Genomic DNA, 57671 nt, shown 5'->3' with positions numbered 1-57671 from the left:
CATCAAAAACAGCTTTAAACACCCAGATAGGCTTCCTTATTTTCAGTTGACACCCTCACGAAGACCAACGTTACAAACCAAAGTACAGCAACTATTGGATGCCGGTGTGGTACTATTGATTGGAACGGATAGTGGAATCCCAATGAAATTTCATAGCCAATCCACATGGAACGAGCTTGATGTTTGGGTGAATGAGTTTGGCATTGACCCGATGTACGCCATACGTTCGGCTACCTACTGGCCCGCCCTTTGGATGGGGGTTGCTGATGAAGTGGGCACTGTAACTCCCGGAAAGTATGCAGATATCATCGCCGTGAAGGGTGATGTGTTGCGATATATAGACCTGCTTCAAGATGTGGATTTAGTGGTGAAACACGGTAAACGCTATAAATAAATCGATTGACACCTAAATCTGACCCTGTTTTATTGGAGGAAAAGTGGAATGTGTATTCCCATGCCTTCGGAATAGTATTGGCCATTATAGGCACTATATTTCTATTTCAAAATGATTTGAGCCAAACGCCTTATTTGTATGGAAGTGTTTGGATTTATTGTTTTTCTCTTGTCCTATTATTCACGGCTTCAACGGTTTATCATTCCGTTCAGAACCCAAAATTGAAAAAGAAATTGCGCGTTTGGGATCATATCAGTATCTATTATTTAATTGCTGGTACGTATACGCCGGTATGCCTTACCGTGCTCTTGCCCTCCAAAGGGTGGTTGTTATTTTATTTGGTTTGGGGAATCGCTTTGTTCGGAACTATACTTAAACTTTTTTTCACTGGAAAGTTTGAAGTCTTTTCCCTTGTTCTTTATGGGGTAATGGGCTGGATCATTGTGATTGATTTGCCATATTTGATTCAAAACATGTCTACCAAAGGTTTGCTCTACCTTTCATTGGGCGGAGCCTTTTACACTTTGGGCATAGTTTTTTATGCTGTCAAAAGAATTCCGTTTAACCATCTCATATGGCATTTTTTTGTGCTGGGCGGGGCAATTAGTCATTGGTTTTTAGTTCATGGAATTATATTGGATTCAATTTAAGGTAATACATGAGAGATTTTAGCGTATAATAGCCAAAAAACTAAATACCGCTACACCAAATAAGCAATCCCAATCCCAAGGATGATCACCAGCAATTTTCTTAAATTAAAAGCATGCCCCTGTGAACTTTCAAAAAGTATAACGGTGGATATGTGCAAAAACACGCCAATGGCCAATGCGGTTAAATACTGGCCGTAATGCCCCACCCATTCCGATTGTGCGGCCATATATGTACCGATTGGGGTCATTAATGAGAACATCGTAACAAAAAGCAGGGCCCAAACAAGTTCTATCTTGGAATTGATCAGGAAAATGCTCAAGATGATGGCCACAGGGATTTTATGAATGATGATACCATATAAAATGGGCTCATTGCCGTGTATGGGAACCCCTTCTACAAAAGCGTGAATGCACAGACTCAAAAATAGCAATAGTGGAAATTTATTTTCCTCCAAATTAAAATGCATGTGCCCATGTTCAGCACCTTTAGAAAAGAATTCCAAGAATACTTGAAGTAAGATTCCACCCAAAATGAACAAGGCTATGGTTTTTGGGTCATGTTCCTCGTAAACCTCGGGAAGGAGCTCAAAAAAAGTAAGGGCCAATAAAAATGCACCACTAAACGCCAATAACAGTTTTATGTTACCAGTATTTTTGGGTTTTGCCACCCACACAAAGGTAAAGCTACCCCAAACAGCAATAATCGGGATTAGGAATACAATTAAAAAAGGAAAATCCATAGGCTGGGTTGAAGGGTTAAAAATAGCCTATTTTTGTGGAAAGACTTTAAGAAAAGATGGCAGGAAATTTTAAGATGTTGGCCAAAACCTTGTTTGGATTTGAACCAATTCTGGCGCAAGAATTACGGAATTTGGGAGCTGGTCACGTGGAGGAGGGTGTACGAAATGTAACCTTTGAAGGGGATACTGGATTTCTTTACAAGGCCAATCTTTGCTTACGTACTGCCCTAAAAGTGCTAAAGCCCATTGCCACATTTAAGGTCCACAATGAAAAGGACCTGTATAAAAATGTCTATGAAGTGGATTGGCCCAGCATTTTTCATCAAGAAAAGACTTTTGCCATTGACTCCACGGTGAACTCGGACAATTTCAATAATTCCATGTTTGTGTCACTTAAGGCAAAAGATGCTATCGTGGACAAGTTCAGAGCTGTGGTTAGGCAGCGTCCCGATGTAAATTCGCAGGATGCTGATGTACGCATCAATATCCACATCTTTAAAAATCAATGTACGGTTTCACTGGATAGTTCCGGTGCCTCCCTTCACCAAAGAGGCTATCGGATTTTGACCAATATTGCACCCATTAATGAAGTCTTGGCTGCAGGACTGCTTTTACAGAGTGGTTGGGATGGTCAAACCGATTTCTTGGACCCCATGTGCGGTAGTGGAACATTTTTGATAGAAGCGGGTATGATAGCTTGCAATATTCCAGCAAACATTAATAGGGAGTCCTATGCTTTTATGAATTGGGCGGATTATGAACCCGAATTGCACCAAAAAATAGTCGATGCCAGTTTGAACAAAACAAGGGAGTTTCATCACAAGATCGTTGGGTATGACAAAGCCCCTTCCGCTGTCAGAAAATCGCAGGAAAATGTTGATAATGCGAATCTTTCGGAATACATGACCATAGAACGCAAGGATTTTTTCAAAACTGAAAAGCCTGTGGAAGGAAAACTACATATGGTGTTCAATCCACCATACGGAGAGCGCCTACCTATTGAGATAGAAGAGTTTTACACTAAAATAGGGGATACGTTAAAACAGAATTATCCAGGAACGGATGCTTGGTTGATTACCTCCAATTTAGAAGCTTTAAAGTATGTTGGACTTAAGACGTCTAGAAAAATTAAAGTTTTTAATGGGAAATTGGAGGCTAGATTGGTTCATTATGAGATGTACGAGGGCAGCAAAAAGGCAAAATTCAACGCAAATTGATGGGATTTACACGAAAAAAGTGCTCCATGTTAAATTAAAATTTACTTAAGTTTACCAAAATGTTTATTTTTGAAGCCTTTAAGATTCAAACTAACTAACTCAAGAATTTAAGATTACTTAACTAACTCAAATTAATTACTGACGAAAAAAGCCTGCGGAAGCAGGCTTTTTATTTATCAAACAATTACTTGTCGGACCAAATGGCCAGTTCATTACCGGATGGGTCTTTAAAATGGAACCGACGTCCGCCCGGAAAGGAAAAAATGTTTTTGGCAATTGTTCCGCCTGCTTGTTCTACCTTTTGTTGGATAGCTTCCAAATCCTGATGATACAGTACAATAAGTGCTCCATTGACAATGTCGTTTTCCGTTTTTTCAAAGCCACCCTCAAGTCCGCTTTCCGAAAAAGCGGTGTAATCTGGGCCGTAGTCTGTAAAGGTCCAGCCGAACACCCCAGAATAGAATGCTTTTACTTTCTGTAGGTCCTTCGCTTTAAATTCAACATAGTTGATGTGGATATTCTTCATTAGGGCTCTTGATTGGTCTCCTTGGTCTTTTTTGATTTCTTATACAATGGAATAAAGTAGGTGAGGGTATAGTTGTAGCCCACCCCAAAATTACTTCCGCCCGTAACCTTGTTAAACCCGGGAATCCAAAGATTGGGGAAATTTTCATCTTCTTTGTTGGTAACTAAAAACCCCAGACGGGCGCTCATGCCTATATAAATATTGGCAAACAATTCCGCTTTAATGCCCATGACAAACTCCAGCCATGACGCACTTAGTCCACTGTACTCGACATTGGGGTTGTTACCTGGCACAAAATCAGGATTAAAGAATTGATTACTTTCATAAATATTGTAGTCCTGCAACGTTTGGCTAAAACTGGCAACGGCATAACGGCCACCAATGGTAATGGCATTGTTCATACCGAACCAATTTTCATAGGTATTGACTTCCGCTCCAATCTTAATATAGCTTCCCGATGTTTCATAGCGATACAACAAGGTACTGCCTAGGCTTTCATCCTGCAGCTTTTTTTCATTTCCAATTTCAGCGGCCAGATACAGTTTTCGGGTGAGTCGGTAATCGCCGACAAGTTCCAGTCCGGTATAATCTTCATCGATAAATGAGAAAGTTAATCGACTCAGGTCAGCCCCGACCCGCAGTCCATATTCATCTTTATATTCCACGGTATCCTTGGCCTGAAGGTCTATGGGCTCACTTTGTGCCCTTGTGAGTAAAGGCAACAGAAAGAGTAAAAAAAGACTAATGAAATATTTTGACATGGATAGCATTGGAGTTTTCTACTGTTTGTTGGACCACTTGAATATCTTGAATCCAGTTATCGGCGCCCTCTGTGAGTGTTACGGACAAATCATTGAAATTGGCAACAAAACCACAAGCCCTAGAAATAAAAGCTTCACCGTTGGTATACGCAATGCTCAGTGTGTCCAGATTACCAGTTTCCAATTCTGTTTCCGCATCGTCCGCAGAATCCATAATGAACACATAAGACGTGTTTGTGGTGGTAATCCGTAGGGGAATTGATAAGGAATCGGGTGAGTTGGCCCTATCATTAAAGGAGTCGTTGTCCAAAACGGTGTTGTTGTCAATGGCCCTAATGCGAAGGGAAGGTACTTCTTTGGCAAGAGTGGTATCCTCAATATCAAAGAAACCAACTACCAAAAGTGGCGTGTCGCCTTCCACACAGATGTCGTCTTTTTCACAGGAGGAAAAATAGATAAGGAAACAAGCGATAAGTAAGATGGGGAGAATTTTTTTCATTCCGGTTCAGCAGGTTTAAAGTCAAAAATTATACCCGTTTTTCCAAAAGTACAACATTTTCAACGTGGTGGGTTTGCGGGAACATATCCACGGGCTGAACTTTGGTGACCTTGTACAAATCTTTCATAAGGGCAAGGTCCCTGGCTTGTGTAGCACTATTGCAACTTACATAGACGATTTTTAACGGGGCAACTTGTAGCAACTGCTCCACCACATCTTTGTGCATCCCATCTCTTGGTGGGTCTGTGATAATAACATCAGGTTTGCCGTGGAGGCCAATAAAGGATTGGTTGAACACATTTTTCATATCACCCACAAAAAATTCAACATTCTCAATAGTATTGTGCACGGCATTGGCGATGGCGTCTTCAATTGCTTCTGGAACAGATTCCACACCAATAACTTTTTTGGCCTTTTTGGCCACAAATTGGGCAATGGTTCCTGTTCCAGTATATAAATCGTAGACCACTTCATTTCCAGAGAGATTGGCAAAATCGCGGGTCACTTTATACAGCTCGTATGCTTGCTCCGAATTGGTCTGGTAAAACGATTTTGCATTGATTTTGAACTGTAGCCCTTCCATTTCCTCAAAAATATGGTCACGCCCCGAAAAGCAGATGACCTCTTGGTCGTAAATGGTATCGTTTTGCTTGGAGTTGATGACATATAGCAACGCGGTGATTTCAGGGAATTTTGTTTGAAGATGGTTCAAAAGAAGCTCACGATGCTCTAAATTATCCTCGTAGAATTGGACCAAAACCATAATCTCCCCGGTTGAAGCTGTTCGGATCATCAATGTGCGCAAAAGACCTGCTTGCTTTTTGGGGTCAAAAAATGAAAGTCCATTTTTTTGGGCGAAGTTTTTTGTTTCCAACCGAATGGCATTGGATGGGTCTTGTTGCAAATGACATTTTTTAATATCCAAAATCTTGTCCCACATGCCCGGAATATGAAAACCTAATGCATTCCTATCTTCAATATCTTTTTCAGAGTTGATTTCCTTTTGGGTAAGCCATCGACTGTTGGAAAAGGAAAATTCCATTTTATTTCTATAGAAATATTGCTTTTTGGAGCCTAAAATGGGAGTTGTCTCCGGCAATTCCAAATGTCCAATACGCTTAAGGTTGTTCTCTACCTCGCGCTGTTTAAAAGACAGTTGATGCTCATAGGCCATATTCTGCCATTTGCATCCACCGCAAACCCCAAAATGCTCGCAAACAGGGGCAGTTCTTTTTGGGGACAGGGTGTGGTAATGGGTCGCAACACCTTCAAAATACGCTTTTCGCTTTTTGGTGGTCATAACATCCACCACATCACCAGGTACGGCATTGGATAGGAAAATTACCCGTCCATCCGGAGCTTTCCCCACTGACTTTCCCTTTGCTCCGGCATCAATGACCTCTACTTGTTCAAATGTCTGTCTCCTGTTCTTTTTCCGCATGGGGCAAAAGTAACTTCTTTTTGGTATTTGACATTGTGCAGCTTCTTAAATTGACCCTAAACTTTGTTGGGGTTAAATTTTCGGAATACACATCTGTAACACTTGGATTTAAGCAATAATTTGTAATTTGCAGGCACTTCTAGGGATGATTTCTCTCCCACGCTGCTTTTTCGAGACTTCGAAAGAATAAAGGTATTGTAGGAATGGTTATTTTATTGATTTAAAACTATTTAAAATGGCTGTTTTAGAGCATTTAACATCGCAGCAAGCGATTGATTTGGAAAACAAGTATGGAGCCCACAACTATCACCCACTTCCTGTAGTATTGAGCCGGGGAGAAGGTGTCTATGTTTGGGATGTAGAAGGGAATAGGTATTATGATTTTTTATCGGCCTATTCCGCGGTAAACCAAGGACATTGTCACCCAAAAATTGTGGGGGCCATGATGGAACAGGCGAAAACCTTGACCCTGACCTCACGGGCATTTTACAATGACATGCTAGGTAGATTTGAGGAATACGCCACCTCCACTTTTGGGTTCGATAAGCTTTTACCCATGAATACGGGCGCAGAAGCGGTTGAAACTGCATTGAAAATTTGTAGAAGATGGGCGTATCAAAAGAAAGGAATCCCAGAGAATCAAGCGCAGATCATTGTTTGCGAAAATAATTTTCATGGACGCACCACAACAATCATTTCTTTTTCAAATGACCCTGTGGCCAGAGAAGATTATGGTCCGTACACACAGGGGTTCATTAAAATAGAATACGATAATTTGGTGGCTTTGGAAAAAGCTTTGGAGAGCAATCCTCATGCTGCCGGATTCTTGGTGGAACCTATTCAAGGGGAAGCTGGAGTTTATGTTCCGTCCGAAGGCTATCTGAAAAAGGCGAAAGCACTTTGTGTGAAGTATAATGCACTTTTTATTGCTGATGAGGTTCAAACTGGAATTGGTAGAACCGGAAAGATGCTTGCTGTAGACCATGAAGACGTAAAACCAGATATTTTAATATTGGGCAAGGCCCTTTCGGGTGGTGCTTACCCTGTATCGGCGGTATTGGCCAATGACAATATTATGCAAGTTATTACTCCTGGTAGTCATGGAAGTACTTTTGGAGGTAATCCTGTGGCAGCTGCTGTGGGTATGGCTGCCCTAGAAGTTATCAAAGAGGAAGAGCTCGCCCAAAATGCAGATGAATTGGGTAAGGTTTTTAGGGATGAGTTGAACAAGTTCATTCCAACTTGTGATTTGGTTGTAAAGGTGCGTGGCAAAGGATTGCTCAATGCTATTGTTATAAACGATTCCGAAGACAGTTCCACAGCGTGGGATATTTGTATGGCCTTAAAGGAAAATGGATTGTTGGCGAAACCTACCCATGGCAACATAATCCGTTTTGCACCACCTTTGGTCATGAACCGTGAGCAATTACTGGATTGTGTTTCTATAATTATTAGAACGCTTGAGAATTTTTCTAAATAGAATTCTTTAGAGGTAGTATTGAAAATAAAAAAGGGCCGTGAAATCACGGCCCTTATATTTTGAGGTAACTAAAAATTATAAAAACTTATAACCGACTCCTACGGATAAATAGTTGCCCCTAACTTTGATGTCCTCACTGCCCGTATACGAGTTGTTTATTTGAAATGTGTACCGTGCTTCAATAAAGAAATCCTCATCAATGTCATAGCCAATACCTCCAGCTACATCAAACTCCACACTACTAAAATCCTCTGGAGTATCTTCAAGGGAAAACACAAGTTGTGGCCCAAATTGAAGATTAAATTTCTCTGAAATGGCAAATTTACCAAGAATAGGAAGTATCAATCCATTTGATTCATCTACAACCGCAAATAAAAGCTCAGGTTGAATATTGAAGTTTTCAGCGACGTTAAAATCAGCTACTGCACCAATATAAAATCCAGATTCTGATGCGGATATAGTAATATCTTCAGCCTTAACACTACCCCGGGCATTCAAATATCCCGCAGTTGCTCCAAATCTTGCTTCCTGTGCATGGGAGGATAGAACAATTCCAAACACTGCAACGACTACTAAAACTAGTTTTTTCATAGTTAAATAAAATTTATGTTTAGCCGCCAAAGATAGAAATATTAGTAATCGGTGAGAGAAATTTTTGCAAGTAAATAGAAGTATAAAAGAACGTAGTTTCTTAACAAAAAGAAGCTCTTTATCTTTATAAAACAGCAGCTTCCAATAGACGGAGTTGTTTTTTTGTGGCATTAAAATGGGCATTTATACCAATAGGAAGGGTTAGGTTATTGGGCACATGACCAAAGCTCATACCGTACATCGCTGGAATTCCCAAAGGTGCCAATCTATCGGTAATGACTTCTTTAAGGGTAAAGTTGTCACTCATTTTTAGTCGGTCACAGCCCTTGAATACTCCTAATATTATTCCTTTGGCATTAGGGAGCGTAGCACTTTCTGAAAATTGTGTGAGCATACGGTCAATACGGTATGGAGGTTCTTCCACTTCTTCCAAAAAAACCAGTTTATCCGTAAAATCAATTTCATAAGGCGTGCCCATCATGGCGGTTACCAAGGACAGGTTGCCGCCCACAAGTTTTCCCTGGCCCTCACCATAGGTTATGGTGTACCTGTGATATTCACTGTCCATATAATCTTCAGGGTCCGTTAAAATAACATTTTTCATGGGCAGGATTTCCGGCCCCTCCATAAGTATACGCTTAAAATAAGCTTGACTGTACTCGTTATCAATTGTGATTCCAACTGGACCGTGAAAACCCACTAATCCCGTTTTTTGGTAAATAGTATTGATTAATGCCGTAACGTCACTGAAACCAATGAGCGGCTTTGGGTTTTGTTGAATAAGTTCATAATCCAATAGAGGTAATAGTCTAGTGCAGCCATATCCACCTCTAACACACAGGATTGCATTAACTTGAGGATTGGTAAACATCTCCATTACATCCTTGGCTCGTTCTTCATCCGTATTGCTGAAATACCCACGGTTATCCAGAATACGATCTGTATGATGGGTCTTAAATCCCATTTTTTGCAAGGTTTCTACTACTAGGTAAAGTTTCTCTTGATCAATGGAGTATCCTGGGGCCACCAGACCGATGGTAGCTCCCTTTTTCAATTTTGGAGGCTTGATACGAGATTCCACTTGAGATAGTGGAGAACTACTCCAACCAGTTTGGTGCAATAGTGTTGTAGTCCCTAAAGCAGCGACTGATTTTAAAAAGTTTCTTCTTTTAGACATGAAGTAGAGGTTGCATGATTAAACCCAAAGCTGAATCCCTTGGTAAAAATGCAAAAAAAATATGAACTATCCTGCTTAGAATTATTTGCTATTACGCTGAGAGCGTCGCAATTGCCGTTGAATTTTGCGGATAGCGGACTCGATTGACTTTTCGGGTTCTATAATGTTATACTCGCCCCAAAAATCTGGATCGGAAAAACCAACAGCTTCATCACTTAGGATAATGGATTTTTTAACCCGCTCCCTATTTCTGGGGAGTTGACCTGTTTCGTTCTTTTCCCAATCGGTTATAGCCATTTCAGCGGTCATACTGTAGACCGAGTTGAACAATTTATCAGCCCAGTCAACTTTAAATTCCATCATTACACTGCTATACCCATAGTACCACTTACCACCCTTTTCGCGGTAATCCACACGATAGGCCACTTCGGTGGGCCAAACATCCACTCCAACGGGTTTTCTTCGGACAAAAAGACGAGCCGCGGCATCCTTATCGGTGATATTGAGATTGTAGATGGCACTGGTCAACGTTTTGTTTTCTACATCAATAAAAAGTTCGCCACCATATAAGGGCTCCATAATGGTTTCCAATTGATTGAACTTAATCACGTATATGAGCCGGTCGTTGATTCGCGTGGAGCGGTCAAAAGAAAACGTGTAGTCATCTATGGAGCCGTCTGCAAAAATGTATTCGGGATATTTCATGATATCCACATACAATGTATTGAATGGTCCACCTTGTAGTTTTAAAGCAACGGTGTCCAACTTGCTGTAATCGGTACTTTTTCGTGCTTTATATAATTCCAATGCATCATTACGCGTGGAATTATAGGGGGTTTTATAAACACTGACCACAGCCTCAGAAAGGGACACATTTCTTCTTCGTTTTTTTATGGTTTCCCGATAAAAGGCGGTCATCAATGTAAGGTCATTAAAATAGTTTTCGCCTTTTCTGGCAAAAGTTTCCTTTACCAAAGCCTTGGCATCCTTAGGGGCATTGATATTGATTTCCGAAAGTTGCGTAACTGATACTAAAAGTGCAATGGTATTGCCCTCTGGCTGAAACTGAAGTAATGGAATGGTCTTGCTTTTATAGCCCAAGAAGGAAACGATAACGTTGCCGGCAGCAATGTCAATATCTTTAGGAACCTTCAGCAAGAAATCTCCTTCGGTATTTGTGATGGTACTGATATTGGTACCCTCCACAGAAATTGTGGCAAAAACCAGAGGTTTATTGGTAGATTCGTCGACGACCTCACCTCTATATTGATTAAAGTCATTGGTGCCTTCTTCTTGGAAAGCCCAGGAATGGGTTGGGCAAAAGATTATCCCAGCCACCAAAAAAACAAGGGATGTTATTTTTTGCAAAAAATGGGTTCTAGCGTGCATATCCTAAAAACTTATACCTGTTGAATCTATTAAAGATACAAAAATTAAGACATCAAAATTGCTTCAATTTTCTTAAAATTTAACCGGTAACGGGTTTAAAATCAATAAAAAAGAACACTAATCCACCATAAAGAGTGCATTGGCAAAAAACAGTTTTCCGTTTTCCCAAAAACCACGGAAAAGTGGGTTGTCTACCATATAAACCACCTGACCATTTCCAAAATTTTCTACACCAAAAACAAGGGATTCCTTCACTTTCTTCTGTGCTTCACTTCCAGCAAATCCAGAAAATGGCTTGGTGTTTTCCTCCAAATACACGGCGTTACCACTATTCATATAGCTGTAACTGGCATTGCCCAATTTTAAAGTGAAATAGTCCTTACCATACCCGTATGCCAACGGATGGGTGTTGTCTACCTTGGTCTTAAAAATAGCACCGGTTATGGCATCCTTGATTCGTTCCCGCTCCGAATTTTTGTGGGGGCTTGGTGTGTTGGCGGCTGAATCGTTCTCCATTTTCTTTTTCGCTATTCCAAAACCGTTCTCACCCTCCAAGGCTTCAATGGCACCGCCCATAGCAATTATTTTGCCCCCTTTTCGGACCCATTGCTGTAATTTCTGGAGTTGTTTTTCATTAAAGTGATTTCCATACCTTCCTCCGGGAAGAATTAAGGTATTGTATTCGTCCAAATCCACTTGGTCTGCATAATCATCATCGATTACGGTTAGGGGGTAGTACAATTGTTGTTCAAAAAAGTGCCATATTTCTCCAAAACGAAGGGTAGAGGAGGGACCACCTGAAAGCACTGCAATCTTAGGCTCGGTAATCATTTTAATGGAGGATGAACCAAAGTCCTTTCCAGAATCCACAAAACCAGTCTTTGAACTTGTGATACCTTTTCCATATTTCTGGGAAGCGGTCGTAAGAACTTCCATAAAATCATTTTTATGCTGGTTGTCACCTTTGGTTATGATTAAGGAGCCTCTTTCAAACGATTGCCCTTCAATAGAAAAAGGATGGTCTGCTTTACGAACACGGATTCCCGCCTTGAGCAAATCCGCAAGAAATTTTGCATCCTTTAAGCTGTTCCAGTCTGTGATATAGGCATAACTATCTGGCGAGATATCACTGCTGGATATCTGTTCTGCTGCTCCATTGGCAGAAACCAAGGATGTAGATGCAATCGCATCCAACCCATAAGCATAAGGAAGCGACCAAGCCGTAATATCATAGGTGAGGGAATCGCTCAATTTGGCATTGGGCTCAAACAATACCTTTACCAAAGTCCCCTTGGTCTGATTGGTGGAAACCACTAAACTGTTGTTGGTCGTGGTCATACTGCCGCTACCTCCCGCAGTGTAGTCAAAACCTTTTACAGTTCCATTAGAAGGACTGCCGTAGTTTATTTTATGTTTGTCCAAGAGCGATTTTAGTGCGTTTATTTTGTCTTTGTCCCCGTTCAACACATAGCTCTTGTATTTAAAATTCTGGTTGTCATAGAATTTTTTGAACTCGGCATTCAAACGCTCGGCATTTTGTGAAGAAACCTCAACGGTGGACATTCCCGTGGTGAAGTGATGCTCAATTCTGTCTTTTAAGGTCAATGTATCTCCAATAGCTGTAATAACGCCCAATCCTCCTTGTCCACCGCCACCTTGTTCATAGGTCATTCCAATAGCTCCATTGTACGTTGGATAGGTATCGCCATAGCTTGGATAAAAAAGGTCAAAAACCTCTTTTGTGAAGTAAAACCAACCGTTGGCATCAAAATACCTGGCATGGTTCTTTCCCAGGGTAATCTGGAAATCACGCTGAAAATCGGTTATCACTTCGTGATAAGGTTCGGCTGCAGGTGCAAAATAATAGGGGTTGTTCATGCCTTGCTCATGAAAATCCACATGCACGTGCGGCAGCCATTCGTTATAAACTTTTAGACGTTGTTGGCTCTCAACCTGGGTCAACCATGCCCAATCACGGTTCAGGTCGAACATATAGTGATTGCTTCGCCCGTTCCACCAACCTTCATGGTGTTCCTTGCTATTGTAATCTACTTGATACGGTGTGTTCTTATATTGATTGTACCAATTGCTGTATCTATCTCGGCCATCAGGATTGATACAAGGGTCCATGATGACCACTGTATTTTCCAGATATTGGCTTTTGGAAGTCAAAAGCTCATAAATGGTCTTCATGGAAGCCTCGGTGCTCACACTTTCATTTCCGTGTACGTTGTAACTCAACCAAACAATGGCCTTGGAGGTATTTCCACCCGCTTCCGTATCTTTTAAATGCTCTTGACGGATACTTTCTAAATTGGAAATGTTTTCAGCGGAGGACACATAGGCCAAAAGCAGGGGCCTACGTTCATTAGTCTTTCCATAGACGGTCAATTTTACCCTATCTGGGGCCTCTTCGGCCAAATATTCGTAGTAATCGACCACTTCATGGTGGCGGGTAAATTGGGTGCCTAATTCATACCCCAAAAACTCCGAAGGGGACTTTAATTGTGCTGTTGCGGATATAAAAAAAGCAAAAGTTGTAATGAAAGAGAGGAATAGTTTTGTCATGTATGAGGTGATTAGTCAGAACCAAATCTAACAATAAATTGAACTATTGTCATAATTTTTGTTCAAGATGGGCCATTTGTAATTAACGTATTTTTAGGATGAGAAAAAAACAAGAGGTTTATCTTTGACCACCTCATTGCAGTGTTAATGGAAGTAGATTGTATACCCTTTAAAGAAACCGGTTATTTTTCCAAGCTTATTTGCGACTATTTGGATCAGCAGGAAAGTCTAAAACCATTTTATAACCGATTTCCCTCAGCTGAAAATTTTAAGGAACAGATTAAAGAGAAAAGGGGTAATTATCCTGCTGCGCACCGAAAGGTCTTGGTTGAGGCATTGAAGGGACAATACAAGGGATTTGAGGTTTCCGAATCCACACAGGCGAACATTGCAGCCTTGGAAAAGGAGAATTCTTTTACTATTGTTACGGGGCATCAATTGAATTTATTCACGGGTCCTTTGTACTTTTTATATAAAATTGTATCCACCCTTAACTTGGCTAAACAACTCAATGATTTATACCCGGACAACCATTTTGTGCCGGTGTATTGGATGGCCACGGAGGACCATGATTTTGATGAAATCAACTATTTCAACCTTCACGGAAAAAAAATTCAATGGAATCGTTCAGCGTCGGGAGCGGTTGGTGCGTTGAGTACTGAAGGACTTGATGCCGTTTTTGAATTGCTGTCCCCTGAACTGGGCAATACAGGAAATGCGGAAGAACTCAAAAAGTTGTTTAAAAAAGCGTATTTGGAGCATTCTACCTTGACCGATGCCACACGCTATTTGGCCAATGCTTTATTTGGCGAAGAAGGTTTGGTCATTGTTGATGGTGACGATAAGGCTTTAAAAAAAATGCTGATTCCTTATGCAGAAAAAGACATTCTTGAGCATATTCCTTACAAGGCTGTCTCAGAATCCATTACAAAGTTGTCTGAAGTATCATCAGATTATTCGATTCAGGTGAATCCACGGGAAATCAATTATTTTTATTTGAAAGATGAGATTCGCGAACGCATTGTTAAAAAGAATGGGAAGTTTCATGTCCTCAATACCGAAATAAGTTTTTCAGCCGAAGAACTCAAGGATGAACTGCATAAGTATCCAGAGCGATTTTCACCAAATGTAATAGCACGACCATTGTATCAAGAGGTGATTCTGCCTAATCTCTGCTATATTGGAGGAGGTGGGGAGTTGGCGTATTGGTTGGAATTGAAATCATATTTCGGGGAGATGGGGGTTACCTTTCCCATGCTGCTGTTGCGAAACTCCGTATTGGTCATTACTAAGAAGCAGTCTGAAAAGTTGGAAAAATTGAATCTGAAAATTTCCCACCTCTTTTTAAAACAACACAGTTTCATCAATAAAAAGATTCGGGATATTTCCAATATCGATATTGATTTTTCACCCCAGAAAAAATTGTTGGAAGAACAATTCAAAGATCTTTATGAATTGGCGCAGCAAACCGATAAGAGTTTTTTGGGAGCTGTAAAGGCCCAAGAAGTTAAACAGAAGAAAGGTTTGGATGCATTGGAAAAGCGTCTGCTGAAAGCCCAAAAAAGAAAGCTCAAAGATCATGTCGTCCGTATGATCGATATCCAAAATGAGCTTTTTCCCAATAAGTCACTACAGGAGCGGCAGCTTAATTTTTCAGAACTCTATCTGGAAATGGGAGATGCGCTAATCCCAACACTTCTAGACTCTTTGAATCCATTGAGCGGTGATTTTACTATATTAAAGTATTGATAAACAGTTGTTTATTTTATTTAAAACAATTTTTTTTAAAAAAGTTTAGAATTGAGGTAGGGTATTTCTTCTTACAACTGTTTTAGTATTGAAAATTGCTATGAAAATTAATATTTGAGTTGGTAAACTCATATGTTTAGGTTGGTTTTGATTTTATTTAAAAGCCCTGGAGTGGTTCCCGGGGCTTTTGCTTTTATTTTTAAGAAGATAATTTAATTAATCACCCAAGGTCCCTCAAAACGATCCTGACCGACAGTTGCCGAGGAAAACCATTCATTTATCTCATCTCCCTCCTTATTTACAAAAATAAACCTTCTACTGGAACCTCCGATGGTAAAGCTTGTGGCCGCCCCAACTTCATCAAACAGTGCTCCATTGTTTTCTATACTTTGAGGGTCCCCAAACCATTCATTGGATGGCTTTGTAGAGGTCCAACTTCCACCGCTGGCAGAGTTGTACACTTGGTATTCGTCACCATCTAGTCCGAAAAATGCCATGGAGGTTGCTCCAACGCTTACTCCAGCTCCTATTCCTTGGGTGCCCAAGGCAAAATTGTTGCTGTCCCCAAAGGTTTCATTGACCAATATGGTAGAGCCTGCTGTCCCAATGGGCCCTTCTGGCAACTGATTGTTATCTACATAATTGGTAAGTTGGAATATTTGTAAGCTGAATCCGTTCCCATCAAAGATGTAAAGTCTAGACTGTAGGTTGTCCGCAAATTTCACAGCTGCTCCAACACTTTCCAATTCCAGTTCTCCTAGAGGGGCATCAGGATCTTTAATGTCAAAGATTTTTCTGTCGCCATCACTTAAAATACCTGGGGTATTTCCATTGAACCATGCATATTTTGTTCCTGTCTTATTAAAAACAAGGACATCACTGTTACCTAAATTGGCCATGGCTCCGATTCCATCCTCAAAAAGGTCTAAAAGATCGCTATATATTCCTGGGGGAAGAATACCTTTTAATTCACAATTTTTAACGGAGTATTTGGTCGCCAAATTCGTGCTAACAACTTGGCTGGGATCTTCCAAGCTGTTCACCACGTATGATAGAGGTAGACCACCAGAGATATCACTGGACGCAGCGAGTCGATCTACAATATCTTTGAGATTATCAACGGCATCCTCTCCGCCAAATGTTGCACCTACGGCGTTTAAAGTGCCTTCGGAATCCCCTCCATAAGCTATTACTTTTACACTTAAATTATTGTATTCCCGTAAGGACTCAATATCTACATTGCCACTTACTTTTCCAGCAACTGCGTTGTACGAACCTTTCAAGGCAAATTCCATATCCTGGGCCGATGCGGTGGATTCATACAGCATATAAAAAATGCGACCGTAAGTCACTGAGGAAATAAAAGTTGCTGGGTTGTTCGGTTGAATAAATTTTGCCAGTTGTTCTGCCGTTACATCTTCATGAAAAACTTCATCAAGATCTGTAGGTTTTACATAACTCATAGTATAATAGGCCTGAGTCAATTTTACCAAAACACTGCTGTATTCCGAGTTAGTGTTCAATGAAAAGTTGGAGCTAACTTTTGTAGTCAGAGAGGATGCCTTTAAACCCATTTCCAATGCCAATTGCTCCCTGGAATTTATAGCTACAACATCTAAGGTAAAATTTGCTGGGGTGATCTCCCCGTTTTGTGCTATGACATCATTCATGGCCTGTTGCACTGTTCCTTGGTCTATGACATCCACCTCTACCGTGGCCTTTGGATTTCCGGTGACCAGATTATAAGTGATTTTTCCACCGGCACGCTTTACCACAATGTCGGATGGTGTGGCATTGTCCAAGGTTTTACCTTGTAACAGATTACCGGGCCAAATCACTGAAGCATTGGTATTGTATAGTGGAAAAGTATGGGTTCCTCCGGTGATGTCCACTTCTTTTTTGGTACAGACCCAGCGTTGTTCAATGGTTTCACCTTCGTCTTTTCTGTCATAATCTTCATCTGCTGTTTGTTCGGTACCCGCAACTTCTGTTTCTGTAGTATTCGGCGGATAGTTTTCAAATTCATCTCCGCTGGCCACAATTTCTGCAACGGTGGCTGTTGAAGGGTCAATTGGGTCTGTTGGGTCTGTTGTGTCATCACCATCTCCACTTTTGCTACAGGCTATTATTGTAAATATCAGTGCTAGTGTCCAAAATCTACTGAATAATTTCTTGATTGCTTTCATCACTTCTTTTTGTTTTGTGGTTAAACTTTGAGATTCTGTTTTGTGTGACCCGCCCGGTAACGGTCTGCAGCCCTTAGCCGAGCAAGACCACAAAACTGGTGTCAAATACATGACAACACAAACCTAAATCGCTGATTTTGAACAATGAAATAATGAGGGTGGACAAAAGGTGGACACTCTTAGAAAAGAGAAAGGACAATTGGTGGAGAGGGTAACGGGCCCATTAAAGACTCAATACCAAATCCTGTAGGGAGTCTTCAGTTGTGATATTCAATTTTTTACGTAATCTGTAACGGGCTTTTTTAATACCCTCCTGCGAAATGTTGAGAATGTTGGCTATTTCTTTGGAGGAGAGGTTCATCTTTAAAAGTGCTAAAAGCCGAAGCTCGTTAGAGGTAATTTCCGGGAATTTGGCTTTTACATTGCTGTTGAAATCCTTGTGGACCTCCTCAAAATAGCGAGAAAAGTTTTTCCAATTGTCATCATCCTGCAAATCAAAATTGATTGTGCGGATAAGTTGTTGGTATCCATTTTTGGAGGTTTCTCCCTCTTTTAGCTCCTTGGCTTTTTGTTTGAGTCCCTCTAAAACTTCGTTCTTTTTGGCCAAATGTAGTGCATGGGTGGTCAATTCCTTCTTTTTGAAGGCGAGCTCCACATCAAGTTTTTCCCTTTCCGCTTTGTTACGCTTTAATTTCTGCCTAATCCCATAAAATCCAAATCCAAATACCAATACAGATAATCCCAATCCACTTCCCAAAAGCATTTTTTGAAGATGGCTTACTTTGGCCTCTTGCTCAAGAAGAACAATTTGCTGTTCTTTTTTTTCGGTTTCATAAATGGTTCGAAGCTCCTCTATTTGCTGGGATTTAGTTGTATTGAAAATAGAATCGTTAAGGTTTATGAAGTGCTTTTTATCTTCTAATGCTTCTTTAAATTGACCATTTTTTTCATAGGCAAGTGACCTACCCTCGTAACCATCCTTGAGTTCGGCAAGGCTTTGAATGGAATCAGCCAAATGAATGGCCCTTGTATGATTTTTTATAGCATCAGCCATTTGATTTTTCTCTAGAAACAAACTGCCCAATTCGTTGTAGGAACTCACATTGTTATTGGCCGTTGTCTTACCCAGTGCAATGCTTTTGGTTAGAAAGTCTTCCGCTAGAACAAGGTTTCCCTTTTTTCGGTTGGCCAACCCCAAATTGTGGTAGCAGATGGCTTCAAAACCTTTTCTACCCGAAGAAATGGAGATTTCCAGACTTTTCTTGAAATGCTCTATACCTTTGTCAATTTCTTCAAGGCCAAGGTAAGCATAACCAATCTCGGTATGGGTGATGCACTGCCAGAGAGGATTCTGCTGCTCTTCAAAAATTTTAAGCCCTTCTGCGAGATGGGGCAGGGCGGCCTCATCGTTTCCTCGGAGACTTTCAATCCTTCCAACACCTACCAACATGTCAGCACGTTTTTCTAAGTAGGGTTTTTTAAGGGAATCCAATCCACGGAGTCCATTCAACATGTATTTTATACCAATTTCATAACTCGCTTTATCCATGTAAATCGTGGCAATTTCCCTATTGGTTTCAGCAATACGGATTCCACTTTTCATGTTTATGGCGGTCTGCATGACCTTCTCGTATAATTCCAAGGATTTGGTAAAATTACCCTGTAATTGTTCAATCTTGGCTAAGCCGTTAAAGGTTTTAAATTTACCCTCATTGTCATCCAACTCTTCCCAAATGGATGCAGCAAGCTCAAAATAATAATGGGCCGAATCAAAAGCGAAGATGCGGCGGTAGTAGTTGCCATAATTAAAAAGAGCATCGCCTTCTCCCTTTTTATAGTTTAGGGTTTTGGAAAGTTGAAGCTGTTCCTTTACGTAAGGCAGTACATCTTCAGGTTTTCTTAAATGCAAGGTTCCATAATAGAGTTGGTCCAGTGTTTCAATTTTTTCAATCCCGTCCGGTTGATTTTCATATACGTTTAGAAGGCTATCGAGTCTCTCTTCTTTTTGCGCTTGAAGAATAAAGCAAAAGAATAGCAGGTAGATTGAGACAAGGAATTTGGTTTTCATGGAGGCTGAATTACCTCTTAAAAATAGACATTTTGCCCCAACTTTATGAATAAGAGTAGTTTGAGTCGAAGAAAGGGAACTGTAAAGTTTATTAGAACAATTCTTTGAAATGTGACTTCACTTCAAACAAAGTGGCTTCCTTCATGGTATTAAACCGAATATCGGCATGGCCTACACGTTCCTCTGGACCTATTCCAACGCTGTGAAAACCTCCAGCCTTGGCAGCATCAATGCCTTTTTCGGCATCTTCAAACACAATGCAATTGGCAGGGGGAAGTTGCAGTTTTTCGGCCGCATACAGGAAAATATCAGGAGCGGGTTTACTTTTTGCAACGCTGTTTCCATCACCAATAACATCAAAATACCCCGTTGCGTTGAGTTGCTGTAGCACTTTTTCAGCATTCTTGCTGGCACTTCCCAAAGCCACACTAAATCCTTCGGTTCTAAGATGGGTCAATAATTCTCGTGCTCCGGGCAGATAATCTTCGGGCGTTACGTTATCCAAGCTGGCCACATACAGGTCGTTCTTTTTGGTGGCCAATTCAACAATGGTGCTTTCATCTAAGGAGACCTTGTTGTGCTGCATAATGACCTTAATGGAGTCCATTCTTGAGATACCCCTAAGTTTTTCATTGACTTCCCTGTCAAAATTCCAACTCATTTCATCGGCCAATGCCTTCCAAGCTTCATAATGCAGTTCAGCCGTATCGGTAATTACGCCATCCAAATCGAAGATAAACCCCTTGATCATGGTTTAGTGTTTATGAATGGCAAAGAAATAACGAAATGTGTTAAGAAAAAAACTACATAACGTTATATTCGCTAAAATGTAACTTGTTCACTTTGTTAGGGGATTATGAGGTCTTGCTATAAAAAAGATGTTAAAAAACTTTCTATAATCCGCATACAATAAGCTGTTTACAAACTTGTCATAAATATCCCTTAAAAGATACTTTTTCAAAAAAACCAAATCGCTATTTTTGCCCATGCAGAACAACGTACTCATCCTTGATTTTGGTTCCCAGTACACTCAGTTGATCGCAAGACGCGTAAGGGAACTCAATATTTACTCTGAAATAAAACCGTACAACAAGCTACCCGAAGACCTCTCGGAATTTAAAGCTGTAATTCTTTCTGGTTCTCCGTCATCAGTGAGGGGAGACAATGCCCCGCATCCCGATTTGTCCGAAATCAAGGGAAAAAAGCCGTTGTTGGGTATTTGTTATGGGGCACAGTACTTGTCCCACTTTAATGGGGGCAGTGTAGCACCATCGGCAACACGGGAATACGGAAGGGCCAATCTCTCTTTTGTTAAAAGTGGTGAGGAGTTTTTAAAAGGACTGGGTGAAGGCAGCCAGGTATGGATGAGTCATAGTGATACCATTAAAGAATTGCCCGAAGGAGCAATTCGATTGGCCAGCACCGACGATGTTGAAAATGCCGCCTACAAAATTGAAGGGGAGCATACTTACGGAATCCAATTCCACCCTGAAGTGTACCATACCACGGACGGTAAGAAATTGTTGGAAAACTTTTTGGTGAACATCGCGGGGTTAAAACAAGACTGGACCCCTGATGCCTTCGTGGAGACCACTGTGGATGAACTTAAGGCACAGATTGGGGACGACAAAGTAATTTTGGGTCTCTCTGGAGGTGTTGATTCCAGTGTGGCAGCCATGTTGTTGCACAAGGCCATTGGAAAACACTTGCATTGCATTTTTGTAAACAACGGTTTACTTCGTAAAAATGAGTTTGAAAGTGTTCTGGACCAATACAAACACATGGGACTCAATGTGAAGGGTGTTGACGCTTCGGCACGTTTTTTGAACGCTTTGAAAGGTGAATCCGACCCAGAAAAGAAACGTAAAATCATTGGCGGCGTCTTTATTGATGTTTTTGATGATGAGGCCCATAAAGTGGAAAATGCCAAATGGTTGGCGCAAGGGACCATTTATCCCGATCGGATTGAATCCGTTTCGGCCAGTGGAGGTCCATCCGCAGTGATTAAAAGTCACCACAATGTAGGCGGATTGCCAGATTATATGAAATTGAAGATCGTGGAACCCCTAAAAATGTTGTTCAAGGATGAGGTGAGAAGAGTAGGGGCCAGCATGGGTATGGAAGATTTTATTTTGGGGAGACACCCTTTTCCCGGACCTGGTTTGGGAATCCGTATCTTAGGGGATATTACCGCAGAAAAAGTGGCCATTTTACAAGAAGTGGACGCTATTTTTATTGACGGATTAAAAAAATGGGGACTTTATGATAAGGTTTGGCAGGCCGGAGCCATGCTTTTGCCCGTAGATAGTGTAGGGGTCATGGGAGATGAACGAACGTATGAAAAATGCGTGGCCTTAAGAGCGGTTGAAAGTACGGACGGAATGACCGCAGATTGGGTAAATCTGCCATACGAATTCCTACAAAAGACCTCAAATGATATAATAAATAAGGTCAAAGGCGTTAATAGAGTAGTGTATGACATAAGCTCAAAGCCACCAGCAACTATAGAATGGGAATGAAAAAATATATTTTACAACTGGGTTTTGTGGTCTTTTTGTTGGCCTCAATCTCGGTTTCTGCACAAAATAAGTATGAAACACATGCGGTAAAGGAAGGCGAGACCTTACAGAGTATTTCGCAAAAGTATCGCGTTACTCCGTATAGCATACTTCAGGCGAACAAGGAAATAAAGAGTGCCGCCGACGTGAAGGAAAACACTATTTTGATCATTCCTTTGAATGGTGCGGTCAACGTTGAAAAAGAAAAAGCCAAGGAGGAAGTCCAACAAGAGCCAAAACCCATTGGATTTACCCGACACAGAGTGCGAAGGAAAGAAACCTTATTTGGACTAACCCAGAAATATGAGATTACTGAAGAGCAACTGAAACGGTACAACACTCAGTTGTATTCTGAGCCTTTGAAGAAGGGAATGGTGCTGCAGGTCCCCAAATATCCAGAGATTGACCCTGAAGATGAACGTGAGCTGGATTTTGAAACGTATATCGTTCAATCCAAGGAAACCCGATGGAGCATCGCCCACAAATACGGTATTACCGTGGACAGTCTTCTTATCCTCAACCCAGATTTGAGCAAAACAACCAATTATCTTGCCGCTGGCCACGAATTAAAATTACCCCGACCCAAGGGTGACAGTTTAAAAGAACAAAGAGTTGAGATTTTCACTTCGTACACCGTTCCTCCCAAAATGACCTTGTACAGTTTGGGTAGGGAATATGGCATACCTTCAGATTCCATTGTTAAGCTCAACCCTGAAATTATGGCCCTGGGCGGTTTAAAAGAAGGGATGGTCATTCGGCTTCCTAAAAAACAAGACAAAGCCGGGGTTGTAAATACCGACAACTATATTTTTTACGAGGTAAAACCCAAGCAAAATATCTTCAGGTTGACCCAAAACCTAAAAATTACCCGTGAAGAACTATTCCAATTAAATCCTGCGCTTGAGAATGGACTTAAAGCGGGAATGGTCCTAAAATTGCCAAAGGAAAAGGCTGAAGGTCTTGAAGTAAAGAACGCCTTGGTTTTGGATAAAATCAATCTTTTGGACAGTGTCAATGTGGAGAACAAGCCCAAGGTGGTGTTCATGTTGCCGTTTCGATTGGACCGGATTGATGTTAACAACAAGGAAAAAACCGAAAGTCAGATTAAGACCAGACGGGACTTGACCCTAAGTCTTGGTTTTTATTCAGGGGCTATGGTGGCCTTGGATTCCATCAAAAAATTGGGCATTTCGGTGAATGTTAAAACGTATGATACCGAGTTGAGCCAAACCAAAGTGAAAGAAATCCTTTTTCGGGAAAATCTACAGGGCGTCAATGCGATTATTGGTCCAGTGGCCTCCGCGGCTTTAAATGAAGTTGCGGTGCAGGCAGCATCCAAGAATATTCCGGTCATTGCACCGATTGCTTCGGACAGTGAGTTTAGCCATTCCAATGTATTCTTTTCTGTGCCTAGGGATGAGGTCCTCAGAAGCAAGATGCTTTCCTACATGGAAAAAATCTATACGAATCAAAATATAATTATCATCGCTGATTCCACGCATCAGGTGGCGCACGATTCCATTTTAAGCAAGTTTCCTGCGGCGCAGATTGCCAAGGTAATCGATAATAAATCCTTGCACTTAGACAGGTTTTTAGTACGACTCTCAGAAGACAAGGAAAATTGGGTGTTTTTGGAGACTGACCAACCCAATATGGTGGCCAGTGTCACTTCCATATTAAATTCAGCCAATACGGCGAGTCTTCTATCAGAGAAAGAGACCCAAATTAGAGTGCGCATGTTCACTACAAGCTATAACAGCGCCTTTGAGGACGATGCCGTATCCAATACACATCTATCCAACTTAAGGTTTACGTACCCCTCTCTTTACAGGGAAGCGGGCAATGATTCTTTTGTGCAGGCGTACCAGAAAAGATTCAATGGCCTAAGACCTGATCGCTACGCGGTTCGTGGATTTGACGTGACTTTTGATGTGTTGTTGAAGCTTGCACACAAGAACAATCTATTTGAAACCTCCAAGATTATTGGTCTTACTGAATATACCGGAAACAGTTTTGATTATATCAACAACTGGACCTCGGGGTATTTCAATAGGGCTTGCTATATTATGGAGTACAATAATTTAGAAATTAAAGAAGTAAAATTGGATGACCTCAAAAGTAACCTATAACGGGAATTTACGCACCACCTGTGTGCATATACGGTCGGGAAATGAATACATTACCGATGCTCCAATTGATAACAACGGAAAGGGTGAAGCCTTTTCACCCACGGATACCGTTGCTACTGGTTTGGCCAATTGTATGTTGACCACCATGGGCATAAAAGCTGGAAATCTGGAGGTGAATTTAGACGGTTCCACTGCCGAAGTAACCAAACACATGGCCGCTGATCCAAGGCGAATCGTTAAAATTGAAGTGAAATTGGAACTTCCAAAAGAGGTTTCCGAAAAACATCGAAAGATTTTGGAAAATACAGCAAGAACCTGTCCGGTGGACTATAGCTTACACCCAGATATTGAAAGAGTAATCGATTTTCATTGGGTAAGATAATTACCATACAATGTTTATTGTTCCTTGGTTTTTTGGGTTTTGGTCAGGAAATCGAGGAAGGTGTCCTTTGGGACCCTAATTTACGGCTTACTTGGGCCGATTTTAAGGGGAAAGTCCCCCCAGCGGCTGTACCTGCAGCCACCACCGCCAGCGGTATCAGCTACACCTATTCCGCGAATTTGATGCACCATGAGGTGGAACTGGATTATGAGGTGAACGCTTATTTTTACCCCAATGAATCGTGGTACAAACCGCAAGTTTGTGATGAAAATACGCTGAGCCACGAACAACTTCATTTTGATATTGCCGAACTTTTTGCCCGAAAAATGCGGGAACGGTTGGACCAAACCTCTTTTTCAGATAATGTAAAGGCCGAAATCCGAAAAATCTACCAAGAGATTCTACAAGAGCTTCAGGACTATCAAGAGCAATATGATTGGGAGACCAACTTTTCCCGGAACCGTAAAAAACAAATGGAGTGGAACCAAAAAATTGCCAAGGCACTCCAAACAGTTGAATAGTTTCGCAAATGTTTGTTTGAGTCGTGAACTGATAATTCTAGATACGTTTCCTTTGGAAACCACTCGAACCTACGGGCAAGCACTACATTTTATTTCTTGTATGTATCAATAAACTTCTGGTCCAATTCCTCAGAATCCCTATACTTCACCCGCAGGGCCTTTAGTTCTTCTTTTAACTTCTCCCGAATTTCGGCATAGGCAGGATCATCGTACACATTTTGCATTTCATGCGGGTCTTTGGCGAGGTCGTACAGCTCCCATTCATCCACATCATGGTAAAAGTGTATCAATTTATATTGCTTGTTGGCCATGCCATAATGCCTTTTTACAGCATGTTCGGCAGGATATTCGTAATAGTGGTAATATACATTCTCCCTATTCCACTGCTCTAAATTTCCGGTGAAAATGGGCATTAGGTTTTCCCCTTGCATATCATTGGGAACAGCAGCCCCGGCAGCTTCCAAGAAAGTTTGCGCAAAATCCAGGTTTTGAACCATTTCTTCACTTGTAATTCCAGGTTGTATGATATTGGGCCAACGAATCAACAGTGGGGTCCTAAAAGATTCCTGGTACATGAATCGCTTATCGAACCAACCATGCTCGCCCAAATAAAACCCTTGGTCCGAAGTATAGACCACTAAGGTATTCTCGGCCAAATTGGTTTCGTCCAAATAGTCCAGCACCCGACCCACATTGTCGTCCACGGAGGCAATAGTGGCCAGGTAATCCTGCATATAGCGTTGGTATTTCCAGCGGGTCTTTTCGGTATCGTCCATATTTGGCCACTTGGTCTTGAAATCTTCTGCAATGGCATCTAAAATGGGAAGATACTCCGCTTGTTGTTCCTCTGTGAGGCGCGCAACCTCCCCATTACTGAAAAGCGGTGTGTTCCTGGGGTCGGTGTTCATACCCAATTCATCGGCAAGTTCGGGATAGACCTTGCAATCATAGCTGAGCATCATGTGTTTAAAAATATTCATCTCCGCGGTACGGGCCGCAGTACCGCGATTGGAATAGTCATCAAAAAGCGAGCTGGGTTCGGGGATTTCCTTTTCCAGATAGGCTTTGAACTTGTCCGCTTTGGGCCACCATGGACGGTGCGGTGCCTTGTGCAGGTACATCATTAGGAATGGTTTTTCAGGGTCCCGTTTTTGATCCAGCCACTCCAAGGTCATATCAGTAATAATATCCGAGGCGTAGCCCATTTTTTGGATGGTATCGCCCTTGGGCGTAATAAAATCTGGGTTCATGTAGCGCCCCTGTCCGGGCACGATCATAAACTCATCAAACCCCTTGGGACTGTTGCCAAAGTGCAACTTACCGAACATGGCCGTTTGGTAACCCGCCTTTTGCAATAGTTGTGGAAAAGTGACCTGGGTGGTATCAAAAGGGGAGAGGTTGTCTATTTTTCCATTAATGTGGGTATGTTTTCCTGTTAAAATGGTGGCCCGTGAAGGCGCACAGATGGAGTTGGTGACCGAAGCATTGGTGAACAACATCCCTTCCTTGGCCAGCCGGTCTATGTTAGGGGTCTGTATCAAAGTGGTATCATACGCGCTGATGGCTTGGTAGGCATGGTCATCGCTCATGATAAATAGGATGTTGGGCCGGGCCTTTGAGGTTTCGGCTTGTTCTTTTGGGGTATCTTTACATCCGATATGGAAGAAGATAAGGACAAGGGGTAACATTAATGCGGGGTTAGACCTCATGATGTTGGATGGGTTTAGAGGTTGAAAGGTAGCAAAATCAAATGGTACGATATATAAGGCTACTGTTTTCAAAATAATTCGAGAACTTGCGGATAGGAATCAATACAAACCGATATGACATCCAATAATCCATTCATGGAACTATCCAATTTTGTAGAGGACACCTACGGCACGCCCGAAACTTTGGCCAATTGGCTAAATCTGGCTGTGGAAATGTTATTTTATGTGGAAGAGGATACCTTTTCTAGGGTGGAGCTACAGGAAGTGGCGACGGCGATTAAGAAAATAGCAGTGATACTAAGGAATATCGGTCAAAGTAAATAGATACTTTGGTTCAAACCTTCTTCTACAAATTTTAATGCTATGTGCTATGCTTAGGTTCAACCGCCCAGAGATAAACTAGTGTTGTAACTGGTTGTATACAGAAAATCATAAGAATAGTCCATGTCCATTTATCCGAACTAGTTTTGGATGGATCTTTCCACAATTTAATCAATATATATGCTAATGTAATTAGATAGACAACTTGAAGGGCAATCATAAAATTAAAAAGCATATCGTATTCCTTTCCCCCTAGGTTAGAAAAGAAATTATAAAGAACAACAAGGATTGATAAAATTGATGGTATGCTAAGCAAAATTTTAGTAGATTTTTTCACGCTACAATCTTTACACTAAAACAACAATATGATGCTTTAAAAAATCAAACATCACACCTCAAAAACGCATCCTTGAGCGCCCCAATCTTGTCCTCCCAGGTTACAATAAACTCTTGGGCCACATACCCTTTAAAACCGGTATCGTGGATAGCTTTAATTATGGCAGGGTAGTAGAGTTCTTGGGTTTCGTCAATCTCATGGCGGCCGGGAACACCAGCGGTATGGTAGTGCCCAAAATACGGGTGGTAGTTCTGTATACTTCGTATAATGTCCCCCTCCTGAATCTGCATGTGGTAGATATCAAACAACAATTTAAAATTGTCGCTGCCCAAATGTTTGCAGAGCTCCACCCCCCAAAGCGAGTTATCGCACATATAATCAGGGTGGTTCACTTGGTTAAAAAGCTCCATTTGAATGACCACGCCGTGCTTTTCGGCCAAAGGCATAATTTGCGAAAGCCCGTCCACACAGTTTTGCAATCCCACATAATCGTTCATGCCATTGCGGTTGCCACTAAAGCAAATGAGGTTGGTGTAGCCGGCTTCGGCCACTTTTGGAATGATTTCGGTGTAATTTTTAATGAGCTGTTCGTGGTATTTGGGGTTGTTCCATCCCTCGGTCAAACTGATTTCAGCCCCATTGCACATGGAGCAATGGATGTTGTATTTTTTCAAGATGTGCCATCTATCCGGGCCTATTAAATCAATGGCCTTTACACCCAATTCATTCAAGGTCTGTAAAAACTCTTCAAAGGGAATATCGTTAAAGCACCATTCACAAACGCTATGGTTGATGTTGTGCTTCAGTTTAAAATCTTTTTGTGATTGGTTGTCCTTGGCAAAGCCAGATACCGATGCCAAACCGGCGGAACCCGCAGCGGCAGTGGCAATAAAATTTCTTCGTTTCATTATTGGGATAGATTGTTCAGCGAAAGATAGTACATTAGGCCTACAAATGGAAATGCAACCCGACCCGAAACAACTTTTGGAACTAGCCCATTATAAAATGCCTTTTGGCAAATACAAGGGCCGTTATCTGGTGGATTTGCCATTGGCTTATCTGGTGTGGTTCAGGCAAAAAGGATTTCCCGAAGGGAAACTTGGCAACCATCTTAGCGCCATGCTCACCATTAAAGATGAAGGCTTGGAACCGCTCATCAGAAAACTCCAAAAAGATTTTCCAAAGGAATCCTCCTGATTTCTGCCCGGCAATTTGTAACTTTACGCCCCGTAATAGAAAGATTAATATGTCACAGACCAAGTACATTTTCGTTACGGGAGGCGTTACCTCATCATTGGGTAAGGGAATCATCGCCGCATCCTTGGCTAAACTGCTACAGGCCAGGGGTTACCGCACTACCATACAAAAATTAGATCCTTACATCAATGTTGATCCTGGAACGCTGAATCCATACGAACATGGCGAGTGTTACGTGACCGATGATGGCGCCGAAACCGATTTGGACCTGGGCCATTACGAGCGGTTTTTGAACGTTCGTACCTCACAGGCCAATAATGTGACTACGGGTAGGATTTACCAAAGTGTGATTGAAAAGGAGCGTAGAGGTGAGTTTTTGGGGAAAACCGTTCAGGTAGTGCCCCATATTACCAACGAGATCAAGGAGCGCATTCAAAATTTGGGTAAAAGTGGCGAGTATGATATCGTGATTACCGAAATTGGGGGTACCGTGGGTGATATTGAGTCACTACCTTATATTGAAGCAGTACGACAATTGCTTTGGGAATTGGGCGAGCACAATGGCATTGTGGTACACCTTACTTTGGTTCCTTTTTTATCCGCCGCAGGCGAGTTGAAAACCAAACCTACCCAACACTCAGTGAAGACTCTTATGGAAAGTGGTATCAAAGCCGATATTTTGGTCTGCCGTACCGAACATGAGATTTCAGAGGACATCAAAGAAAAGTTGGCTTTGTTCTGTAATGTGAAGAAAGAAGCTGTCATTCAATCCATTGATGCCTCCACCATATATGATGTGCCGATTTTGATGCAGGAGGAAGGTCTCGATACCGTAGCCTTGGAAAAATTGGCCTTGCCCAATGATACTGAACCAAATCTGGACCAATGGAAAGAATTTTTACAACGACATAAGAATCCAAAGAACAAAGTCACTATTGGATTGATTGGAAAATATGTTGAACTGCCGGATTCCTATAAATCCATCCAAGAAGCATTTATTCATGCCGGAGCGACCAATGAAGTTGAGGTTGAGGTGCGTTCCATTCATTCAGAACATCTTGAGGCCAAGAACATCGATAAAAAATTGATGGGCTTGGACGGTCTATTGGTAGCCCCTGGTTTTGGGGAACGTGGTATAGAGGGAAAGGTGAAAGCGGTTCAATATGCACGTGAAAACGATGTTCCCTTTTTGGGAATTTGTTTGGGTATGCAAATGGCTGTAATTGAATTTGCCCGTAATGTTTTGAACTTGGAAGGGGCCAATTCCACCGAAATGGACAAAAGCACTGCGCATCCTGTTATAAGCTTGATGGAAGAACAAAAATCCATTACGGATATGGGTGGTACCATGCGTTTGGGGGCCTGGGATTGTCATTTGTCCGATAACAGTTTGGTACACGAAGTATACGGAACTACTGATATTTCAGAGCGCCACCGCCACCGTTTTGAATTCAATAACGACTACAACCAGCAAATGGAAGAAGCTGGGTTGGTGCCCACGGGTTTCAATCCCAAAACGGGACTGGTGGAAGTGATAGAGATTCCGTCCCATCCTTGGTTTATTGGCGTGCAGTATCACCCAGAGTATCGAAGTACCGTGGCCAGTCCTCACCCTTTATTTGTGGGGTTTGTAAAAGCGGTATTGGCACAGAAACAACAACAAAAGAGTGCCAGTTTGACATAAACTGCGGTTTTGGACATATATTTGCCACCTGAAATACCGATAATAGATTTCTACTAAATAATTTTCATGGAAGAGAAGAAGCTGGATATCAATTCCATTATTGGATTTGTACTGATTTTTGGGATACTCATCTTTATGTTTTACCAAAATCAGCCTACCCCAGAAGAGTTGGAGGCACAGAAAGCAGAACAAGAGCAGGTTGAAGCGGCTGCAAAGGAAGCTGAGAAGAAAGCCGACACCACTCCGATAAACCAACAAGAGCCCATTAACTTGCAGGATTCCACCGCAGTGGCCAATTACAAAAGTGAAGTGGGTGCGTTTGGCTTTACCCAAGCTTCTGACGGAACCACCAAATTGGAAAACGAAGTACTGTATTTGGAAGTATCCAATAAAGGTGGACAGATTGTGGAGGCCAAAATGAAAAATTTTGTCACCTACGATTCAGTTCCGGTGTATTTGGTAAAAGACGGCAATGCCAACTTTGCGCTAAATTTTTCTACCAATGATAATAGGGTGCTCAGTACAGCCGATTTGTATTTTGAGCCATCACTGACTAAAAGTGGAGACAATCAGGTGCTTTCCATGAAGGCCAAAGTGGGCAATAACCAGTTTTTAGAGTATCGCTATGAAATGAAACCGAATGAGTATTTGGTTGATTTTACAGTGCGTTCCCAAGGATTAAACGGAATCATCAACAGCACTAGACCCATCGAATTGAATTGGGACTTAAAAGGTATCCGCCATAACAAAAGTGTGCAGTATGGAAACCGCTATACCCGTTTAACCTATAATCATGATGACGGAAAAATCAGCAAACTTTCCGAAAGCAGTGACTTGGACGAAGAAACCGAAGAGGACGTAAAATGGCTGTCGTACCGTCAGCACTTTTTCAGCTCCATTTTGGCAACAGAGAATCATTTTAAAACAGCTGAACTCAGTTCCAAAAATTTGGTCGAGGAAGAGAGCAAGGACATCTTGTTCACTAAAGAATACAGCACCAAGGCTCCCCTAGAGCTTCAGGGAGGGGAATTGTCCCAGAACATGCACTGGTACTACGGTCCAACCGATGTGAAAATATTGGACGATTACAAAGAATTGGGCTTGGCGGATTCAATCCCATTTGGTTGGGGAATTTTTGGTTGGATCAACCGATACATCTTCACCCCGTTTTTTAGCTTTTTGAGCTCATTCTTACCTTTTGGTATTGCCATTGTTGTGATGACCATTATTGTGCGTTTGGTGCTGTCACCCGTAACCTATAAGTCCTATCTCTCACAGGCCAAGATGAAGGTGTTGAAACCAGAGATCACCGAAATCAACGAGAAGTACAAGGACAACGCCATGAAAAAGCAGCAAGAAACTATGAAGCTGTACAACAAAGCGGGCGTGAGCCCCATGAGCGGATGTATTCCGGCCTTGTTGCAGTTACCCATTTTCTACGCACTGTTCATGTTTTTCCCAACTTCATTCTCTTTGCGACAGAAATCTTTCTTGTGGGCGGAAGATTTGTCTTCTTATGATACCATTTTTGAATTACCATTCACCATTCCATTTTATGGAGATCACGTGAGTCTATTCCCGATTTTGGCATCGGTAGCCATCTTCTTTTATATGATGATGACCACGGGTCAGAGCATGCAGATGCAACAGCAACCTGGCATGCCCAACATGAAGTTCATCATGTACCTGTCGCCCATTATGATGTTGTTTTTCTTCAACAACTATGCGAGTGGGTTGAGTTTGTACTACTTTGTTTCCAACCTGATTACCATTTTCATCATGTTGGCCATAAAGAACTACATTTTGGATGAGGATAAAATCCATGCCCAAATTCAGGAAAACAAGAAAAAGCCGAAGAAGGAAAACAAGTTCCAGCGTAAAATGCGCGAAATGATGGAGCAGGCCGAGGAGCAGAAAAAAGCCGGTAGAAGATAGTTTTGGATTAAAATTTAGAGTCGTGCATTAAACCTTTCAATTTTTTGAAGGTCTTAACCGTATATGATCCTAAATTTTAATAGTATGAAGCATCTACATTTAGTATTGCTCCTTTTTGCTTTTTTATCCGTGGGTTCCGTAGAGTACGTTGAGGCCCAGGTCACCCGGCATGAAAAACGTGTCATTAAGCGTAAGGTGCGTCGTCATAACCGTCGAGTGGTTCGAAGAACGTTACGACGTTTACCAGCCAACACCCGCCCAATTGTTTATCGAAGAATCTCGTACTATCCGGTTGGTGGAATGTACTACGTACAACGAAAGGGTGTTTACGTAAGAACTTTTCCACCAAGAGGTTTCCGTTTAAGGGCATTACCTGTTACCGCAATTGTTTTAACGGTTCGAGGTGTTCCATATCGCTATGCGGATGGCGTGTTTTATCGTGAGGTCAATGGAGAATATGAGGTTTCCGAAACACCTATTGGCGCTGTCGTAAAAGAACTTCCGCAAGATGCCGAGGAAATCAACTTTGACGGTATTTCTGCCTACGAACTTAATGATGCTGTCTATAGGGCCGTGGAAGATGGTTATGAAATCATCGATATCTTGGAAGAGGAAGAAAATTAGGAATAATCACTAAACAAAAAAACTCCCTCAAGTTGTTGGGGGAGTTTTCCATTTGTAGGTATAGTTTGGAAAGATTTGGGACTTCAAAGATGTGGCATTGTGGTTGGTAAAAAAATTAATAGTTGTCAAAACGGGGTTTTTTGTATGGTAAAAGGAACCCTTTTGATGTGTCATCGACGAACGGTAATCTCCATCGATGAAAGGCCACCAAAAATTGGTTTTTCAATGCGCTCTTCTGTGGAACTTCAACCTGCTTTGTAAGGTATGCTCCAAACTATGGACTACATACGGTCACTAAACATATTTTGTATTTTTGTACCCATAATCAAGAACGATGAAAAAGGTTGTTGTAGGACTATCGGGAGGAGTGGATTCCAGTGTCACTGCTTATCTTTTAAAAGAGCAGGGATACGAGGTGATTGGCCTTTTTATGAAGAATTGGGTGGATGATTCCGTCATCATTTCCGAAGAATGCCCTTGGGTGGAGGATAGCAATGATGCCTTGATCGTGGCCGAGAAACTTGGGATTCCTTTTCAAACCGTTGATTTAAGTGCCGAATACAAAGAGCGTATTGTGGACTACATGTTCAGTGAATATGAAAAGGGGAGGACACCCAACCCAGATGTGCTTTGCAATCGCGAAATAAAATTCGATGTCTTCCTGAAAATTGCCCTGCAATTAGGCGCGGATTATGTGGCCACAGGTCATTATTGTAGAAAAGGGACCATCAAAAATGAAGATGGTTCTGAAACCTATCAATTGTTGGCAGGAGTGGACAAGAACAAGGATCAATCCTATTTTCTGTGTCAATTGTCGCAAGAGCAGTTATCCAAAGCCTTGTTTCCTATAGGTGATTTGACCAAACCTGAGGTACGAAAGATTGCCGCTGAAAATGATTTGATCACGGCGGACAAAAAGGATTCCCAAGGACTTTGTTTTGTGGGAAAGGTACATTTGCCGGAATTCTTACAACAAAAGTTGAGTCCCAAAAAAGGCGTTATTGTGGAAGTGCCCACGGATGCTTCACAATTCTTAGTAACGGTTCCTGCTTTTCAAAATAAACGGGAAGAATTGGCTTTCAATGCTGAAAAACCGTTGTATTCCCAAACGGATGGAAAAGTGGTAGGGGAGCACCAAGGAGCTCATTATTTTACTATCGGACAGCGAAAAGGACTCAATGTGGGTGGAACCAAGGAGCCTTTGTTCGTCATTGATACCGATGTGGAGAAAAACATCATCTATACCGGTCAGGGAAAACTACACCCTGGATTGTATCGCCATACCCTTTTTGTTACCGATGATGAACTGCATTGGGTACGCCCCGATTTGGCCTTAAAAGTAGATGAAACCTTGGAGGTAATGGCCCGAATTCGGTACAGACAACCGCTACAACCCGCTACGCTCTATAAAATTGAAAATGGGTTGTATGTGGACTTTAAGGAAAAACAATCCGCCATTACGGAGGGTCAGTTTGTGGCTTGGTATATGGATGATGAATTAGTGGGTTCTGGGGTAATTTCATAGCTTCTTAGTATCTTTCGTTATTCTGAATTTGGGCGACAGGCAAGCTATTTCAGAATCTTTTAGCCTATTATTTTTATTTTGATGTGAAGCTGGAACAAGTTCAGTTTGACAATTATTTACTATTTCATGCAAAACAGAATCACACAACTATTCGGAATACAATATCCCATCATTCAGGCAGGGATGGTCTGGGCCAGTGGTTGGCGTTTGGCCTCCGCCGTTTCCAATGCAGGTGGATTGGGCTTATTGGGCGCGGGCAGCATGTATCCTGAAGTCCTTCAAGAACACATCGAAAAATGCAAAAAAGCCACGGACAACCCTTTTGGGGTGAACGTTCCCATGCTCTACCCAGATATTGACCGTTTGATGCAGATTATTGTGGATTCCGGGGTGAAAATTGTGTTCACTTCCGCTGGAAATCCCAAAGCATGGACCTCCTTTTTGAAAGAAAAGGGTATTACCGTAGTGCATGTGGTGAGCAGCGTAAAATTTGCACTAAAAGCCCAAGAAGCTGGTGTGGATGCAATTGTTGCCGAAGGCTTTGAAGCTGGGGGACACAACGGACGGGATGAGACCACCACCATGGTTTTGATTCCTTCGGTGAAGGAAAAAATCAGTGTTCCGTTGATTGCGGCTGGTGGCATTGCCACGGGTAGGGCCATGTTGGCGGCCATGGTGCTTGGTGCCGATGGCGTTCAGGTAGGGAGCCGATTTGTGGCCAGCCCAGAAGCATCGTCACATCAACTTTTTAAACAACGTGTAGTCGATGCAAAGGAAGGGGATACCCACCTTACGCTGAAGGAATTAGCCCCTGTCCGACTTCTAAAAAACAAATTCTATCAAGATGTTCAAGCAGCGTATGCCAGAGGTGCATCGGTTGAGGAATTAAAAACGTTGTTAGGAAGGGCACGGGCCAAAAAAGGGATGTTTGAGGGTGATATGGAAGAAGGGGAACTGGAAATTGGACAAGTTTCCGGACTGATACATGATATTACCCCAGCCGCCGAAATTGTCCAAAACCTGATGTCGGAGTTCAAGTTGGCCAAAAAAGAAGCGGAAGACCTGTAGACTTTGGGATGTAACTCAGTAACTTTTCATACATTTAGCTCGCGCAATGAGAATGCTAATCCCCACACTGGTACTTTTTATGCTCGCATCCTATTGTCATGGACAATTGGAGCGGGACAAAGCTCTTCACTTTTTGGGTGGAAACCTCTTTGGCCTTGCCGGAGCGGGAATTGCAAAACAGGCTTCGGACGGGAATCGTATCTGGACCTTTGTAGGCTCGGTAGCTGGCAGTGCTTTGATTGGGGTTGCCAAAGAAGCAGTGGACGCAGGACAGCGTGAAAACGGTTGGGATAACGATGATTTGGCCGCTACGGTACTGGGCGGTGTTACGGTTGGTGTTACCATTGACCTCTTCTCAAAGAAAAAGGACAAAAAAAGACTCCGGGGCAATTATACCCAAAATGATAGGCATAATTTTGATTTTCGATTGAAAAAGAACACTGGGAAACTGGTGTTGGAAGCCGCTCCTGTATCGCTGAGTTCCCTTGGGTTTTCGTATCAAATGCTCGAAGATTAGATAAGCCCTCTCGCTTTTATCTCCAAATATTTATTGATGGTGTTGATGGTCAAATTCTCAGGCTTGCTCAAGATGGTTTGTATGCCGTGCTTTCGTAATTCGTTCACAATGAGCTTTTTTTCATAAATGAATTTCTCCGCAATGGTCTGCTCAAAGATTTGATGAACCGTATTCGCTTTTTTATCTGCGAATTCATTGAGTTCGGTATTTTCAAAAAAGATGACTACCAATAAATGCTGCTTGGCCATGGCCACCAAATAGGGGAGTTGGCGATGGAGTGCATCCAAAGTTTCAAAATTGGTGTATAGCAGCAATAAGCTCCGTTGGTTGAGATTGCGTTTCACATCAATATACAATCTACTGAAATCGCTCTCAATAAAATTGGTGTCCAGATTGTAGAGCGTTTCCAAAATCAGGTTCATTTGAGAGCTCCTGCGTTCGGCCACCACCCGATTTTCAATCTTGTTGCTAAAAGAGAACATTCCCGCCTTGTCGTGCTTTTTTAGGGCTATGTTGCTGATGACCAAGGTGGCATTGATGGCATAATCCAATAGGCTCAACCCATTGAACGGCATCTTCATGACCCTTCCCTTATCAATTACGGAGTAAATGGGTTGTGATTTCTCATCTTGGTATTGGTTGACCATGAGTTGCCCCCGTTTGGCCGTGGCCTTCCAGTTGATGTTTCGGATGTCATCACCCAGAACATAATCCTTGATTTGTTCAAATTCCATGGTATGGCCAATCCGACGGATTTTCTTTAGCCCGTATTCATGTAACCGATTGGTAAAGGCAATCAAATCATACTTCTGCAATTGCAGAAAGGAAGGATAAACAGGTACTTCCTGGGCTTGGTCAAACGTATATTTTTTGGCCAAAAAGCCAATTGGGGAAACTGCAAAAACATTCAAACTTCCAAAGGAATAGACACCTCGCTCTGTTGGTCTTAACTGATAATCGTACACTTTGTTCCCACCGCTGGCAATCTTGCTGACCAACCCAAAATCCCGTTTTTGAAATTGAAACGGAATTTCATCAATAAGTTTCACTGTTACTGTAAACAGGTAGGTGTTTGCTACATTTAACTGGATTGGATTGTCATCACCATTGGAAAGTTTGTCCGGTACTACACGTTTACCTTCAATTTTTCCTTTCGAGGCAAAAAGTAGGAGCAAATCAACAATAAAAAGCAGTACAAAAACATAGAACAGCACTTTTAGGGCACCATACAGATTCGGGACCATATAGGAGACCACAAAGCCCACAATGAGGGCCACCAGCACTATAAAGAACCGTTTTTGAAGATATATGGGCTTAAAGAACCGTTTCACTTGCTTACCTAGGAATTTCGATACTGTCCACTATTTGATTCACCACCTGTGCCGAGGTCAATCCTTCCATTTCCCGTTCAGGGGTTAATATGATTCTGTGCCCCAAAACCGGACCTGCCACTTTTTTAATGTCATCCGGGGTGATAAAGTCCCTACCGTTCATGGCGGCTAATGCCTTAGATGCGTCCATTATGGCGATGGATGCCCTTGGCGATGCCCCTAAATACAGATTGGCATTGGTTCGGGTATTGTCCACAATGGATGCAATATATTTGAGCAGGTTTTTTTCCACAATTATTTCCTTTATGGTCTTTTGGTAATCTGCTATCTGTTGTGCAGAAAGTAGGCTGTTCACCAAATCTTCCTCAATCTTGGTTTTCTGCTCATGCTTGCTCTCCAAAATCTGAATTTCCTCTTCCAAGGAGGGATAGTTCACATTGATTTTGAACAAGAAACGGTCCAATTGGGCTTCGGGCAGTCTGTAGGTGCCCTCTTGCTCAATGGGGTTTTGTGTAGCGAATACCAAGAAAGGCGGTTCCATGGCATATTCCGTCCCATCCATGGTGATTTGACGTTCCGCCATGGCCTCAAAAAGAGCGGCCTGGGTCTTGGCCGGGGCGCGATTGATCTCATCAATCAAAATTATGTTGGAAAACAATGGGCCCTTTTTAAACTCAAACTCAGAAGTTTTTACGTTAAAAATTGAGGTACCCAAAATATCGCTGGGCATTAAATCTGGAGTGAACTGGATTCGGCTGAAATCCACACTCATGGTCTTGGCCAATAATTTGGCGGTCACCGTTTTGGCCACTCCGGGCACGCCTTCAATGAGGGAATGCCCATTGGCCAAAATTGAAATGATGAGCAATTCTATCATGTCTTGCTGGCCAATGATTACTTTTGCTAATTCAGATTTAATACCAGAAACGGCCTCCTGCAATTGGGTCAGGTCAATCCGGCTATTGAATTGTAAAGCGTCGTCCTGTTGTTCGTTTTCTTCCATATTTACTGCTTAAATGCGGTTATTCTTTTATTGAGTTCTATGCTGTCTTGTTCGGTATGGGCGGTTTTTTGCTTAAGAGTCACGATATAGTCTATCAACTTTTTGGTTTCCCCCATTTCTTTTCCAGCTCTGGAGGCCAGCACTTGAATGGTCTTTTCATCGAGTTGGGAGGTGTCAATTTGATATCGGTTTCTTAAATAGGCCAAAAAATAGTTCAATTTTTTATGAATGAGGTCTGTATAGTCCTTATTTTGATGGTATAGGGATCCAACGGCCTGGGCAAACTCCACCGAGGAATTCTTTAGAGGTTCTATCACTGGAATGATGCGTTGTTCCCGTTTTCCCCGGAAAAGTACGAACAACAAAATACCCAAAATGGTAAGATAATAGGTCCATTTTAGGGCGGGTTGCGTAAGTACAAAACGCATGGGCGAGTTGATGATGATGCGTCCGGATTTTTTGTAATTGTCCCAATAGAGAAGGCCTTCATTTTGCAGATACGAAAAAGTATGGGTCACATAATCTTGGTTTCCTTTGAGCATGTAGTAGTTGGAATAGGCCTGTGGGGTACTGCTCAGAATAAAATGCCCTTTTCCGAATTTTGTTTTGATGAAGTTGGGCTTGGTGACGGTAACTTCTGGCTGGTTTTCCAAAAAGTTTTCCTTGGTATAGGTGATATGCCCCAGAATGGTGGTGTTGGTGGAGTCCACACTGGTAAAATGCGAATTGAAAACACCTCTGGACAGTTCAAATTCTTCTGTATTGAATTGGTTATGGGTCAAATTTAGGACAGCGGTACCCTCCTTGAGGTTGTAATCCGATTCTATGGAGATATTCAGGGTGTCGAGCAGTGGCCATCCGAATCCGGTAGCTGAAATAAAAACGGAGTTTCCTTGCTCAACATATTTCAAAAGCTGATGGGTTTCCTGTTCATCCAAATCGATGTACTCGTTGATGAAGATATAATTGGAATTCAAAGTGGAATCCCTGCCGACCATAAGATCATACACACTTTTATCCACCGTTTCAATGGTGTCATCAGGAAAAATGGAGGGAAGTTCGTTATAAAGGACGTAGCACCCAAACGGGATTTTATCGGTTGAGGTGTAGGAAGGCCTCCAGTTTATGGGTTTTGGCCTGGCAATTTCGGTGATGATGATGACTACCACGACCAAGGCAAAAAGCGCAATGACTAGTTTCGATTTCCGGTCCATGTCATCGCTGAATTAAATTGTTCAAAGTGGTGAAACGGGAACTTGTTTTGGCATACCCAACCTCGTCAACGGGTTGTTCCCCGTACCAAATATTCTCGTAGAGATAGGAGGCGTTTTTAAACGCCACCTGAAGATTGCCGTGTTTTATTTCCCGTTCGTAATCCACATTGGTTTTTTCAAAATGCCATTCAATGAGGTTCTTTTGGGAAAGCAGTTTCAGGATTTTTAAAAATTGATACCGCACCGCAAGCCGGTAATCTTTGTTTTTTAAAGCATCATTCATCAAGGCATCCAAATCCAAGGATTCAATATGTTGTTCCGATAAATCGATGTCAACAATAGACTTGGCCTTTTTGGTAAATAGGGCATTGAATTTTTCATTGACAAACACCCGAATCAGCAGGAAAATAACCAAGGCTCCCATAAGCCCATACAAACTGAATTCTAAAAATACCAATGTACTTGGTGGAATATCAATTCCAAAAGCTCCAAAAAGTTTTTGAAGAAGTTCCAAAAGCCATTGTATAAAGCGCCATAAAAGGTTTGCTGATTCCCCAGTTTTTGCGTCGTAGTCAAAATCGTCTCCTGTATATTTTTTGCTGAGGTCTTCTTGAATTTCACGCTCAGTCAGGGCGGAGCCTTCATCAATGGGAATTGCAATGGAATCGTTCTGGGCAAACGAGACCGAAACCCAAAGTAAAAAAAGTATGATGAAATTTGATCTGATCACTGTTCGGATTGCCCTATTTGTTCAATTTTACTTCGTGTGTTGATATTATAGGTCTTCTCATGCAGGGTGTAGAAAAGAATTCCATTGATAAACTGTGACAAACATTGGGCATAAACCATTAAAATGAGCAATGCGCACAAACCAAGGGTATAGACAACTGTGGATACAATACCTCCCACATCCACATTATTTTCCACTACGTGGAAGGTGTAAATACCAATCAATATCCCCGGAATTATGAGCACAATAAACATGAGCAACCCATTAAGCAGGCCTAGAATGAAGTTGACCCCAACAGATTTCCAGAAGTTTTTGCTCACCAGATTCCACCCTTCGCCAAAAGCATCGGTTACACCTTTATTTTCGCTCAACATGCTGTAAAAGGAAACCCCAATCCATGCCGTTAGGAAAAATTGAATGATATATTGTGCAAACATCCCCAGCAATGGAATAAAGGCAAAAATTATGGAAGCAATAAAAAATAGAAGGTAAATCGGTATCAAGAGCAAAATAAAGACCACAGTGTTGCCAAGTTTTTCCTTGGTAAGGTTCCAAACTTCGGTTTTAGTGAAACCTATGCCTTTATGCTCATCGTATTTGATCATATAAGAAGAACTGAGACTAAAATTCAGTCCGGCAACCATTAGGAAAATCAAGAAAAAGAGAATTCCTCCGGCAATGATATAAATCCAATAGGTCTCATCATCGGTTTGCCCTGCATCAATACCATATAAAGCTGAATTGGTTGATATCATGCCCACAAATCCACTGACCAATAAATAACTGGTAATCAGTAGGCCAATAAGGAAAATGCCGTTGTAACTGAGAAAAACATTGGTGAACTTTTTGATGTTCTGCTTTAAGAAATCAAAATACGCGGTGAGGATATCACCAAAATCGCGATTGATTCGAAGTTCAATGTATTTATCTTTCATAAGATCGGTTTAGTAAGATTGGATATAGAATGTAATAATAGGCGATAAGAAATAACGACCCTCCGATAATCAAAAAGGCGAGCCAATCGGGCATTGAAGCATAACGGGTTATGAATCCCTCAATAAATCCGGCAATGATGAAAAAGGGAATGGTGCTCACCACCACTTTTAAACCATCTTTGGCCCCTTTCATAAAGGAAACCCGTCTTGAAAAGGTCTTGGGAAATAAAATACTGTTGCCCATGATGAGTCCAGCGCAGCCCGCAATGATGATTACCGAAATTTCGATGGTGCCGTGCAGCCAGATTTGTCGGTTGGCCTCGAAAAAGACCCCTTTTGTATAGAAAAAGGTAATGAATGCCCCTAGCATTACCCCATTGCTAAATAGAATATAAGCTGTTCCAATACTTGTAATCACCCCAAAAGCAAAGGCCAAAAAGGCTACGCGGATATTGTTGATGGTGATTCCCAAAAACGTACCCACTTCGCTTCCACTTTTGTAAATGGCTGTGGGTTCGCCATTGGCAATATTGTTCAAGGTCTCATTTACATAGGCATCTCCCAGAATAAGACGCACGAACGAAGAATCGTTCAAGGCTGAAATGCAACCAATGGCCGAGGCCACGATAAAAATCAAGAAAGCTATAAGCAGTGTCTTGTGATATTGCCTGAAAAAGAGCGGAAATTCCCGTACCCAAAACGAAACGATTCGGTTCCCGGACTCTTTTTTGTTCTTATAAATTTTTTGATGCGCTTGGGAAGCCAATGAGTTCAAGTACAATAAAGTCTTGCTTTCTGCGTAATACGTCTGTGCGTAGGCCAAATCGTTTGTGAGTTGGATGTAGCCATCAACAAGAGCATCTGGATCGGTATGGTTACCAAATGAGATTGCTTTTTCAAAAGCAATCCATTTTTCCTTATTTTGTTTCACAAAGGCAGCTTCGCGCATAAGTGGAAATTCCTAAAGCTAAAATTACGGTTATATGGGTAACCTCCAAATCAATACAACGCAAAATGTCAACTTAGATTATAAGATTGTCAGTATTGGTGAACGTATTGTGGCATTTTTAATAGATGGCTTCATTCTGTACATGTATGCCTTCTTGGTCAATCTTATTGGTGATGCTATCGGGTATGTGTACGAAGATGCGTGGACCCAACGCGGGCTTGTGGCCCTTATTTTTCTGCCTGCCATGTTCTATTCCCTTTTAATGCACAGCCTTTTTAATGGCCAGACCGTGGGCAAGATGTTGATGAAGATGCGGGTAGTCCGTTTGGATGGTACCCCTGTTCATTGGAGCAATCTGTTGGTGCGATGGATGCTTCGCTTGGTGGATATCTGGATTTTTTTGGGTTCTATTGGAATCTTGAGTATTCTATTTTCAGAGAGAAGACAACGGGTGGGTGATGCCGCCGCAGGTACGGTGGTCATTAGTACTAAAAAGAAGACCAAAGTTTCGCACACTATTTTGGAAGAAATCAATGAGGAATACGTACCGCAGTTTACCAATGTGACCTTACTCTCAGACAAAGATGTCCGTTTGATTAAGGAAACCTTTTATATCGCCAAAAAAAGTGGGGATTTTAAAACCCTGACCGCGCTTCGAGTGAAGGTTGAGAGTATTCTCCAGACCAATTCAAAACTCTACGATGTTCCTTATTTGGATACCGTATTGAAGGATTACAATTATTTCACCCAAAAAATGTAGACAATGCTTTATCAAATTATAGATATTTTGGGTACGGTGGCTTTTGCCATTTCAGGGGTTTTGGTGGCCATGGAAAAGAAATTGGATTTGTTCGGGGTGCTTATCATTGCCTTTGTAACAGCCATTGGTGGAGGAACCCTTCGCGATCTTCTCATTGGTAATACGCCAGTGACATGGATGATGGACATCACCTATATGATCACCATATTTATTGCAGTGGTTTTTGCGGTCATTTTTGTGAACCAGTTGAAATATGTAAGACGTTCATTATTTCTATTCGATACAATTGGGATTGGTCTTTATACCATGGTAGGTGTAGAAAAAGGACTTCAGGCCGAATTGTTGCCCGTTGTGTGCATTGCTTTGGGAACCATGACCGCATGTTTTGGGGGCGTAATCAGGGATATGCTTTGCAATGAAATTCCAATTATCTTTCGACGAACAGAAATTTATGCTACTACCTGTATTTTGGGAGGTGCAAGCTATTTTCTGCTTACGTGGCTTTCAGTACCTGAGAAATATGCTTATCTCTCGGCCATTGTTGTGGTTATCGTAATGCGGACTTTGGCCGTTCGGTTTGGGATACGATTGCCCAACATTTATAAACGAGAAGCACAGGGGTAAATAAATTCACTTTAGGTTAATCCATTATTAACCTCATTAATCCTTTGTTAATCTTTTTTACCTCGCCGTTAGTCCACGGGTGTGATTTATAGCTATACTTTGGCCTCCAAGTTTAGCAATCTTCATGAAGTATGTAATATAAAGGCCGCTCTCATGGGTCGGCCTTCTTTTAGAACAACCAATCACATCAAAATGAAATCTCAAAGAACACTTTATCTATTAATTTTTATTGCAGTCATCTTTTTAGGAATCAGCACCTCCAATGCACAAGGTTGTGTGGCCATTCGTCATTTTTCATCTTGCGTAGGGAACACTTTGGAAAGCAATCTTTTGGGTCCGGGGGACATTCAAATAGGCTCCAATTATCGTTATTTTAAATCATTCCGACACTTTAGGGGCACCCATGAAGAACCGGATAGGGTTGCCAATGGGTCTGAGGTCATTAACCATAACCATTCGTGGGATTTCTTCCTGACCTATGGAATAACCGATAGGTTATATACCAGTATCACCATTCCTACGGTGATCAATACGCGGTCTTCGCTTTATGAGCATGGTCGCGAAGAACGAAATGTTACCTATTCACGTGGTTTGGCTGATATCCGAGTTGGAGTGGGCTATTGGCTTTTTGATTTGGAAAAACATCAAAATGGAAACTTGGCCGTTGGCTTGGGTCTAAAACTGCCCACAGGAAACTGGAATGCTTCCGATATTTTTTACAATGTAGGTCCAGAGGGAGGCCCACAAGTAAGACCGGTTGACCAAAGTATCCAGCCAGGGGATGGAGGCTTTGGAATAACCGTTGATTTTCAATTTTACCAAAAAATAGCCGAGAAATTGTTCGCTTACGGGGGTGGATTTTATTTGATCAACCCAAGGGAAACCAACGGAACAAGAACCTTTAGGGAAACCTTGAGTCCAATTCTTCAGAACGAGGCCATCATGGCCGTTCCGGACCAGTTTTCTGTTCGTGCGGGTGTTAGTCAAAGTTTCTCCAATACAATTTCTGGTTCATTGGGCGCGAGATATGAAGGTGTTCCTGTTAAGGACCTTATTGGAGGCAATGAAGGATTTAGAAGACCTGGGAATGTTTTGTCAATAGACCCTGGGATTGCCTTTATAAAGGATAATTTTTCAATCAACTTGAACGTACCTTTTGCTGTTCGAAGAGATCGTCCACAAAGTGTTACGGATAAACAAACGGAAGAAGCCACTGGTAACCCAAGGAACGGGGACGCGGCTTTTGCAGATTATCTCATTAATCTTGGGGTTTCTTTTCGCTTTCCCAATAAAAAAGTAAAAGTGGACCCAGAGCTAATGAACCAATTTAGCAACTAATTCATTACAGGTATGAAACAGCCCGCCAGAAACAGCCTTCTAGCAATTTCCATCGGACTGGTTTATCTATGGTTTGGGGCCTTAAAATTTTTTCCAGATCTAAGTCCAGCCGAAGGTTTGGCCAAGAGTACGGTACATGTTTTAACGTTCGGATTGATCCCAGATGGTGTCGCCCTTATTCTTCTGGCGCTTTGGGAAACATGGATTGGGATTTTTTTGGTGTTCAATGTTGCGCGAAAAACAGTCGTGTTAATGGCTTTGGTGCATATCATTTTCACATTTACCCCGCTTGTATTTTTTCCAGATCAGATGTTCAGCGGTGGAATGCCTTTCTTGACATTGTTAGGGCAGTATATTATCAAGAACTTGATTATTATAGCTGCCCTATTTTCAATGCTCAATGTGGATTTAGAATCCATTAAGTTCAAATTAAAAAGATTTCAACATCCCTTATCTAGTGTAATTCTAAAGCTTGGTTCTAGCCATAAAGAATCCTAAAAAATAGTATTGCACTGTTCTGTAAACTCTATTTTCGATTCTGTTACGACAGAACAGATTTTGGCTTACCCTTAAAATTATTGAAACTTTCCGGAGTGATAAAGAAAGTTTATCACTGAGTTCATATTGCATAATTAAGCTTTTCGAAATCGATTTCGTAAATAATTTTAATATCACAAAAAAGTAGGAATATTATTATCAAATTATTGTTTATAAAATAAAATATTTAGATTTATGGCAATATCAACCAAAAACCAATGCCAGAAAACGACCAAGAGTTGCTCTCTCGTCTTAAAAAAGGCGACGTGCTTGCATATGAGGAAATCTACTCTAAATATGCAGAAAGACTCTTTTTTTATGCGATGAATATTTTTAAACAGCAAGAGCTTTGTGAAGATATTCTTCAAAACGTTTTTATCCATCTGTGGGAAAAAAGAAAAGAGCATAACATTACACACCTTAAAGCCTACTTACATCAAGCGGTAAAATTTCAAATTTTTAAAATGCTTCGCAATCAACGCTTCACCCATGAAGATTTAACACGATTGAATATAGTTGATGCCTCTTTGAATGCTTCCCGAAAAATGGAATTTGATGAATTGGAATCATTGGTAAAAAACTTGGTAAACAATCTTAGTCCTAGGTGTAGGGAGATTTTTATTATGAGCAGATTTGAAGAAAAGTCAAATAAGCAGATTGCAGAAGAACTGGGTTTATCCATACAATCAGTTAAGAATCAAATAAGCAAGGCGCTCAAATTATTAAAAGAACAGATCTCTCCCGAGCAGTTGGCCATATACCAGCTTATACTTTTTATTTTCTTCATTTAACCGCATACTCTCTTTATCGTTTCGTAACATCGTTGGTTGTCAATATGACTTTCTAGGAGCGATAATATTACTATTGCTTTAATTATTTATATAAAAAAATGATAAATAATTAAAAAAGGACGGGTACTTTTTCAAATGTTTTGGTACTAAGGTACTATATGGGCAATCCCAGATAAGTACAACTACATGAAATACCTTAATAAAAAGCAGGCTAAGAGCTTATTTAAAAAGTACCTTAAAGGACAATGTACTCCCGAAGAGGAAGAGCTCTTGGAAAGCTTTTTACAGTCGTATCAAGATGATTCTAATATCTGGTCCGATCTGGATTTTAATGAAGCCATAAAGGAAAGGGTTTGGGAAAAGTTGAAAAACCAAGCTGTTCCAGAGCGTAAATCTACGGTGAGAAAGATATACTCCAGTTCTTGGATCAAATATGCTGCCGTTGTTATTGGGTTGACGGTTGCTCTGATTTCCTACTTCAATTACAATGACATAGATGGGGAACTACTGAAAATTGACGAAGAAATGATTGTTCTGCAAACCGGCAATGGGAAGAATAATCTAAACGAAAATGCAGCTGGAGAAATAACGAATGAATCAGGAAAGGTTATTGCCTCCCAACGTAAGGGGGTTCTTAGCTACAAAAAAGACAGTACACTCAAAGAACTTGTGTATAACGAAATAAAGGTGCCTAGGGGAAAGACCTTTAAGCTAATTCTTTCAGATGGAACTTGGGTCCATCTAAATGCAGGTACAAGTTTGCGATTTCCAGTCAATTTTTTACCTGGTGCAAACAGGGAGGTGTTCTTGCTTGGGGAAGCCTATTTTGAAGTGGCCAGAGATGAACAGTCTCCTTTTATTGTCCAGGCCAATGACATGGAGGTTGAGGTACTGGGCACCCATTTTAATGTGAGCTCTTATGAGGGCTCTAATCATCACACTGTTTTGGTAGAAGGAAGTGTTCAAGTGAACAATAAAACTGCCAAGACCCTCAATTTTGAGCCTCTGGTAATAAAGCCAGGGCAAAAGGCCTCTTTGGTTCCTGAAGGATTAAACATAAACGAGGTGGATGTTAAGGATTATATTGGTTGGACACAGGACCTGCTGATTTTCAATGATGATTCATTTACGGAGATCATACAAAAAATTGAACGGAGATATAATGTTGAGGTAGAAAACAACTATTCAGAGTTGAACGATTCTCGCTTTCATGGCAAGTTTAGTGAAGAGTCTATCATAGACTTAATGAACACGTTTAAGGAAAGTGCAAATTTTGATTACCTGATCAACGATGGAAAAATAATAATAAACAAAAAAGAGAATGCCTATGGTGATATGAACAAAAACTAAAAATCGGGAAGTGGTGCAACACTTCCCGACAAGGATTGATTTTAATAGAAATGTTACTAACTAATCAAAACCATTCAAAATTATGCAAAAAATAGATTGGTTTCCAGACTTTCTGGGAAATATTCTTAATAAGAACCGAACTATGAAGCTCTCATTTCTTCTTTTGGTATGTGCTTTGCTAAATGTACAAGCAAACTCATTCTCCCAAAATACCAAAATAGATTTAGAAGTAGAAAATGAGACCATTCAAAACGTACTTGAGGAAATAGAATCCAAAAGTAATTTTACATTTTTTTACAGAAGCGGAGAAATTAATGAAGGTAGGACTGTTTCCCTCAAGGTAAGGAACAAACCTATTTCTGAAATACTAGACCTTATTTTTAAAGGGCAATACGTAAGCTACTCCGTGGTCAAGAACCAAATTGTGCTAAAAAGAGGAGGCCCACCCATTAAAAAAATTCCAGTTCAAGAAAAGATCTCCAATGATTTGCTGTTGGATGCAAAGATTGTTCAGCAAACTGTTACTGGTACTATTGTGGACAATCAAGGAATTCCTATACCCGGGGCCAACGTTGTTGAAAAGAACACAACAAATGGAACGGCCGCAGATTTCGATGGCAATTACTCCTTGCAAATCTCAGGACCCGAATCAATATTAGTGTTCACTTCCATAGGATACGCCAGTCAAGAGATTCCTGTTGGAGTATCAACCACTATTGATGTTGTAATGCGGGAAGATTCCCAAGCCTTGGATGAAGTTGTGGTTGTGGGGTATGGAACACAAAAACGTAGAGACGTTACTGGTTCGGTTGCTTCTGTAAGCACCGAAGATATAGCCGATATCCCCATGACATCCATTGAAGGAGGGATAGTTGGACGTATACCCGGATTGGATGTAGTGCCCTCTGGGGCAGGACCTGGAGCTTCAACCCAAATACAGTTGAGGGGCCAGCGCTCTTTTACAGCAACCAATGATCCATTGATTATATTGGATGGGTCACCTTATTATGGAACTTTGAATGACATCAACCCTTATGATATTGAGAGCGTGGATGTATTGAAAGATGCTTCATCTACAGCAATTTATGGGGCAAGGGGGGCCAATGGTGTAATTATCATTACAACCAAGCGAGGTGCCACTGGAGCTCCAAGGTTTATTTTTGAAAGTTATGGAGGTCCCATCATGGCCTATGGAACCATTCCCTATGCCAATGGTCCGCAATATGCCGAGATTGCAAGAGAAGCATACAGGGCAATTGGGGATTATCCTGAAGGTGGAACCAGCGCCGAGTTTGATGAAATTATATTCGATGAAATAGAAATAGAGAGTCTTAGACAAGGAGGCAATGGTCTAAACTATCAAGATTTACTATACGAACATGGGTTTCAGCAGAAACACCAGTTAACCGTGAGCGGTGGGTCTGAAAAGGTAAAATATAATTTTTCAGGAAGCTATTTCCAGCAAGATGGAATAATTCCTGGCGAAAACTTTGACCGATACAGCATGCGGACAAATTTGGATTTTACTTTTTCACCTATCTTCAGTGGGGGAGCATCAATTTTACTGAATCACTCCTACAATAAAAGGAAGTCCAGCGCAGCATTGTTCCAAGCATTTCAGTCAAGTCCGCTGGGTAAGTTGTACGAGGATGATGGAACTCCAAGATTTACAGCTACTGCAGATGGTTTATTGTTGAATCCATTGGCAGATTATATATATGACTCCTACCGATGGGACAATAAAAGTTGGGGAGCTATTTTAAACGTATTTGGGGAAGCGAAGATAACTCCAGATTTAACGTATAGGTTAAATCTTGGGACAAACTTCAAATTAAGGACCATAAAAGAATCGGCAGGGTTTTATTCACTTGCTAGAAACCTTGGTACGGCAACGGCTCAGGTAGATAATACTGTAGATAACCTGTTGTTATACGAAAGTATACTTACCTATAATAAGCAGTTCAATGAAAAACACCAATTAACCGTAACTGCAATACAAGGAGTCCAAACCACCAGATTAGAGACTAGTGACGCCGGGGTGAGTGATCTTCCGTATGAGGAATCTAGATACCATAATTTGGGCAGTGCTACCTTGGTGAATTCGGTTGGTTCAAATTTGATAGAAACCAATCTGTTATCCTATGCAGGTAGAATATTTTATGGATATGACAGCAAGTATCTATTGACCTTGTCCCTCCGGGCAGACGGGGCATCCCAATTTTCACCGAACCATAAATGGGGATACTTTCCTTCGGCAGCATTTGCCTATAGGATATCAGATGAGGGTTTTATGAAGAGCACTGAAAATTGGTTGGATGATTTGAAGTTGAGGTTGAGTTATGGTGTTACTGGTAACCAAGGGATTAGCCCTTACCAAACCCAAGGTGGTGCTGATAGGAGTGCTTATTCGTGGAATGAGTCACCAGGCTTTGGGTATTATCCCACAGAATTGGAAAATAGAAACCTAAAATGGGAAACCACGGCTGTTTATAACTTCGGGGTTGATTTCAGGCTCTTCGGGGGCAGGCTCTCAGGAAGTGTTGATATGTACAATACAAACACCTACGACCTCCTTATGTTCCGAAAACTCCCAATTACCTCGGGGTATGATCAAGTACTTCAAAATGTCGGAAAAACAAAGAACAAAGGTTTTGAACTTTCCTTGAATTCTGTGAATATATCAACTGAGGAATTTAGTTGGAGAACGGACTTGACATTCTTCCGAAACAATACCGAAATAGATGAACTTTATAATGGTAAAGTTGATGATATTGGTAATAGATGGTTCATAGGTGAGCCTATAGAAGTTTTTTATGACTTTAAAAAGATTGGTATATGGCAACAAAATGAAAGTGCAGAGGCCGCAAGCTATGGTCAGGAGCCTGGCCAAATAAAAGTTTTGGATGTTGATAATGACGGCGCCATTACCGATGCGGACAGAATGGTATTGGGAAGTCCTCAGCCAGATTTTGTGAGCAACATTACAAATACCTTCAATTACAAGAACTTTGACCTTTCTTTTCAGACCTATATACGTTGGGGGGGTATGTCCTCAATAGGCCCTTTTGCACCTTTTTCCAAGAAGCGTTACAATAAGTTGGTTTTTGATTATTGGACACCTACAAATCCAACCAATAATTACCCGAGACCCAATCAATTGTATGAAGGAAGTGGTTTGTACGGAAGTACGCTAACCTACAGGGACGCGAGCTTGATAAGTCTTAGACAGATTTCTCTAGGATACCGTTTCCCGGCCTCGTTGATTGAGAAAACACCCCTTTCAGGGTTGAGACTCTATTTGTCCGGTGAGAATTTGGCATACTGGACAAAATCCGAAATGCGGGATTTTAACATGAAGCCCGATTTGACCGGAGATGTTGTGGATGGAACAAGGACAATATCCTCTTATCCTGCTACAAGAACAGTTATTCTCGGTCTAAACATTCAATTCTAAAAATATAGTTATGAAAAGACATATAAATATAGTTCTGTTCGTTGTGATTACTGCAATTATAGGTAGTTGTTCTAGTGATTTTCTCGATGAAGAGAAAATTGTATCACCACCCATCAATTCATACTTCACAACCGAGAAGGGATTTAATGACCTTGTCAATTCCAATTATACATTCACACGGACTCTGTTCGCTGGTGGAAACAATTTTGCACCATTGGTGTTTTTCGGAACTGACCTCTGGACCAATGGATCAGATGGAACATTCATTGAGTTTAATGCTTACAACTCTGGAATACAGCCGGCCAATCCAGTGCTTTGGAATTTATGGTCTCCGTTTTATCAAGGGATCGCGGCCTGCAATGCCGCTATTTCAAGAGCGGGAGCTGTGGAGGAAATGCCTGAAAGTGCGGTCAATCAAAAAGTTGCTGAGTCCTATTTTTTAAGGGCCTGGTACTACCATATTTTGGTGATGCACTTTGGTGGATTGCCTTTGGTGACAGAAGAAGTTACTGATGTGGTAACAACGGCTACAAGGGCTTCGGAAGCTGAGGTGTACAATCAGATTGTACAGGATTTATTGTTTGCAGAGCAACATCTACCTGATACACAAGATGAATTTGGTCGAGTCACTAGGCCTGCCGCCCAGGCTTTGCTGGCTAGAGTGTACCTTACTTTGAACCAGAATGATATGGCTGCAGAATATGCGGAAAAAGTAATCAATGATTATGGTTTTTCACTGCTCGATGATTATTCACGCCTGTGGGACGTAGATAATAGAGTGAACTCTGAAGTGATTTGGTCTATTCAATTCTCTCAGGATGAAAGACTTAATGGAAGTGGAAATGCCTATTTCCTATACTTTACACCCAGGTACGATCTTCAGCCCGGAATGACTAGGGCCCTAGAGAATGACCGACCTTGGCCTCGTTTTGTAGCAACCCGATACTATTTTGACCTTTTGGCTTCCAACCGTGAAAACGACTCAAGATTTGCTAAGTCTTGGAAGACAGCTTGGATAGCAAATAATGAGTCCACTCTTGTTGGCAATATGCAAATTGGAGATACTGCTTTTATTTACGTTCCTTGGGATATTCCAGATAGTGAAGAAGCTGAACTGGAGCAGAAATACGGTGTTTTTGATATCAATGATTTATATGATGGTGAAAATCCAACTGGTTCTAGAGAGCTTTTTCCGCATATGCGAAAATACAAAGACCCATTAAGACCATCCATAAATAGTGGAGTTGGAACCAAGAACGTAATAGAAATACGTTTGGCGGAAATGTACTTGATTGCTGCAGAGGCACAGATGAAGGAGGGAAATCTGCCCGAAGCAGTCGACCATATCAATACGATTAGGCACCGAGCTGCATGGCCAGGGAAAGAGGTTGATATGGAGATTACAGAGGCGGATTTGGATATTGACTTTATCCTAGATGAAAGGGCATTGGAATTGGGAGCAGAAAGGTTAAGATGGGCCGATTTAAAGCGGACTGGAAAACTCATTGAGAGAGTTCAATTATATAACACTCTCGGGAGAGACAATGTTGAGCAAAAACACCTGCTCCGGCCTATTCCGAGTAACATGATAGATCGACTTACCAATCGGGAAGAATTTGAACAAAATCCTGGGTACTAACCTTTACAGTAGATCTATTATGATGAATTTAATGGAACCCTTTGCAAAAAGGGTTCCAATACTCATCCTGTTTGTTTTGTGTTCCATAGGAACAAATTCACAGAGTATTGGAACCCCATGCAATAAGGAAAATGTATCTGATTGGTACAAGAGCAAGGTTTGGTTGGGCGGCTTACAGTTAAAGCCCCATAAATCAATTGATAAAGAAGAACTGGCCCGCCAGTATTGTGAAAATTCCAATTGGTGGGACCAAGCATTTGAGTTCTTGAATTCGCACAATCTTGAGGACCTGGAAACAGGGAGGTATATCATTGATGAAGGAAATGTTATGGCTTATGTTTCAGAAGGGCCTACAAAAGATATTGGTGAAATAGAATGGGAGACCCACCAGAATTTTAATGATCTACAGTATGTGGTAAAGGGCAAGGCAGGTATGGGTGTTGCTTCGTTGAACAATGCAGAATACAGCTCAACTGTGGCGTACAATCCAAAAAGGGATGTAGAAAACTACAATGTGGAGAATGGAAAATTTTATGTGGCAAAACCAGGTACGTTCTTCATTTTTTCACCAAGAGATATTCATCGCCCTGCCTTTAGGAAAAAGGGTCATGACACAATAAAGAAGATTTTGATCAAAGTAAGGGTTCCATAAAACCAAGAAATAAACATATTAAGATATTAATTAAAACAAATATTATGAAAAGAGTATTTATATCATGTATTGCTATTGTATGCACTGTATTTGGATTGCAATCACAAAATGTAGTTTGGCAACCAGAAACGATAAAAGCGTTGACTTCTGAATGGGAAGGTGAACGAACATCAGATGGTAGGCCCAAAGTATCAGATGAGTTACTGGAGAGACTTAAGGCGCTGTCCATGGAAGAAGTTTGGGGTACTCTAAGAAGAAATGGGTACAATAATCAATTTGAAAATTTTGCCAGCCCTTTTGAAAATGGCTGGGAAATTTTACATCCAGGTCAGGTCATGACAGGTCGTGTAGTAACTGCTCAGTTCATGCCCCTCCGAAATGATTTTAATACCTATATCCAAGAAAAGGCAAAGAAGGAGGGGACCAAAACCCCGGTAACCAATTATGCGCCAATTCTAAAGTTAATGGATGGTGACGTGTATGTGGCAGATAGTTATGGTAAAATGGTTGATGGAACTTTGATAGGCGACAATTTGGGCAATGCAATCTATAAGGCTGGTAAGCGAGGGGTTATATTCAATGGATCGGTTCGAGATGTTGAAGGTCTTTCCCAAATTAAAGGATTCAATGCGTGGATTCGCGGTTCTGATCCATCTGCTATCAAAGAAATGATGATAGAATCAGTGAATGGTCCAATTCGTATCGGTAGAGTAACCGTCTTACCTGGTGATGTGGTATTGGCTAAGTCCACAGGGGTAAGTTTTATTCCACCACATTTAGTCCAAAAGGTCGTTATTTCTGGTGAATTTACCGCACTTCAAGATGAGTTCAATAGATTTTGCATGCGTACCAATAAATATGAGTATGTCAATGAAAGATTTGTTGTGGACGATGAGGTTTTCGAAAAGGATTTTAAGGAGTGGTTGGATAAATATCCAAATCTACCCATGTCTAAAGCCGAATTGGATACTTTTTTGAAAGAGAGGGAAGAAAGAAGAAATGATGGATAATTGCTCTATGGAAACTGTCAATGGGATAAAATATCAAATAATCATTTGTCTGGTATTTGTTGCTGTATCCTGTAATACAAAACCAGAAAAGCAAGAAACCGTTAATGCGAGCAGTACCAATGTGATCCAAAAATTTTCAGTTTCTGAAGAGGATGTAAAAAAAGTAGTAATTAAGTTCAACAACGCCATGGTAAATGCAGATAGTATCCAATTGGTTGATTTAACCTCAGAGGATTTAACATATGGCCATTCAAGTGGACTTGTACAGAACAAAAGGGAGTTTTTGGATGATGTGGTTAACGGTCCTTTCAATTTTTCCATGATTAACAATCCATTGCAAAGTGTTCACTTGTTTGATGACACGGCAATCGTAAGACATGTTTTTGAAGCAAAGGCAACCAATAATGGAGAGCTTGTTGACATTCGCATTGGTAACATTCAAGTGTACAAGCAAAATGAAGAAGGAAAATGGCAATTACTGGCACGTCAAGCATACAAATTGCAATAATAACTTCTGTGGTGAACTAATTTATAACTATATATTTTGAGTAAAATTAACATACATAGTATTTCATTGGCGCTTGCAGGGCTGATATTGTCTGCATTTATACTTATGGCGTGGACTGGTAACTTAGATAGGGCTGGACTCCTGTTAACTGGGTTTTTTGTATTGCTCGCTATTGGTTTTAATGGTTATAGAGAATTTAAGGGGTACATATTTGCCGCAATGATTTTTGCCGGGGTTGTGCTCGCCTTATACTGGCCACAGTATTTTGTGAAGATCGGTAATTTTAAGCTTACCGTACTGATCATACCCTTGATCCAGATCATTATGTTTGGTATGGGCACCTCAATGAGCATCAAGGATTTTGCGGAGATTATAAAATCTCCAAAAGGTGTCCTTGTGGGAGTTTCGGCCCAGCTGGCCATAATGCCCTTGGTGGGGTTTGCCCTTGCTGATGTAAGTGGACTCCCCCCAGAGATTGCAGCAGGAATCGTGTTGATAGGCTGTTCCCCCAGTGGTGTAGCTTCAAACGTAATGGCATATTTGGCAAAGGCGAACCTGGCCCTTTCCATTACCATAACATCCATAGCTACACTATTGGCACCCTTTGTTACTCCGTTATTGATGAAACTATTGGCTGGGCAGTTCGTGGAAATAGATGTACTCGCCATGATGTGGAGCATCATCAAGATGATCATACTGCCCATTGGGGCCGGTCTCTTGTTCAACCACCTGCTGCATGGCCGTACAAAGTGGCTGGACAAGGTCATGCCCTTGATATCAATGTTGGCCATAGGTTTGATAATAATCGTAATTACGGCCGCTGGCCGTGACAGTCTGTTAGATATTGGAGGATTGTTATTGCTGCTTGTCCTCGCTCATAACCTTTTTGGATACTTTCTAGGATATTGTTTTGCACGTTTGGTGGGGATGGATGAGCGTGATGCCCGCACTATATCCATAGAAGTGGGCATGCAGAACGGCGGACTTGCCTCGGGAATTGCCAATACGTTGGGAAAAATAGCTACCATGGGACTTGCACCTGCGGTTTTTGGACCGCTGATGAATATTACGGGCTCCATACTGGCGTCTTATTGGCATAAAAAAGTTCCAAATGATGATTTAATCAATAAAGAATAAAGAAAATAGTTGTTGTGTTAGTTTAGTTATCCAGTGAAGAACGTACTGCATTTTAGGTGCGTTCTTCTTTTTTACCAACAACGATTAAATATTGATATTTTTACAACCATTAAACAATATAGAAGATGAATAAAGTAGTGACCTTCGGAGAGATCATGCTGCGCTTGGCCCCTCCGGGATTTTTAAGGTTCTCGCAGGCGAACAGTTTTGATGTGGTGTACGGTGGTGGGGAGTCCAATGTGGCGGTGTCCCTGGCCAATTATGGGGTCCCGGTGGACTTTGTGACCCGTCTGCCGAAGAACGATATCGGGGAATGTGCCCTGATGGAGATGCGCAAGCGGGGCGTGGGCACGGACCGGATAGTGTTCGGGGGCGACCGTCTGGGCATCTATTTTCTGGAGACCGGAGCGGTGAGCCGTGGGAGCAAGGTTGTCTACGACAGGGCCCATTCGGCCATGGCGGAGATCGCCCCGGGAATGGTGGACTGGAAGAAGGTCTTTGGGGGGGCGCAGTGGTTCCATTGGACGGGGATCACACCTGCCATCTCACAGGGAGCTGCCGATGCTTGCATAGAGGCCGTTAAGGTGGCCCGAAAGATGGGCGTGACCATATCAACGGACCTGAACTACAGGGCCAAGCTCTGGAAGTACTGCGATGATGCCAAACGGGAGGAGATCATGAGCGAGCTGACCTCACATTGCGATATTGTCCTAGGGAACGAGGAGGACGCGGAGAAGCACTTTGGCATCAAGCCGGAGGGGCTCGACATCACCACCCAGGGCGAGCATGTGAAGGCCGAGGCCTTCCTGTCCGTCTGTAAACAGATGATGGAGAGGTTCCCCAATGCCAAGAAAGTGATAACCACCCTTAGAGGGTCACTTTCGGCCTCGCACAACACCTGGGCGGGGGTGCTCTATGATGGAAAGGAACTCTATAAATCAAGGGAGTACCAGATCACCCACATTGTGGACCGAGTTGGTGGTGGGGACTCCTTTATGGGGGGATTGATCTATGGACTGATCAAGTACCCGGGGGACGACCAGAACGCACTGGACTTTGCGGTGGCCGCTTCCTGTCTGAAGCACACCATAAAGGGCGATGTCAACCTGGTGGGCGTGGACGAAGTGGAAAAATTGATGGGGGGCGACGCCTCTGGAAGGGTATCACGGTAAAAACGGAAGAAAATGGCAAGATATACACGGATTGAAGTAATTAACGCAATGTTCGAAACAGGAATGGTGCCCTTGTTCTACCACCCCGATGTCGGGGTGGGAAAGAAGGTGCTGAGGGCCTGTTACGATGGCGGTGCCCGACTGATGGAGTTCACCTCCCGGGGCGACTTCGCCCATGAGGTGTTCACGGAGCTCAACAGATATGCGCTAAAGGAACTCCCTGGGATGATGATGGGGGTGGGTTCGGTGACCGATGCAGCTTCGGCCTCGCTCTACATGCAGTTGGGTGCTAACTTTGTGGTGACGGCCTCGCTGAGGGAGGACGTGGCGGTTGTCTGCAACCGCAGGAAGGTTCCCTATAGCCCGGGCTGTGGCTCGTTGACGGAAATAGCAAGGGCGGAGGAACTGGGCTGTGAGATCGTGAAGCTTTTCCCCGGCTCAACGTACGGGCCGGGATTCGTGAAGGCCATAAAGGGCCCACAGCCATGGACGAGCATCATGCCCACTGGGGGTGTGAGCACCGATGGGGACAAACTGAAGGGCTGGATCGATGCGGGGGTGGCCTGCGTTGGACTGGGCTCGCAACTGATCGGC

Annotated in this window: 51 protein-coding genes (1 of these 51 running past the window's edge); 31 read left to right on the top strand and 20 right to left on the bottom strand. The window is 41.8% G+C overall.

Going from position 1 to position 57671, the window contains the following annotated elements:
• Together AB1A65_RS07040 and AB1A65_RS07035 are read left to right on the top strand one after the other, a co-directional pair.
• On the top strand, positions 1-394 hold the 3' end of the coding sequence (locus AB1A65_RS07040) for an amidohydrolase family protein (RefSeq protein WP_366587194.1). The gene continues 944 nt to the left of window position 1, outside the view; 394 of the gene's 1338 nt are visible here — the last part of the coding sequence; the start codon falls outside the window, past its left edge; the stop codon is at positions 392-394.
• A gap of 5 nt (positions 395-399) precedes the next feature.
• The gene (locus AB1A65_RS07035; RefSeq protein ID WP_366587192.1) at positions 400-1044 is read left to right on the top strand and encodes a hemolysin III family protein; all 645 of its coding nucleotides are present in this window, start codon (positions 400-402) and stop codon (positions 1042-1044) included.
• Between the two features lie 50 nt (positions 1045-1094).
• Here AB1A65_RS07035 and AB1A65_RS07030 read toward each other — a convergent pair whose 3' ends face one another.
• Entirely contained in the window at positions 1095-1784 is a 690-nt protein-coding gene (locus AB1A65_RS07030) for a ZIP family metal transporter (protein ID WP_366587190.1), read from the bottom strand.
• 56 nt (positions 1785-1840) lie between these two features.
• On the opposite strand from AB1A65_RS07030, the gene AB1A65_RS07025 reads away from it, so the two are divergent.
• A complete protein-coding gene (locus AB1A65_RS07025) occupies positions 1841-3001 on the top strand; it encodes a THUMP domain-containing protein (protein ID WP_366587188.1) in 1161 nt (386 codons plus the stop codon).
• Positions 3002-3185: 184 nt separating this feature from the next.
• On the opposite strand, the gene AB1A65_RS07020 is transcribed toward AB1A65_RS07025, so the two are convergent.
• Genes AB1A65_RS07020 through rlmD form a run of 4 tightly spaced genes read right to left on the bottom strand, consistent with a single transcriptional unit; the run spans position 3186 to position 6228 of the window.
• Positions 3186-3527 carry a VOC family protein gene (locus AB1A65_RS07020; protein ID WP_366587186.1) on the bottom strand — a complete coding sequence of 114 codons (342 nt, stop codon included), beginning with the start codon at positions 3525-3527 and terminating at the stop codon, positions 3186-3188.
• Positions 3527-4288, bottom strand: coding sequence for a DUF6048 family protein (locus AB1A65_RS07015; RefSeq protein WP_366587184.1), 762 nt, complete (start codon positions 4286-4288; stop codon positions 3527-3529). Before AB1A65_RS07015 ends, AB1A65_RS07020 begins: the two co-directional genes overlap by 1 nt.
• Complete coding sequence (locus AB1A65_RS07010) at positions 4269-4787, bottom strand: DUF6452 family protein (protein WP_366587181.1); 519 nt, start codon at positions 4785-4787, stop codon at positions 4269-4271. Before AB1A65_RS07010 ends, AB1A65_RS07015 begins: the two co-directional genes overlap by 20 nt.
• A 28-nt stretch (positions 4788-4815) precedes the next feature.
• Entirely contained in the window at positions 4816-6228 is a 1413-nt protein-coding gene (gene rlmD, locus AB1A65_RS07005; protein ID WP_366587179.1) for a 23S rRNA (uracil(1939)-C(5))-methyltransferase RlmD, read from the bottom strand.
• A 235-nt stretch (positions 6229-6463) separates the two neighbouring features.
• On the opposite strand from rlmD, the gene rocD reads away from it, so the two are divergent.
• A complete protein-coding gene (gene rocD / locus AB1A65_RS07000; protein WP_366587177.1) occupies positions 6464-7708 on the top strand; it encodes an ornithine--oxo-acid transaminase in 1245 nt (414 codons plus the stop codon).
• 75 nt (positions 7709-7783) lie between these two features.
• Here rocD and AB1A65_RS06995 read toward each other — a convergent pair whose 3' ends face one another.
• The 4 genes from AB1A65_RS06995 to AB1A65_RS06980 all read right to left on the bottom strand — a co-directional run bounded on the left by AB1A65_RS06995 (position 7784) and on the right by AB1A65_RS06980 (position 13433).
• A complete protein-coding gene (locus tag AB1A65_RS06995) occupies positions 7784-8299 on the bottom strand; it encodes an outer membrane beta-barrel protein (protein ID WP_366587175.1) in 516 nt (171 codons plus the stop codon).
• A gap of 124 nt (positions 8300-8423) precedes the next feature.
• Positions 8424-9476 (bottom strand): LD-carboxypeptidase, encoded by a 1053-nt coding sequence (locus tag AB1A65_RS06990; protein WP_366587173.1) that lies wholly within the window; start codon positions 9474-9476, stop codon positions 8424-8426.
• Between the two features lie 81 nt (positions 9477-9557).
• Complete coding sequence (locus AB1A65_RS06985) at positions 9558-10835, bottom strand: carboxypeptidase-like regulatory domain-containing protein (RefSeq protein WP_366587196.1); 1278 nt, start codon at positions 10833-10835, stop codon at positions 9558-9560.
• 147 nt (positions 10836-10982) lie between these two features.
• Positions 10983-13433, bottom strand: a complete 2451-nt coding sequence (locus AB1A65_RS06980; RefSeq protein WP_366587171.1) for a M14 family metallopeptidase — start codon at positions 13431-13433, stop codon at positions 10983-10985.
• Positions 13434-13580: 147 nt separating this feature from the next.
• Here AB1A65_RS06980 and bshC point away from each other — a divergent pair, with 147 nt between their 5' ends.
• The gene (bshC, locus tag AB1A65_RS06975) at positions 13581-15182 is read left to right on the top strand and encodes a bacillithiol biosynthesis cysteine-adding enzyme BshC (RefSeq protein ID WP_366587169.1); all 1602 of its coding nucleotides are present in this window, start codon (positions 13581-13583) and stop codon (positions 15180-15182) included.
• 212 nt (positions 15183-15394) lie between these two features.
• Here bshC and AB1A65_RS06970 read toward each other — a convergent pair whose 3' ends face one another.
• The 3 genes from AB1A65_RS06970 to pgmB all read right to left on the bottom strand — a co-directional run bounded on the left by AB1A65_RS06970 (position 15395) and on the right by pgmB (position 20187).
• A complete protein-coding gene (locus AB1A65_RS06970) occupies positions 15395-17368 on the bottom strand; it encodes a thiol-activated cytolysin family protein (protein WP_366587167.1) in 1974 nt (657 codons plus the stop codon).
• A 223-nt stretch (positions 17369-17591) separates the two neighbouring features.
• Positions 17592-19436: a tetratricopeptide repeat protein gene (locus tag AB1A65_RS06965; RefSeq protein ID WP_366587165.1), complete on the bottom strand. Its 1845-nt coding sequence runs from the start codon at positions 19434-19436 to the stop codon at positions 17592-17594.
• Between the two features lie 91 nt (positions 19437-19527).
• On the bottom strand, positions 19528-20187 hold the full coding sequence (gene pgmB, locus AB1A65_RS06960) for a beta-phosphoglucomutase (RefSeq protein ID WP_366587163.1): 660 nt from the start codon (positions 20185-20187) through the stop codon (positions 19528-19530).
• A 235-nt stretch (positions 20188-20422) separates the two neighbouring features.
• On the opposite strand from pgmB, the gene guaA reads away from it, so the two are divergent.
• From guaA to AB1A65_RS06940, 4 genes are read left to right on the top strand one after another with little or no spacing between them, the layout of a single operon-like run.
• Positions 20423-21955, top strand: coding sequence for a glutamine-hydrolyzing GMP synthase (gene guaA, locus AB1A65_RS06955; RefSeq protein ID WP_366587160.1), 1533 nt, complete (start codon positions 20423-20425; stop codon positions 21953-21955).
• On the top strand, positions 21952-24123 hold the full coding sequence (locus AB1A65_RS06950) for a LysM peptidoglycan-binding domain-containing protein (RefSeq protein ID WP_366587158.1): 2172 nt from the start codon (positions 21952-21954) through the stop codon (positions 24121-24123). The genes guaA and AB1A65_RS06950 overlap by 4 nt, the downstream gene beginning before the upstream one ends.
• Positions 24101-24505 (top strand): OsmC family protein, encoded by a 405-nt coding sequence (locus tag AB1A65_RS06945; RefSeq protein ID WP_366587156.1) that lies wholly within the window; start codon positions 24101-24103, stop codon positions 24503-24505. Before AB1A65_RS06950 ends, AB1A65_RS06945 begins: the two co-directional genes overlap by 23 nt.
• Positions 24493-25026, top strand: a complete 534-nt coding sequence (locus AB1A65_RS06940) for a DUF922 domain-containing protein (protein ID WP_366587153.1) — start codon at positions 24493-24495, stop codon at positions 25024-25026. Before AB1A65_RS06945 ends, AB1A65_RS06940 begins: the two co-directional genes overlap by 13 nt.
• An 89-nt stretch (positions 25027-25115) precedes the next feature.
• Here the strand turns inward: AB1A65_RS06940 and AB1A65_RS06935 are convergent, their stop codons facing one another.
• Complete coding sequence (locus AB1A65_RS06935; RefSeq protein ID WP_366587151.1) at positions 25116-26714, bottom strand: sulfatase; 1599 nt, start codon at positions 26712-26714, stop codon at positions 25116-25118.
• Positions 26715-26870: 156 nt separating this feature from the next.
• Here AB1A65_RS06935 and AB1A65_RS06930 point away from each other — a divergent pair, with 156 nt between their 5' ends.
• Positions 26871-27059, top strand: coding sequence for a hypothetical protein (locus tag AB1A65_RS06930; RefSeq protein ID WP_366587149.1), 189 nt, complete (start codon positions 26871-26873; stop codon positions 27057-27059).
• Between the two features lie 378 nt (positions 27060-27437).
• Here AB1A65_RS06930 and AB1A65_RS06925 read toward each other — a convergent pair whose 3' ends face one another.
• The gene (locus tag AB1A65_RS06925; protein WP_366587147.1) at positions 27438-28301 is read right to left on the bottom strand and encodes a TIM barrel protein; all 864 of its coding nucleotides are present in this window, start codon (positions 28299-28301) and stop codon (positions 27438-27440) included.
• A gap of 46 nt (positions 28302-28347) precedes the next feature.
• On the opposite strand from AB1A65_RS06925, the gene AB1A65_RS06920 reads away from it, so the two are divergent.
• From AB1A65_RS06920 to AB1A65_RS06890, 7 genes are all read left to right on the top strand, one after another.
• Positions 28348-28590: a DUF3820 family protein gene (locus tag AB1A65_RS06920; protein WP_366587144.1), complete on the top strand. Its 243-nt coding sequence runs from the start codon at positions 28348-28350 to the stop codon at positions 28588-28590.
• A gap of 49 nt (positions 28591-28639) precedes the next feature.
• Entirely contained in the window at positions 28640-30274 is a 1635-nt protein-coding gene (locus tag AB1A65_RS06915; RefSeq protein WP_366587142.1) for a CTP synthase, read from the top strand.
• 66 nt (positions 30275-30340) lie between these two features.
• Positions 30341-32209: a membrane protein insertase YidC gene (gene yidC / locus AB1A65_RS06910; protein ID WP_366587140.1), complete on the top strand. Its 1869-nt coding sequence runs from the start codon at positions 30341-30343 to the stop codon at positions 32207-32209.
• A gap of 84 nt (positions 32210-32293) precedes the next feature.
• Positions 32294-32833 carry a DUF6515 family protein gene (locus AB1A65_RS06905; protein ID WP_366587138.1) on the top strand — a complete coding sequence of 180 codons (540 nt, stop codon included), beginning with the start codon at positions 32294-32296 and terminating at the stop codon, positions 32831-32833.
• A gap of 334 nt (positions 32834-33167) precedes the next feature.
• On the top strand, positions 33168-34358 hold the full coding sequence (mnmA, locus tag AB1A65_RS06900) for a tRNA 2-thiouridine(34) synthase MnmA (RefSeq protein ID WP_366587136.1): 1191 nt from the start codon (positions 33168-33170) through the stop codon (positions 34356-34358).
• A gap of 126 nt (positions 34359-34484) precedes the next feature.
• Positions 34485-35426 (top strand): nitronate monooxygenase, encoded by a 942-nt coding sequence (locus tag AB1A65_RS06895; protein ID WP_366587135.1) that lies wholly within the window; start codon positions 34485-34487, stop codon positions 35424-35426.
• Between the two features lie 46 nt (positions 35427-35472).
• Complete coding sequence (locus AB1A65_RS06890; RefSeq protein WP_366587133.1) at positions 35473-35943, top strand: hypothetical protein; 471 nt, start codon at positions 35473-35475, stop codon at positions 35941-35943.
• On the opposite strand, the gene AB1A65_RS06885 is transcribed toward AB1A65_RS06890, so the two are convergent.
• The 6 genes from AB1A65_RS06885 to AB1A65_RS06860 are packed head-to-tail and all read right to left on the bottom strand — an operon-like array spanning position 35940 to position 42105.
• Entirely contained in the window at positions 35940-37274 is a 1335-nt protein-coding gene (locus AB1A65_RS06885; protein WP_366587131.1) for a DUF58 domain-containing protein, read from the bottom strand. The two genes, AB1A65_RS06890 and AB1A65_RS06885, sit on opposite strands and share 4 nt — an antisense overlap.
• Before the next feature lie 4 nt (positions 37275-37278).
• On the bottom strand, positions 37279-38277 hold the full coding sequence (locus AB1A65_RS06880; RefSeq protein ID WP_366587129.1) for a MoxR family ATPase: 999 nt from the start codon (positions 38275-38277) through the stop codon (positions 37279-37281).
• A 2-nt stretch (positions 38278-38279) separates the two neighbouring features.
• Positions 38280-39491 (bottom strand): DUF4350 domain-containing protein, encoded by a 1212-nt coding sequence (locus AB1A65_RS06875; RefSeq protein WP_366587127.1) that lies wholly within the window; start codon positions 39489-39491, stop codon positions 38280-38282.
• A 1-nt stretch (position 39492) separates the two neighbouring features.
• Positions 39493-40221 carry a hypothetical protein gene (locus AB1A65_RS06870; protein WP_366587125.1) on the bottom strand — a complete coding sequence of 243 codons (729 nt, stop codon included), beginning with the start codon at positions 40219-40221 and terminating at the stop codon, positions 39493-39495.
• Positions 40218-41156 (bottom strand): hypothetical protein, encoded by a 939-nt coding sequence (locus tag AB1A65_RS06865; protein ID WP_366587123.1) that lies wholly within the window; start codon positions 41154-41156, stop codon positions 40218-40220. Before AB1A65_RS06865 ends, AB1A65_RS06870 begins: the two co-directional genes overlap by 4 nt.
• The gene (locus tag AB1A65_RS06860; protein ID WP_366587121.1) at positions 41146-42105 is read right to left on the bottom strand and encodes a stage II sporulation protein M; all 960 of its coding nucleotides are present in this window, start codon (positions 42103-42105) and stop codon (positions 41146-41148) included. Before AB1A65_RS06860 ends, AB1A65_RS06865 begins: the two co-directional genes overlap by 11 nt.
• Positions 42106-42139: 34 nt before the next feature.
• On the opposite strand from AB1A65_RS06860, the gene AB1A65_RS06855 reads away from it, so the two are divergent.
• The 14 genes from AB1A65_RS06855 to AB1A65_RS06790 all read left to right on the top strand — a co-directional run.
• On the top strand, positions 42140-42865 hold the full coding sequence (locus AB1A65_RS06855) for an RDD family protein (RefSeq protein ID WP_366587119.1): 726 nt from the start codon (positions 42140-42142) through the stop codon (positions 42863-42865).
• A 3-nt stretch (positions 42866-42868) separates the two neighbouring features.
• A complete protein-coding gene (locus AB1A65_RS06850; protein WP_366587117.1) occupies positions 42869-43489 on the top strand; it encodes a trimeric intracellular cation channel family protein in 621 nt (206 codons plus the stop codon).
• 192 nt (positions 43490-43681) lie between these two features.
• Positions 43682-44827, top strand: a complete 1146-nt coding sequence (locus AB1A65_RS06845; protein WP_366587115.1) for a hypothetical protein — start codon at positions 43682-43684, stop codon at positions 44825-44827.
• A 12-nt stretch (positions 44828-44839) separates the two neighbouring features.
• Entirely contained in the window at positions 44840-45325 is a 486-nt protein-coding gene (locus AB1A65_RS06840) for a hypothetical protein (RefSeq protein ID WP_366587113.1), read from the top strand.
• A gap of 257 nt (positions 45326-45582) precedes the next feature.
• Complete coding sequence (locus AB1A65_RS06835) at positions 45583-46155, top strand: RNA polymerase sigma-70 factor (RefSeq protein WP_366587110.1); 573 nt, start codon at positions 45583-45585, stop codon at positions 46153-46155.
• 186 nt (positions 46156-46341) lie between these two features.
• Positions 46342-47505 (top strand): FecR domain-containing protein, encoded by a 1164-nt coding sequence (locus AB1A65_RS06830; RefSeq protein WP_366587107.1) that lies wholly within the window; start codon positions 46342-46344, stop codon positions 47503-47505.
• Positions 47506-47587: 82 nt separating this feature from the next.
• Complete coding sequence (locus tag AB1A65_RS06825) at positions 47588-50959, top strand: TonB-dependent receptor (protein ID WP_366587105.1); 3372 nt, start codon at positions 47588-47590, stop codon at positions 50957-50959.
• A gap of 10 nt (positions 50960-50969) precedes the next feature.
• Positions 50970-52598 (top strand): RagB/SusD family nutrient uptake outer membrane protein, encoded by a 1629-nt coding sequence (locus AB1A65_RS06820; protein WP_366587102.1) that lies wholly within the window; start codon positions 50970-50972, stop codon positions 52596-52598.
• Complete coding sequence (locus tag AB1A65_RS06815; RefSeq protein WP_366587100.1) at positions 52576-53250, top strand: YhcH/YjgK/YiaL family protein; 675 nt, start codon at positions 52576-52578, stop codon at positions 53248-53250. Before AB1A65_RS06820 ends, AB1A65_RS06815 begins: the two co-directional genes overlap by 23 nt.
• A 44-nt stretch (positions 53251-53294) precedes the next feature.
• Positions 53295-54260 carry an RraA family protein gene (locus tag AB1A65_RS06810; protein ID WP_366587098.1) on the top strand — a complete coding sequence of 322 codons (966 nt, stop codon included), beginning with the start codon at positions 53295-53297 and terminating at the stop codon, positions 54258-54260.
• Between the two features lie 7 nt (positions 54261-54267).
• Positions 54268-54768, top strand: a complete 501-nt coding sequence (locus AB1A65_RS06805) for a nuclear transport factor 2 family protein (RefSeq protein ID WP_366587096.1) — start codon at positions 54268-54270, stop codon at positions 54766-54768.
• Positions 54769-54804: 36 nt separating this feature from the next.
• Positions 54805-55905 (top strand): bile acid:sodium symporter family protein, encoded by a 1101-nt coding sequence (locus tag AB1A65_RS06800; RefSeq protein ID WP_366587094.1) that lies wholly within the window; start codon positions 54805-54807, stop codon positions 55903-55905.
• Between the two features lie 125 nt (positions 55906-56030).
• The gene (locus AB1A65_RS06795) at positions 56031-57077 is read left to right on the top strand and encodes a sugar kinase (RefSeq protein ID WP_366587091.1); all 1047 of its coding nucleotides are present in this window, start codon (positions 56031-56033) and stop codon (positions 57075-57077) included.
• 12 nt (positions 57078-57089) lie between these two features.
• A partial coding sequence (locus AB1A65_RS06790; RefSeq protein ID WP_366587089.1) for a bifunctional 4-hydroxy-2-oxoglutarate aldolase/2-dehydro-3-deoxy-phosphogluconate aldolase occupies positions 57090-57671 on the top strand: 582 nt, incomplete at its 3' end.

This window comes from Allomuricauda sp. ANG21, from assembly GCF_040705235.1.
Lineage (GTDB): Bacteria > Bacteroidota > Bacteroidia > Flavobacteriales > Flavobacteriaceae > Flagellimonas > Flagellimonas marina.
The sequence above is the reverse complement of the archived record's forward strand: the minus strand, read 5'-3'. Positions and strand labels throughout refer to the sequence as shown.

What these genes read in the sequence shown, in the direction of transcription:
- AB1A65_RS06980 (WP_366587171.1), bottom strand. Translation starts at nt 13,433, where the DNA reads ATGACAAAACTATTCCTCTCTTTCATTACAACTTTTGCTTTTTTTATA.
- AB1A65_RS06875 (WP_366587127.1), bottom strand. Translation starts at nt 39,491, where the DNA reads ATGGACCGGAAATCGAAACTAGTCATTGCGCTTTTTGCCTTGGTCGTG.
- yidC (WP_366587140.1), top strand. Translation starts at nt 30,341, where the DNA reads ATGGAAGAGAAGAAGCTGGATATCAATTCCATTATTGGATTTGTACTG.
- rlmD (WP_366587179.1), bottom strand. Translation starts at nt 6,228, where the DNA reads ATGCGGAAAAAGAACAGGAGACAGACATTTGAACAAGTAGAGGTCATT.
- AB1A65_RS07030 (WP_366587190.1), bottom strand. Translation starts at nt 1,784, where the DNA reads ATGGATTTTCCTTTTTTAATTGTATTCCTAATCCCGATTATTGCTGTT.
- AB1A65_RS06970 (WP_366587167.1), bottom strand. Translation starts at nt 17,368, where the DNA reads ATGAAAGCAATCAAGAAATTATTCAGTAGATTTTGGACACTAGCACTG.
- AB1A65_RS06825 (WP_366587105.1), top strand. Translation starts at nt 47,588, where the DNA reads ATGCAAAAAATAGATTGGTTTCCAGACTTTCTGGGAAATATTCTTAAT.
- AB1A65_RS06890 (WP_366587133.1), top strand. Translation starts at nt 35,473, where the DNA reads ATGAGAATGCTAATCCCCACACTGGTACTTTTTATGCTCGCATCCTAT.
- AB1A65_RS06915 (WP_366587142.1), top strand. Translation starts at nt 28,640, where the DNA reads ATGTCACAGACCAAGTACATTTTCGTTACGGGAGGCGTTACCTCATCA.
- AB1A65_RS06880 (WP_366587129.1), bottom strand. Translation starts at nt 38,277, where the DNA reads ATGGAAGAAAACGAACAACAGGACGACGCTTTACAATTCAATAGCCGG.
- AB1A65_RS06920 (WP_366587144.1), top strand. Translation starts at nt 28,348, where the DNA reads ATGGAAATGCAACCCGACCCGAAACAACTTTTGGAACTAGCCCATTAT.
- AB1A65_RS06845 (WP_366587115.1), top strand. Translation starts at nt 43,682, where the DNA reads ATGAAATCTCAAAGAACACTTTATCTATTAATTTTTATTGCAGTCATC.
- AB1A65_RS06945 (WP_366587156.1), top strand. Translation starts at nt 24,101, where the DNA reads ATGACCTCAAAAGTAACCTATAACGGGAATTTACGCACCACCTGTGTG.
- bshC (WP_366587169.1), top strand. Translation starts at nt 13,581, where the DNA reads ATGGAAGTAGATTGTATACCCTTTAAAGAAACCGGTTATTTTTCCAAG.
- AB1A65_RS06840 (WP_366587113.1), top strand. Translation starts at nt 44,840, where the DNA reads ATGAAACAGCCCGCCAGAAACAGCCTTCTAGCAATTTCCATCGGACTG.
- AB1A65_RS06835 (WP_366587110.1), top strand. Translation starts at nt 45,583, where the DNA reads ATGCCAGAAAACGACCAAGAGTTGCTCTCTCGTCTTAAAAAAGGCGAC.
- AB1A65_RS06935 (WP_366587151.1), bottom strand. Translation starts at nt 26,714, where the DNA reads ATGTTACCCCTTGTCCTTATCTTCTTCCATATCGGATGTAAAGATACC.
- guaA (WP_366587160.1), top strand. Translation starts at nt 20,423, where the DNA reads ATGCAGAACAACGTACTCATCCTTGATTTTGGTTCCCAGTACACTCAG.
- mnmA (WP_366587136.1), top strand. Translation starts at nt 33,168, where the DNA reads ATGAAAAAGGTTGTTGTAGGACTATCGGGAGGAGTGGATTCCAGTGTC.
- AB1A65_RS06965 (WP_366587165.1), bottom strand. Translation starts at nt 19,436, where the DNA reads ATGAAAACCAAATTCCTTGTCTCAATCTACCTGCTATTCTTTTGCTTT.
- AB1A65_RS06820 (WP_366587102.1), top strand. Translation starts at nt 50,970, where the DNA reads ATGAAAAGACATATAAATATAGTTCTGTTCGTTGTGATTACTGCAATT.
- AB1A65_RS06865 (WP_366587123.1), bottom strand. Translation starts at nt 41,156, where the DNA reads ATGAAAGATAAATACATTGAACTTCGAATCAATCGCGATTTTGGTGAT.
- AB1A65_RS07020 (WP_366587186.1), bottom strand. Translation starts at nt 3,527, where the DNA reads ATGAAGAATATCCACATCAACTATGTTGAATTTAAAGCGAAGGACCTA.
- AB1A65_RS06860 (WP_366587121.1), bottom strand. Translation starts at nt 42,105, where the DNA reads ATGCGCGAAGCTGCCTTTGTGAAACAAAATAAGGAAAAATGGATTGCT.
- AB1A65_RS06990 (WP_366587173.1), bottom strand. Translation starts at nt 9,476, where the DNA reads ATGTCTAAAAGAAGAAACTTTTTAAAATCAGTCGCTGCTTTAGGGACT.
- AB1A65_RS06810 (WP_366587098.1), top strand. Translation starts at nt 53,295, where the DNA reads ATGAAAAGAGTATTTATATCATGTATTGCTATTGTATGCACTGTATTT.
- AB1A65_RS06895 (WP_366587135.1), top strand. Translation starts at nt 34,485, where the DNA reads ATGCAAAACAGAATCACACAACTATTCGGAATACAATATCCCATCATT.
- AB1A65_RS06930 (WP_366587149.1), top strand. Translation starts at nt 26,871, where the DNA reads ATGGAACTATCCAATTTTGTAGAGGACACCTACGGCACGCCCGAAACT.
- AB1A65_RS06830 (WP_366587107.1), top strand. Translation starts at nt 46,342, where the DNA reads ATGAAATACCTTAATAAAAAGCAGGCTAAGAGCTTATTTAAAAAGTAC.
- AB1A65_RS06925 (WP_366587147.1), bottom strand. Translation starts at nt 28,301, where the DNA reads ATGAAACGAAGAAATTTTATTGCCACTGCCGCTGCGGGTTCCGCCGGT.
- AB1A65_RS07010 (WP_366587181.1), bottom strand. Translation starts at nt 4,787, where the DNA reads ATGAAAAAAATTCTCCCCATCTTACTTATCGCTTGTTTCCTTATCTAT.
- pgmB (WP_366587163.1), bottom strand. Translation starts at nt 20,187, where the DNA reads ATGATCAAGGGGTTTATCTTCGATTTGGATGGCGTAATTACCGATACG.
- AB1A65_RS06905 (WP_366587138.1), top strand. Translation starts at nt 32,294, where the DNA reads ATGAAGCATCTACATTTAGTATTGCTCCTTTTTGCTTTTTTATCCGTG.
- AB1A65_RS06855 (WP_366587119.1), top strand. Translation starts at nt 42,140, where the DNA reads ATGGGTAACCTCCAAATCAATACAACGCAAAATGTCAACTTAGATTAT.
- AB1A65_RS06805 (WP_366587096.1), top strand. Translation starts at nt 54,268, where the DNA reads ATGGAAACTGTCAATGGGATAAAATATCAAATAATCATTTGTCTGGTA.
- AB1A65_RS06995 (WP_366587175.1), bottom strand. Translation starts at nt 8,299, where the DNA reads ATGAAAAAACTAGTTTTAGTAGTCGTTGCAGTGTTTGGAATTGTTCTA.
- AB1A65_RS06850 (WP_366587117.1), top strand. Translation starts at nt 42,869, where the DNA reads ATGCTTTATCAAATTATAGATATTTTGGGTACGGTGGCTTTTGCCATT.
- AB1A65_RS07015 (WP_366587184.1), bottom strand. Translation starts at nt 4,288, where the DNA reads ATGTCAAAATATTTCATTAGTCTTTTTTTACTCTTTCTGTTGCCTTTA.
- AB1A65_RS06795 (WP_366587091.1), top strand. Translation starts at nt 56,031, where the DNA reads ATGAATAAAGTAGTGACCTTCGGAGAGATCATGCTGCGCTTGGCCCCT.
- rocD (WP_366587177.1), top strand. Translation starts at nt 6,464, where the DNA reads ATGGCTGTTTTAGAGCATTTAACATCGCAGCAAGCGATTGATTTGGAA.
- AB1A65_RS07025 (WP_366587188.1), top strand. Translation starts at nt 1,841, where the DNA reads ATGGCAGGAAATTTTAAGATGTTGGCCAAAACCTTGTTTGGATTTGAA.
- AB1A65_RS06950 (WP_366587158.1), top strand. Translation starts at nt 21,952, where the DNA reads ATGAAAAAATATATTTTACAACTGGGTTTTGTGGTCTTTTTGTTGGCC.